The following is a 57,238-nucleotide window of genomic DNA, read 5'->3' as shown; positions in this document are numbered from 1 at the left end:
CGACTGGACCGTGTTCTACTGGGCGTGGTGGATCGCCTGGTCGCCGTTCGTGGGGATGTTCATCGCCCGGATCTCGAAGGGGCGCACCGTCCGTGAGTTCATCAGCGGGGTGCTCATCCTGCCGGTGCTGTTCTCGGTGCTCTGGTTCGCGGCCCTCGGCGGGAGCGCACTCAGCATCGAACTGTCCAGCGGTGCCGTGAGCGCCGCGATGTTCGCGGAAGGAGTGCAGGTGCCGAGAGCAGTCGCCCTGTTCTCGATGCTCCAGCAACTGCCCGGGACGATAATCCTGTCCTCGCTCTCGGTGCTCCTCGTGGCGACGTTCTTCATCACGTCGTCGGACTCGGGGTCGCTGGTCATCGATCACTTGACCTCGGGCGGCAAACACGACGCGCCCGTCGCGATGCGCGTCTTCTGGGCCGTCACCGAGGGCGTCGTCGCCTCGACGCTGCTCATCGCCGGCGGCTCGCAGGGGCTAGCCGCGCTCCAAGCCGCGGCCATCTCGACCGGCTTACCGTTCGCGTTCATCCTCGTGTTCATGATGTACGCGATCAAGAAGGGACTGGACACCGAGTACCAGATCCTCGAGTCGAAGGAGTTCCAGGAGCGCGTCCAGGAGATGGCCGAGGAGGGCGAAGTCGTCATCGAGAGAGAGGGCGGCGAGGTCGTTACCGACATCACGAGCGGGGAGGGTGAACCGGGCGACTGATCGTCCGCGGTTCACCTCGTAGCGCGTCGGAAGCAGCCTCGTTTCGCTTCTTTTTGACCGTCACGGCGCCGCAGCGGCGCGTCACGCACTCGAGCGTTCCGTTAGGACCTATCGGACTCGTCGGACTCGTCTTCGACCATCACCCGCGTGAGGTTGGTCTCGTCGGTATCGTAGCCCAACCATAAACCAAGAAACACCGCGACCGAGAGGACGTACACCGGAAAGAGCACGAGGGTCACCGTCGTGTGAAGCGGGTCCGTCACGGAGAGCACGTTGGCCCAGTAGAGGAGCGCGACGCAGGCGACTCCCCCGGCGGCGCCGACCCAGAGACCGACGTCGAAGGTCCGGTCCGCGATTGGGCCCGGTGGTTTGTTCGAGTAAGTCACGAATTCGTTAGGCTGAGCAGGGCAAAAAGCGACTCGGATACGTCCCGCTACAGCTCGTAGTCGTGTTGGTACTCCCAGTGGTACTGACACTCGGTGCAGGACGCGAACTCGGGCACGTCCATCATCTCGGGATGGCGGATGCCGTGGTCCAACCGCCGCTGGCAGTGTGGACAGACGAGCGCGATCAGTTCGAACTCGTCGAACTCCTCGGGGGAGCGCTCCATGGTACAGTTCGGACAGTCGAGGAAGTCGTTGGCAAACTCGTGAGTGAACGAGTGTCGACAGGAGGAACATCGAACGACCGCGGGCGGGCGCTTCGCCCAGCCGACGCTGCCCCGCTTGAACGTCGTGTGCGCCTCGGGAACCGCCATAGTGAACGTCTCGGGACCGTCACGAGTCCACGGCGGGTCGAGGATGAACATCGCTGCCGCCTTCAGCCGATCCAACATCATGCATTTTATGACATCAAGTCGGATAAGCACCGCGGCCGTTCTGACACCGCTCACCGGCGGGAGACGAGCGATCGGCTGAAACCGACCTGAGACCGAAGGACTCCCACGGCGCGCCGTGACGACACAGGTCGTCAACTGACAGTCACGTTCTGCCGAAGACAGATTCATTCGTGCTCAGCGCCCCCTATGTGATACATGACGTACGATACGGTCGCGGCAGTCGATCCGGCGGCGGCGGACGCGCTCGACGGCGAGCGAGAGCGACAGGAGGGCACCTTGGCGATGATCGCCTCGGAGAACCACGCGTCTGAGGCCGTCATGCAGGCCCAGAGCTCCGAGCTGACAAACAAGTACGCCGAGGGGTACCCCGGTGAGCGCTACTACGCCGGCTGCGAGCGCGCCGACGAGATCGAGGAGCTCGCGATCGAACGCGCCAAGCAGCTCTGGGGCGCCGAGCACGTCAACGTGCAGCCGCACGCCGGGACGCAGGCGAACATGGGCGTCTACCTCGCGATGCTAGACCCCGGAGACAGGATCCTCTCACTTGAGCTCGAACACGGCGGCCACCTCTCGCACGGGCATCCCGCCAACTTCGCCGGGAAGCTCTACGAGGTCGAACAGTACGAGGTCGACCCCGAGACCGGGTACATCGACTACGAGGGGCTCCGGGAGACCGCGGCGGAGTTCGATCCGGACATCGTGGTCTCCGGCTACTCCGCGTACCCCCGCGAGGTCGATTTCGAGCGCATCCAAACGGCGGCCGACGCGGTCGACGCCTACCACCTCGCGGACATCGCGCACATCACCGGGCTCGTCGCCGCCGGCGTCCACCCCTCGCCGGTCGGCGTCGCGGACTTCGTCACCGGCTCGACCCACAAGACGATCCGGGCCGGCCGCGGCGGGATCGTGATGTGCGACGCGGAGCACGCCGACGACATCGACGCGTCGGTGTTTCCCGGCGCGCAGGGCGGCCCGCTGATGCACAACGTCGCCGGCAAGGCGGTGGGGTTCAAGGAGGCGCTCGAACCCGAGTTCGAGGCGTACGCACGCCAGGTCGTCGACAACGCCGCCGCGCTCGGCGAGCAGCTCCAGGAACGCGGTCTCGAACTCGTGTCGGGCGGCACCGACACCCACCTCGTGTTGGCCGACCTCCGCCCATCCCATCCGGATACCGCCGGCAAGGCGGTCGAGGGCGCCCTCGAATCCGCAGGGATCGTTCTCAACGCCAACACGGTTCCGGGGGAGACGCGCTCGGCGTTCAACCCCTCGGGGATCCGGGCCGGCACGGCCGCGCTGACGACCCGTGGCTTCGACGAGGCCGCCTGCCGGGAGGTCGCCGACCTGATCGCCGACATCGTCGACGACCCGGAGGACGGGGCGACGGTGGAGCGGGTGTCGGACCGCGTCGACGCCCTCACCGACGAGTTCCCGCTCTACCGGTAGCTCACGAACCCACCGGCCCGCGCTGTCCGAGGGACCCACCGGCCCGCGCTGTCCGAGGGACCCGCGAGTCCCCGCCCTTCGAAGGACCCGCGAGTCCCCGCGAGTCCCCGCGTACGGGTATCCGACGGTACTTTCCGTCCAGGGTCGCCGCGGAGGGTGCCCTCGCGGCGTCGCCGGCGCGTCCCGTCGAGCGCGACTCGTCACGCCGCGACTGCGCTCGGAAGCCGATAAAAAAGAAAACGTAAGACTGAGGTCTCTTGAACGTCGACGCGATCGGCGAGGAAGGGACCCCCGCCTCGGGACCCTCCCCGAACGCGGGTCAGGGGCCAAGGCGAGCCGCGACTACTCGGGTCTGAACCGAACGGTGTCGCTCAGTCGTTCGAGCTGGCCTCCTGCTTCGCGCTGAGCTTGGCCTGTTCGCGGGCGCTCGGGTTGACGGACTCCTTGAACGGAATCTTCGCCGCGGTGGCGAACACCGGCTCGCCGGGCTCCTCGGCGTACTCGTCGGGCAGATGTACCTCGAACTCGAGGTCGAGGTCCTCGTCGTACACCGAGTCGTTCAGCGGGACGTCGGTCTCGGCCTCGATCATCTCGGCTGGCACGAAGCCCATCCCGATGTTGGTCTCGAGATCGGGGTTGTACCACGGGGACGTCAGGTAGCCGACCTCGTCGCCGCTGTCGGGATCGGAGACGAGCCAGAAGTCCGGCGCGTAGTCGTGGATCGGCTCGCCGGCCATCTTCATCCCGATCATCTTGTGGTTGAACGGGTAGTTGCCGTTCTCGATCTGTTCTTTCTGCTCCTCGAGCGCCTCCTTACCGATGTAGTCGACGTCCTTGTCGTCGGGGACGTGGTAGCCGAGGTTGACCTGGAACGGCGACGTCTCGTGGTCGAGGTCCTGGCCCCACGACATGATGCCCGCGGCGATCCGTCGGTGGTGGCCGGGAGCGATCTGCATCCCGCCGTGGTCGAGGACGCTCTCGTGGACCTGATCCCAGACCCGCTCGCCGTACTTCGAGGCCTCCTTGACGTAGATCTCGAAGCCCTTCTCGCCGGAGAACCCGGTCTGACTGATAAGCACGTCGACGCCGTCGACCTGCGACTCCATCAGCCCGTAGTAGGGGATCTCGCTGACCTCGTCGCCGACGACGTCAACCATCACGTCCTCAGAGAGCGGCCCCTGGATCTGCATCGGGGCGACGTCGATCTCGTCGATCTCGACGTCGAAGTCCATGCCGACGTTTACGCCTTGCAGCCACTGCATCAGCGTGTTGTCCGAGATGGAGAACCAGAACTCGTCCTCGGCCGGCCGGAGCAGCACCGGGTCGTTCAGGACGCCGCCGTCCTCGTTACAGAGGATGACGTACTTGCCGTCCATCGCGTCCATGGAGCTCACGTCGCGGGTGACAACGTGGTTGGTGAGCGCCTCGGCGTCCGGACCCTTCACGCGGATCTGACGCTCGACGGCGACGTCCCAGATGGTTACGCTGTTGGTCAGCGCTTCGTACTCGGCCATAGCGCCCCCGTCTTCGGGCTCGACCAGCCCGCGCGGGTGGTAGAGACGGTTGTAGACGGTACACCGCCAAGCGCCGTTCTCGTTGAACGATTTATCGAAGAACGGTGACTTTCGAACGCGCGTCGAGACGAGCATCTCGATCCCCGGATCTCCGGTCTGCCGGAGGTTGCGAGGTAGCGTTCGGTCTGACTGGTCAACACTCGGATAGTTTGGATGGTCCTGCTCGTGGGACATTCTTATAGATAGAAAATGTAATGAACAATAAAGCCGAGCATGAAAAACTCCCCCCTTTTATTACAGCACCCGTCTCGGCGGCCCTCGGAGGCCTCGAGTACGTGGTAGTATCGCGTCGACCGGTCCGCTCGAGGATCTCGGGGGCTCAGCACCCGAGGGCCGAGTTGCCGGTCACTGTTCGGGGCCCTCGGTGGCGATCGTCGCCGCGACGAGGTTCCGCATACCGCGCCGCAGCCGACCGCTCACGGCTGTCGACGACAGCCCTAGTTCGTCGGCGAGTTCGTCGAGCGACATCTCGCGCGGTTCGACGAAGTACCCGTTCTCGTAGGCGATCAACAGCGTCTGCCGCTGTTCGTCGGTCAGCCCGTAGGAGGGCCCGGAATCCGTTGTTTCGTTGTCGTGAATCTCGACGATGTCCAGTTGCATGCCGTTCTCCGTGGCGTGGTCCCAGACGTCGCTCAGCGCGGCTCTGTCGGGGAGGAGCAATCGCACCAGCCACCCGTTCCGCTCGGACTCGGTGTGGATGAGGAACCCGTTGGCGTCCGAGACGGCCGTGCTGATCAGCTCCGTCTCCGACGTGTGTTCGATGTAGTACACCCCGGTCCCGTCGGACCATTCGATGAGCTCGTACTCCCCGACCGTCGGGTCCGACTCCAGTGCTCGTTCGAGCCCGTCGCGGTCCCCGTACTCGACGAGAAACGGGAACTCAGAGGACCCGGGGTCCGTGGTACCCTGCGTTACGACCTCGATGTCGGCCCCGTCGAGCCGCCGTAACGTGGGCACCAGCGCGAGACGTTCGTGCTCCACGTGGAGCGTGACTATGATCGACATGCTGGTACGTCAGTGTCCGTGCGCCCGGGAAACGTCGCGTTCCGGAGTCGAAGCGTTTCGGGGCGTCGGTCGTGTTCGCAATTACGCCCGTTTGATATAAATCGTGTTGCTTCCGGGGCGGACGGTGTTCAGAGACGGATTGAAAGGTGAGACGGGGCGTTTTCAAAGTGATCTATGCCCGAAAACGACCGTCTCAGCGGCTGTTTAGACGAGATCAACTTAGGGATTGTGGAGCGAGAGGCAACACCGAAGTTGTTGATGAAGCTTAGTATTCAGCTCCACCTTGCTTGATTATCGCTTTCGAATACTGTTTCGTTTCTTGAGGTATTCGGTGTTGATCGGGTTCGATCCACCGTTCATAACTGGGTTCACAAGGCCGATCTACAGCCGGAGTCTGGTCGAAGCCCGAATCACGTTGCGGTCGATGAAACCGTGATTCAGCTTGACGATAAACAGTATTGGCTGTACGCCGCCGTCGATCCCGACTCAAACGATTTACTCCACACAAGGCTTGAGCCGACAAGAACAAACGTGATCGCAGATCAGTTTTTCGCGGAGCTTCGCGAAAAACACGACGTGGATGACGCGATATTTCTCGTTGATGGTGCGGTTCCACTTCACCGAGCATGTGAAAAACATGGCCTCGATTTCAGAGACGAACGACATGGAAATCGGAACAGCGTCGAACGTGTCTTCCGTGAGATAAAACGCAGAACTACCAGTCTCTCAAACTGTTTCAGCAACACCAAAGCAGAAACTGCTAACAAGTGGCTCAGATCGTTCAGCTTCGCATGGAATCAGCTTATCTGAACACGAGGCCGGGGCGGTCCGGTCGTGAGCGCTCCGCCGTCGACTCGTGAGCCCCCCGGCCATACCGAACGCAGACCGCTTTGGAGACGAGGCCGTCGAAACCGCAGAGAGGAGGCCGTCGAAACCGCGGAGAGGGGGCCGTCGAAACCGCGGAGACGTTTCCGGTGGCGCGTCCGCAGTGCATGACAAGTAAAAGATTAAATATGTTACGTAGCTATTAACCGGTAGGCGGTGAGGTGATCAGCATCCTTCGTATCGAGTTCCAGACGTCGCTGTCGGGGGTCGTCGGCGAGATAACCGACCGGGTTCCAGCGGCGCGTTCGATCACGTTCGAGAACGCGTTCTACGCGGACGACGGCGACTGGATCGAGTCGCTACTCGTCACGTCCGAATCGCCGTTCGACCCCGAATCGGTGTTGACGGACCTCTCTCGCGTCGAACTGTTCCACCACGAGCAGGTGGTGGGCGACTCGAACGAGCCGACATATCGGTTGACGGTCGTCGCTCACGAACCGTATCCGTTCCTGCTCGGCGTCATCCTACGCGCGAACGCCATCCCGAACCGGCTGGAGCTCCGAAACGGCTACTTCCGAGGGGTGGTCACCGTCAACGAGTGGGAGTCGTTCCGAGCGCTCGCGGACAGGATTCAGGACCGGTTCGGTCGGTTCGAGCTCTTGAGCGTGAACCAGGTCGAGACGACGGGTGAACCGCTCGGAAGCGGACAGCTCGGACGGGCGCTGCGTAACGAACTCTCGCCCGAGCAGGTGACCGTGCTGCGGACCGCTCATCGGATGGGGTACTTCGACGTTCCGCGACGTGTGTCGGCGGACGACATCGCCTCCGAACTCGACATCGCTCAGTCGACGCTCAGCGAACGACTGCGACTCGCCGAGAAGCGGCTCTTCGACCTCGTCTTCTCGGCCGCCGGCGACTCCTCTTCCGACGGCGCCCCCGGCGAATGAACGCGCGGTCCCTTTCCCTTCTCGCTCTCCACCCCGAAGCAGAGCGGATCGCCGCCCGCGACCCGCCGAGGGCCCACGCGCCGGTCTCGGTGGAGCACTCGCGAGGGGTCCCGCGTCGAGAGCTGAGCGCTCCCGGTCGGAACGGCCGACTGGAGCGCCCCGCTCGGTCTCGCCGCCGATATCCCTCATAAAGAATGATGATTATTGGCCGGTATCGGGAGTAGGTACAACCAATCGACGGCGATACGTGTGACCGGGATGTCACAAGATACCACATTCGAGATCGAGACGGGCACGAAATCACGGCGACGGTTCATCCAGATCGCGGGCGCGACGGGGATGGCGGGGGTGGCCGGCTGCGGCGGTCTCGGCGGAGACGACGGCGGCGACGGCGGCGACGGCGGGAACGGAACCGACGGCGACGGCATGGACGGCGACGGCGGCGACGGCACGGACGGCGGCGAGGCCCAGTCGATCGAGACGCGGTTCTGGGAGGAGTGGCCGGTCGACACGAAGGGGTCCGACGTCAACGACGAGGCGATCCAGTTCGAGTACACCGCCGTCGAGGGGCAGGCCGTCCCGGCGGTGGACACGCACTTCGCGCAGGCCGAGACCCCGTGGATGCGGGAGTTCGCGCTCCTCGTCCAGCAGTCGCTGAACGACATCGGCGTCGGCGTCAACCTGATTAACGTCCAGCCGAGCACCCGCTACGGCGAGTTCTGGCGGGCCGACGTGGGCCATCCGGTGCCGATAACGATGAACCTCCACGGACCGGACCCGCAGCGCGGGCTCGACCCGAACCCGTTCCTGATGCGGGCGCACCCTGAGACGGGCGGGAACTACTACAACTACAAGAACGACGAGGTCACTGAGCTGCTCGACGAGCAGGCGTCGACGATCGGCGACCAGGAGGCGCGCGCCGAGATCTGCCACGAGGTCCAGCGCAAACTCAGCGAGGACGCCTACCTCATCGCGGCGAACTTCCCGGACGTCATCACCGTGGCCAACACCGCCGACTGGGAGGGGTACGTGCCGACCCCCGGCAACGGGACGACGCGCGACTCGTTCATCTGGACGCAGGTCAACCTCCAGCCGCAGGGCGACTCGACGACCTGGGTGAAGGGGGTCACCTCGGGAATGCAGGGGACGAACCTCCCGTTCTCCAGCGGCGGTCAGGAGGAGAAGCGCCTCCTGAACGTCTACGACGGGCTCTTCGACGCCTCGCCGCAGCTCGAGATCGTCCCGGCGCTGGCGACGAACGCCGACGTCGTCGATGACACCACCGTCGAGATGGACCTCAGGGAGGGCGTCGAGTGGCACGACGGCGAGTCGTTCGGTCCGAGCGACGTGAAGTTCAGCGTCGAGTTCTACCAGGAGAACAACGCGCCCCAGCAGGCCGCGTTCATCCGGACGATCGACTCCGTGGAGGTGCTCTCGGAGACCGGCGGCGGCCGCGTCCGGTTCAACCTCACGGAGCCGGACGCCGCGTTCCTCACCCAGCGGGTCGTCCGCAGCGCCATCATCCCGGAGCACCGCTGGTCTGACGTCGACAGCCCCAGCGAGTACAACCCCGAGAACCCGGTCGGCACCGGCCCGTTCTCGTTCGTCAACTGGGAGCAGGGGTCGGAGCTCCGCCTCGAAAAGCACGAGAACAACTGGATGTGGGACGACGACGTCCGCGAGGAGCTGCTCGGGGAGTACTTCGTCCCCGGCGACGGGATCGACGAGATGGTTCACGCCAACGTCGGGAACGTCTCCACGCTCATCGGCGCGATGCAGTCCGGCGACATCGACGCCATCGGGACGACGGTCTCGAACGCGCAGGCCGACCGCGCGGCGAACCCGAGCGGCGTCGAGAAGCAGACCTCGCGGAACTACGTCCCCACGGACGTCCACCTCAGTCACCTCGTCCCGCTGTTCCGGGACAAGACGTTCCGCGTGGCGCTGTCGCACGCCTTCGACAAGGAGGGGTTCGTCGAGAACACGCTCGGCGGTCGCGGCGAGGCGATCGAGGGGCAGAACCTGATCACGCCGCTTTTGACCCCCTACCACGGCGAGACCGAGCCGTACGAGTACGACGTCGACGCCGCTCGAACGATGCTCCGGGAGGCCGGCTACACGTTCGACGGCGACGACAACCTCGTCTGGCCTGAGGGCGACGCGTGGGACGCCTTCGCCGAGCGCGTCGACAACGGGCACGCGTCCCGCGCCGACCTCGATCAGCCGGACTTCTCGTAGAGGACCTCCAACTATCCATGAGTTTTCGACGATTTTTAATAAAGCGCACCATCATCGCGGCGTTGCTGACCCTGATCGCCGTCAGTATCATCTTCGCCACGCTGCGCCTGCTGCCCGCCGACCCGTTCAGCGCGCTCGTGGCGTCGGGGTCGTTGACGCCGGAGGAGGTCGAACAGATACGGGCGATGTACGGGCTCGACGACCCGATATACGTCCAGTACCTCAGGTACATCCAGAACCTGTTCACGTTCCAGTTCGGGATCTCGCTCACCCAGCAGCGGCCGGTCGGCGAGATCATCATCCCCGCGCTGGTCAACACGCTCGTGCTCCTGCTGCCGGCGCTCGTCACGACCGCGATAGTCAGTTCCCTCGCCGGGATGTACGCCGGCTGGAACCGCGGATCGTGGTTCGAACAGTCGAGCATCGTCGTCACCACGGTGTTCCGCGCCACGCCCATCTTCGTGACCGGCATCTTCCTGCTCATCATCTTCTCGTACGGGTTGGGGTGGCTACCCGCGTTCGGGATGCGGAGTCCGCTGGCCAATCCACAGGGGTACGTCGCGACGTTCGCCTCGGTTGACTTCCTGCGACACTACATCCTCCCGTTCACCGCGACGGTGCTGTTCTACAGCGGCGACTTCCTGATGCTCGCGCGCAACTCGGTCGTCGAGCGGAAGGGGTCGGAGTTCCTCATGCTCCACCGCGCGAAGGGGCTCTCCGAGATGGAGCAGCTGGGCCGCGCGGGCCGGAACTCGCTGCTCCCGCTCGTCACCTACTTCGCGCTTCGGACGGGGATGCTGTTCCAGGGCGTGATCACGCTGGAGGTGGTGTTCGCGTGGCCGGGGATCGGCCGCGCGCTCGTGCAGGCGATCCTCAATCAGGACTATCCGACAGTCCAGGCGGCCGTGTTCATCATGGCGCTCGCGGTCATCGTGATGAACCTCACCGCCGACCTCGCGTACGCGAAACTGGACCCGACCGTCGAAACGGGTGACGTCTGATGTCAGGATACAGCTTCGACACCGACACGGCGAGAGAACGGATCCGCTCCGAGCTCGAGCGAGCGGGACGCACGCTGCGGTTCGTGCTGCAGGACAACGCGGCGAAGGCCGGCTTCGCGGTCATCGTCGCCTTCGGATTCCTCGGCGTCTTCGGCCCGTACCTGGCGCCGTACCACCCGATCGAGGACACGCTGCAACAGGGCGGGTCGATGATGCGGCTCCAGCCGCCCGGCGGGAAGGCCCTGTTCGGGACGACGTCGTTCGGGAAGGACGTGTTGAGCCAGTTCCTCGCCGGCGCGCGGCCGACGCTGATCGTCGGCCTGTTCGGCGGCGTGGGGACGGGCGTCCTGGGCTTCCTCGTCGGCCTCACGAGCGGCTACTTCGGCGGCCGCGTCGACGAGTTCCTGATGCGGCTCACCGACCTCACGTTCGCGCTCCCGTTCCTGCCGATGGCGCTGGTGATCCTCTCGTTCGTGACGCCGAGCGTCTGGCTCATCACCGCCGTGCTCGTCGTCTTCTTATGGAAGATGCCGGCGCGGGTCATCCGCTCGGAGGTGATGACGGTCAAGGAGCGGACGTTCGTCAAGTCGGCCCGCGCCAGGGGCGCCGGCCACGCGCGGACGATGTTCCTCCACGTGGCGCCGAACGTCCTCGGGATCGGGTTCCTCTACACCGCCTACGCCGTCGGCTGGTCGATCGTCGCCGGGGCGTCGCTCGCGTTCCTCGGCTTCGGCGACCCGACGACGACCTCCTGGGGCCGGATGCTCCAGCAGGTGTTCCGGTCGGGCGCGATCCGCACCGCGTGGTGGTGGGTGTTGCCGCCGGCGATCGGCATCGGCGCGGTCACGACGGGCGTCTTCCTGGTCGGGCGGGCGTTCGAGGAGATAGTCAACCCCGACCTACAGACGGAGCAAGAATGAGTCTACTCGAAGTCGACGACGTGAAGATCGCGTATCGGATGCCCGGCGACGACGTCCACGCGGTCAACGGCGTCTCCTTCTCGATCGACGAGGGGGACAACTACGGGCTCGTCGGCGAGTCCGGCTGCGGGAAGTCGACGCTCGCGAAGTCCGTCCTCGGGCTGCTCGACGACAACGGCGAGGTCCGCCGAGGGAGCGTCCGGTTCGACGGGCGGGACCTGCTCGACCTCTCAGAGCGGGAGTGGCAGTCGGTCCGCTGGGAGGACATCGCCTACATCCCGCAGAGCGCGATGGACTCGCTGGACCCGGTGATGACCGTCGGCGCGCAGATCCGACAGGCGATCCGCAAACACCGGGACGTCTCGAAGGCGACGGCGAACGAGCGCGTCGCCGAGGTGTTCGAGATGGTCGGGCTCGACCCCGACCGGACCGGGAACTACCCGCACCAGTTCTCCGGCGGGATGCGCCAGCGCGTCACCATCGCGATGGCGCTCGCGCTGGACCCCGACCTCCTCATCGCCGACGAGCCGACCACCGGGCTGGACGTCATCGTCCAGGACAAGATCGTCGATAAGCTCATCGAGATCCAAGAGGAGATCGGCAGCTCCCTGCTCCTGATCACCCACGACGTCGGCGTCGTCGCCGAGACCTGCGACGAGACGTCGGTGCTGTACGGCGGGAAGGTGATGGAGCAGGGCGACACGGACCGGATCTTCGGGGCGCCGACCAACCCGTACACGATCGGGCTGAAGAACGCCTTCCCGGAGGTCGACCAGTTCGACGAGCAGGCCATCTCCATCCCCGGCTCGCTCCCGGACCTCACCCGCGAGCCGACCGGGTGCGTGTTCCGCAACCGGTGTCCGTTCGCCACCGAGGAGTGCGAGGGGAGTCACCCGGCGCTGGTCGAGGTCGACGGACGGCTCTCCGCCTGCCACTACACCGACCGGGCGGACGAGATGCGGGCGGAGGCCGCCGACCCCGCGACGTGGGGGATCGACGTCCGCGACGAGGGCGACCGGACGGCGGGCGTCGGCAACGCCATCCTCGAGACGCGGGACCTCGAGAAGTGGTTCCGACAGCCACAGGGCATCCTCGACGACCTGCGCGGGGTCGACCCCGACTACGTCAAGGCCGTCAACGGCGTCGACCTCTCCGTCCGCGAGGGCGAGATCGTCGGTGTCGCCGGCGAGTCCGGCTGCGGGAAGTCGACGCTGGCGGAGGTGATCGCCGCGCTTCAGGACCGCACCGGCGGCGAGATCCTGATCGAGGGGACGCCCGTCGACGAGCTCCTCGGCGAGGACACCAAGGAGTTCCGCTCGCGGGTGCAGTTCATCTTCCAAGACCCGTTCGACTCGCTGAATCCCCGCCAGCGGGTTCGCGCCGCGGTGTCTGAGCCCCTGAAGATCCAGGGCCACGACGCCGAGACGATCGACCGCCGCGTCAGGCGGACCGTCGAGGACGTCGGGCTCCGCCCGGCCGAGAAGTACCTCGACCAGCTCCCGACCCAGCTGTCCGGCGGGGAGCGGCAGCGCGTCGCGATCGCGCAGGCGCTCGTCCTCGACCCGACGCTGCTCATCTGCGACGAGCCGGCGTCGATGCTCGACGTCTCGCTGAAGGCCAACATCCTCAACATCCTCAGGGAGAAGGCCGACGAGCGCGACATCGGCATCGTCTACATCTCGCACGACCTCGCGAGCCTCACGCAGATCGCCGACCGGCTGGCCGTGATGTACCTCGGTCGGATCGCCGAGGTCGGGGCCACGGAGGACGTCGTCACGGCGCCGAAACACCCCTACACGGCGTCGCTGCTGGCGGCCTCGCCGAAGACCGATCCCGCCGTCGACAGGCGGCGGGTGCTGTTGCCGGGGGAACCGCCGAACCCGGTCGACCTCCCCGGCGGGTGTAACTTCGCCCCGCGGTGTCCGAAGGCCGAAGAGACGTGTCGCGGCGAGGAGCCGGAGCGGTCGGCGTTCGCGGACGACGGCCACGAGGCCGCCTGCTACTTCCCGGTGGAGGACGTCGAGACCGAGCTGTTGGAGCGCTACGCCGCGGCCCGCGAGGAGGAGGTCGGCGAGGTCGTCGAGGACGGGCCGACGCTCTAGCCCGTCGGTCCCGTCCGGACCAGCGCGTCGACGGCCACGGGGCCGTCGGCCGTGACGACGACCGGGTTGAGGTCGAGCTCGGCGACCGCGTCGACCGCGGCCGCGAGGTCCCCGACGTTCGCGACCAGGTCGACGAACGCGTCGACGTCGAGCGGCTCGCTCCCGCGGCGATCGGTCAGCAGGTCCGCGAGCGCCGTGGCCTCGACGGCGCGGCGCGCGTCGCCCCGGGAGAACGGCGGGACGAGGGTCGCGGTCTCGTCGAGCGCCTCCACGAGGACCCCGCCCGGACCGACGGTGACCACCGATCCGAACACGTCGCCGGACCCGACGCCGAGGATGGCCTCGACGCCGTCCCCCACCATCGGCTGGACGAGCACGCCGGCGACGTCGTCCGCGTCGACGCGCGCCAGCGCGGCGTCCGTCACGTCCGCGTACGCCTCCCGGACCGCCGCGGGCGAGTCGAGCCCGAGCGCGACGGCCCCGGCGTCGGTCCGGTGGGGGAGCGCCGGCGAGTCGACCTTACAGACGACCGGGAAGCCGACGTCGCGGGCGGCCGCGACGGCTTCCTCGACGTCGGTCGCCACCCGCGTCTCGACGACCGGGACGTCGTACGCGTCGAGCAGGGGCTCGGCCTCCCCCCACGTCAACACGCGTCCCCGCGGGAGCTCCGAGTCGGGGGCGCCGGCGCCGCCGTGCGCGTCGACACCGCCGGGCACGTCGAGCGCGCTCGCGAGGGCTTCCCGAGACGGCCGCTCGCTCACCCGAGCGCGGTCGGCGGCGTACTCGACCGTCGAGGCGACCGCGTCCAGACAGCGTCCCGGGTCCTCGTACACCGGCACGGACGCCCGCAGGCGAGCGTACGGCGGCGTCTCCGTCGGATCGTCCGGCGTCTTCCGTCCGGTCCAGAGGACGTACACCGGGTCGTCGGCGTCGTCGACGATCGCCTCGAGGTCCGCGGCGATCGTCTCCGCGCGCCCGTCGACGCCCGACAGCCCGATCGCGAACACGTAGGCGTCGAAGGCGTCGTCGGCCAGCACCGCGTCGGCGATCTCGGGGAGCACCGCCGCGCCGTACCCCCTGATGTCGGCCGGGTTGTTGAAGCCGCCGTACGTCAGGAGCTCCTCGATCCCGAGCAGCGTCGCCTCGGTCTCGCCGTCGACGTCGGGCAGCGACAGGTCGCGTTCGGCCGCCATGTCCGCGAGCAGGCTCGCGAGACCCCCGCTGGTCGAGGCGACGCAGACGCGGTCGCCGTCCGGCGTCCCGTACGCGGCGTGCGCGCTCGCTCGCGAGAGCAGGTCCGGGACGTCCGGGACCCGCTGTACGCCCGTCTGGTCGAAGGCGGCGTCCCAGGCGTCGTCGCTCCCGGTGAGCGATCCCGTGTGCGACAGCGTCGCCGCCTCCGCGAGCTCCGACCGCCCGACCTTCACCGTCAGCACCGGCGTCCCGTTCCGGACGGCGCGTTCGGTGACCCGCATGAACCGCTCCGGCTCGTCGACCCCCTCGACGTAGGCGCACACCACGTCGACGGTCTCCCGCGTCGAGAGGTACGCCACGTAGTCCGTCAGCGTCAGGTCGGCCTCGTTGCCCGTCGAGACGACGTGGCTGAAGTGGCGGTCCCGGTCGGCCGCCCGCTCGAAGAACGTAGTGAACGCCAGCGCGCCGGACTGGCTGACGAGGGCGATGCGCCCCGGCTCGGGGGCGCGCGAACACGTCGACGTGAGCGTCGCCCCGCGGGCGGCCATCACGCCGATGCAGTTCGGTCCGACGACGCGGATCCCGAGGTCGGCGGCGACCTCGGCCAGCCGCGCTTCGAGTTCCGCCCCCTCCTCGTCGGCCTCCGAGAACCCGGCGGAGAGCACGAGCGCGACCGGAACCCCTCGTTCGCCGGCCGCGGCGACGACGTCCACGACGTGCTCTCGCGGGACGCTCACCACCGCCAGATCGACGGTCTCGGGCACCCCGGAGACGCGGTCGTAACACCGGCGGCCCCAGACTTCCTCCCGGTTCGGGTTGACCGGGTAGAGCGCGCCCTCGTACCCGTATTCGAGGAGGTTGTTCACGAGGTTCCCCGAGTAAAACGAGTCGGGGCTGGCGCCCACGACCGCCACCGACTCGGGATCGAAGAGCGGGTCCAGCTCCGGGGCTGTGGGCGTCGCCTCGGCTGTCGACGGCGCGGTCGGAGCGTCGTCTCGTGGCATACGCGCCGGTTCCGCGGGGAGCCGCCTGTACCTGTGCCCGAACGGGCGCAATACACATCGCGTTTTATCACGGAGGCGGCCCGGATCGGCGACGGTCCGCTCGGCCGCGTCCCCTACTCGACCAGCCAGAGGGCGACCGAGATCGCCGTCGAGACGCCGTACACGCCGCCGATCCGCTCGAAGAGCGGCGGGAACGCGAACCGGACGAACTTCCCGAGGAACCACAGCGTCGACGTGAGAACGACCGCGTCGAACCGGCCCAGCCGGCCGAGCGCCGATCGGTCCACGCCTCGTCACCACCTTCGACCGCCGGATCCGACCTTCATCCCGACCGCCCCACGGCCGACCGCCGCACGGCCGGCCGAGAGCCGTCGGTCTCTCTCCCTCGCTCGGACGCGCGAACGTCGCTCGCTCGACGGCCATCGTGGCGGCCGGTTCGACGGTGTTCAGATACGGATTGAAAAGTGAAGCGGTGCGTTTGAAAAGTGATCCATGCCCGAAAACGACCGCCTCAGCGGCTGTTTAGACGAGATCAACTTAGAGTTTGTGGAGCGAGAAGCAACACCGCGGCTGTTGATGAAGCTCAGTATTCAGCTCCACCTTGCTGGACTATCGCTTTCGAATACTGTTTCGTTTCTTGAGATATTCGGTGTTGAAATGGTTCGATCCACCGTTCATAACTGGGTTCACAAGGCCGACTCACAGCCGGAATCTGGTCGAAACCCGAATCACGTTGCAGTTGACGAAACTGTGATTCAGCTTGACGATGAACAATACTGGCTGTACGCTGCTGTCGATCCCGATTCAAACGATTTGCTCCACCCAAAGCTTGAACGGACACGAACAAACGTGATCGCAGATCAGTTCTTCGCGGAGCTTCGCAAAAATTCGATGTAGATAACGCGATCTTTCTCGTTGATGGAGCGGTTCCACTTCACCGAGCACGTGAAGAACATGGCCTCGATTTCAGAGACGAACGACATGGAAATCGGAATAGCGTCGAACGTGTCTTTCGTGAGGTAAAACGCAGAACTGACAGATTTTCAAACTGTTTCAGCAACGCTGAAGCAGAAACTGCTGACGAGTGGCTCAGATCGTTCGCTTTCGCATGGAATCAGCTTATCTGAACACGAAGGCCGGTTCGACCCAAGCGTTCATAACGGTACTGAATCCTACTATCATTCGTGATGGTTCTGGGTACGCAGCGGGGGCCGGATCCGGCGCGCGGCGGCGGTCGTCCGAGCGCGCCCGCGGTCGCACTGAACGGGGTGGTGTCCGCGTGACGCTCCTCTCCGTCGACGACCTGACGGTGCGATACGACGCGCGGGACGGACCGCTCCACAGCGTGAACGGCGTGTCGTTCGCCATCGACGACGGGGTCAACTACGCGCTGTCCGGCGAGTCGGCGTCCGGGAAGTCGACCACCGCGAAGGCCATCCTCGGTCTGCTCCCCGACCACGCGGAGATCGAGTCCGGCGAGATCGAATTCGAGGGACGGGATCTGCGGTCGCTGGCGCCGTCGGAGCGGCAGGACCTCCTCTGGGAGGAGATCGCGTTCATCCCCCAGACGGCGATCGACGCCCTCGACCCGGTGATGTCGGTCGGCGCGCAGATCCGGCAGGCGATCCAGACGCATCGGGAGGTCTCCGAGCGGCGGGCTCGGCGTCGCGCGCACGGGCTGTTCGAGACGGTCGGACTCGACCCCGACCGCGTCGGCGACTACCCGCACCAGTTCTCTGACGGGATGCGCCAGCGTGTCGTCATCGCGATGGCGCTCGCGCTGGAGCCGAAGCTCGTCGTCGCGGACGAGCCCACGACCGGCTTGGACGTGATCGTCCAAGACCGGATCATCGACAACATCCTCCAGATCCAAGAGGAGACCGACAGCTCTCTGCTGTTGATCACCCACGACCTGAGCGTCATCGCGGAGACCTGCGACGAGATGTCGGTGCTGTACGGCGGGACGGTGATGGAGCAGGGCCGCGTCGAGAACCTCCTCCTCAACCCGGCGAACCCCTACACGATGGGGCTGAAGAACGCCTTCCCCGCGCTGGACGGCGACGCCGACGGGCTGGTTTCGGTCCCGGGGACACCGCCGCAACTGGACGAGAAGCCGACGGGCTGCGTCTTCGAGCCCCGGTGCCCGTTCGCGACCGAGGAGTGCGCGACGACGACGCCCGACCTCCGGGACCTCCCGTACCGCGACCAGCGCGTCGCGTGTCACAACGCGGAGCGAGCGGCTCAGATGCGCCGAGAGGCCGACTCAGCGACGACGTGGGGCGGTGCCGCGGAGGGGTCGCGTCCCGACGCCGACGACGTCGTCCTCGAAGTCGACGGCTTACGCAAGTGGTACGAGAGCTCGGAGTCCCTCCTCGGCCGGCTCCCCGTCGACGGCGTCTCGCCGACGGTGACCGGGTTCACGAACAGCCTCAGTCGCTGGTACGCGCGCCGCGGCGAACTCCTCCGGGAGGCGTTCGGCGGCGGCTCGCACATCCGCGCCGTCGACGGGGTCTCCCTGTCGGTCTCGCGCGGCGAGATACGGGGCGTCGTCGGCGAGTCCGGCTGCGGGAAGTCCACGCTCGGACAGACGCTCGCGCTGCTCGAGGAGCCGACCGACGGCGGGTTCACCTTCGACGGCCAGTCGCACGAGCACTACCGGGACGGGAACCTCCGGTCGTTCAGACAGAAGCTCCAGATCGTCTTCCAGAACCCCTACGAGTCGCTGAACCCGCGGCTGACGGTCGAGACGCTGGTGAAAGAGCCGCTCACGATCCACGGCTACCGGCTCGACGAGCGCGACGCGGCAGTCCGGGAGACGCTCGAACGGGTCGGGATGGCCCCCGCCGAGCGCTACCTGGACAAGTACCCGAACGAGCTCTCGGGCGGCCAGCGCCAGCGGGTCGCCATCGCCCGGGCGCTCGTCATCGACCCCGAGTTCCTCATCTGCGACGAGCCGGCGTCGATGCTCGACGTCTCGCTCCAGGCGGAGGTGCTCAACCTCCTCCGCTCGCTGGCCAACACCGAGGGGATCGGCGTGCTGTACATCTCGCACGACCTCGCGAGCCTCACGCGGATCGCCGACCGGCTCTCGATCATGTACCTCGGTCGATTCGTGGAGACCGGGCCGACGGAGCGGGTCGTGAGCGACCCGCGACACCCGTACACGGAGGCGTTGCTCGCGGCCGTCCCGGAGACGGACCCGCGCGGGGGCCGCGACCGGGTAACCCTCCGAGGCGAGCCCGCCGATCCGGAGGGGTCGCCGGGGGGGTGTCGGTTCGCACCCCGCTGTCCGAAGGCGACCGAGCGCTGCCGGGAGTCGGAGCCCGAACTCGACGCCTGGACCGACGCCGACCACTCCGCGGCGTGTTTCCACCCGGCCGAGGGGTCGACGGCCGAGGACTCCGCTCGGATCGACGAACCGGCCGAGGTCGACTGAGGACGCTCGGGTCTCGCCGCGCGAGTCACCGGGTCGCTTTGACGAGCAATTTGAGATTGGCGAACGACTCGATCCGCCCGCCCTCGCGGGCGAACTCGAACCGCTCCGCGGCGCCGGGCGGCGCCGCCTCGAACGCGGCGGCGATCCGCTCGCGGCGCTCGGCCGACGCGTCGACGTTCGCGGCCCACTCGCCGAACGCGATGCGCTTGCTCGCGACGCTCGCTGTCTCGACGGTGAACCCGGCGCCCTCGAGCCACTCGATCCAGTCGGCGACGGCGTGTGACCGGACGTGCGTCGGGTCGCGGAGCCGCTCCACGTCGTTGAGGAAGGCGTCGAGGTCGTCGTCCGCGGGGGAGACGTTGTCCTCGAAGGCGAGGGTCACGCCCGGTTCGAGGACGCGCGCGACCTCGTCGACGAACGCGGTCGGCGCCGGGGAGTGGTGGGCCGCGATGCGACAGCTCACCGCGTCGAAGCTCGCGGCGGCTCGGCGCCGTCCACGCGCTCGATCCACGTGTCCGCGGCCGACGCTGGCACCACGTGGTCCCCGAGCAGGGCGTCGCACTCCCGGCAGGCCGACTGAACGGCGACGTGGGGGCGACGGCAGCAGTGGTCGAGTCGCTCGACCGTCGTCTCCGCCCGGGAGTCGCACGCGGGACAGCGCTCGACGCGCAGTCGGAGGCCCGTCAACACGTCGCGCCGGTCGCCGCGGTTGAGGTCCGCCCAGCCGTCGAGCCGGTCGTCGAGCTCGGCGGCGAGCGCCACGTCCACGGCGACCGCCTCCGTCGAGACCCAGCGCTCGATCCCCTCGCCGTCGACCTCGAACGACGTCGGTCCGAGCGCGTCGACCTCGTCCGCACGCAGCGCCGCGCGAACGCCCTCCGCGTCCGGGTTCCCCGAGTCGACCCCGTCGCCGACGGCCGCCCGAAACTCGTCGGTGAGACCGAGGGCGTCGCCGTCCTCGATCAGCACGCCCGCCCGCGACAGCGTCGCCACGACCGCCTCGTCGTCGACCGACTCGAGGACCGGACGGTCGGCCTCCCCCTTACCGAACGCGTCGAGGACCCGGTCGGGGAAGTACCGGCGCGTGATCGCCGGCGTCCCGGGGATCAGGTAGCCGCGCAGCGCGATCGCGGCCAGCGCGACGGCGAACACGACGCCGCCGGCGCCGACCGCGGCGACGCGAGACGCCCCCGCTACGAGACCGCCGGCGCCGACCGCGACGGCGGCGACGACGGCGAGCGCGACGTTCAACGCCGTGCACGGCAGACACCGGTTCCCGCCCGTGTACTCCGGCCGGCGGAGTCGGTCGGCGACGCTCTGATCGCTCATACCCCGAGATACCCGTCAACCGTGATAAACGTAGGGCGTGTGACCGATCGCGACGCGCGCGGCGCGTGCGGTCGGGCACGGCGGTCGGGCACGCCGGCCGAGCACGCCGGGCGGGCGCTCCGGTCGGCCCTCTGTCGTCCTCCCGTCTCCCTTCAGGCGCCCGTCAGACGCGCCGAACCCCTCCCTTATGGGGGGTAGCGATGACAATAATTAACACACAGAAGCGCAAACACTCATGTTGGACACTCCCATGACTGAAATGGGCGGCTACAGAGACCGAGTGGCACAGGTCGACCTCGGCGACGGCGACGTCAGCTACGAGGGCATCGACGAGGAGGACGCGGAGAAGTACATCGGCGCGCGCGGGCTCGGAGTGAAGTATCTCTTCGAGGCCGGGCCGGACGTCGACCCGCTGGGGCCGGAGAACCGACTGGCGTTCATGACTGGGCCGCTCACCGGGACCCAGACCGTGATGAGCGGTCGGATCGCGCTCGTGACGAAGTCCCCGCTGACGGGGACGGTCACCGACTCGCACCACGGCGGCTGGTCCGGCGCGCGGCTCAAGTGGGCGGGGCTCGACGGGATCCTCCTCGACGGCGAGAGCGACGACCCCGTCTACCTGTTCGTCGAGGACGGCGAGGTCGAGGTACGCGACGCCTCCCACCTCTGGGGGAAGGAGACGGACGACGCGATCGACGCGATCGGCGAGGAGGTCGACGGCGCCGTCGGCAAGAACCTCTCCGTGATGGCGATCGGACCGGGCGGCGAGAACGGCGTCCGCTACGCCTGCGTGATGAACGAGGACGACCGGGCGTCCGGCCGCGGCGGCACCGGCGCCGTCATGGGGGCGAAGAACGTGAAGGCCGTCGTCGTGAAGAGCGGCACCGACATGCCGAAACCCGCCGACCCCGAGACGTTCCAAGAGGGGTATCAGCAGGCGATGGGCGTCATTCAGGAGTCGGAGGTCACCGCGCCCAACGAGGGCGGACTCTCCGTGTACGGGACGAACGTCCTGATGAACGCGACCGAGGAGATGGACGGCCTCCCCACGAAGAACGCGAAGTACACCTCGACCGAGGCGTACAGCGACGCGGAGGGGACCGATCTCGACGCCGAGCGCGTCTCCGGCGAGAACGTCGAGGAGAACATCCTCGTCAACGACCCGACCTGTCACTCCTGCCCGGTCGCCTGCAAGAAGGAGGTCGAGGTCCAGCTCAACCACAAGGGCGAGGACATGAACGTCCACATGGAGTCGTTCGAGTACGAGTCCGCGTTCGCGCTCGGCCCGAACTCGGGACACACCCACCGCGACGAGGTCGCGCTGATGATCCAGCGCTGCAACCAGGTGGGCGTCGACACGATCGAGGTCGGCAACATGATGGCGATGGCGATGGAGATGAGCGAAGAGGGCAAGCTCGACGACGTCGAGACCATCGACTGGGGCGACGCCGAGCGCATGATCGACCTCATCGGTGAGATCGGCCACCGCTCCTCGGACCTCGGCGACCTCCTCGCGGAGGGGGCTGACCGCGTCGCCGACGAGAAGGACGCCCACGACAACTCGCTGGCCGTCAAGGGGCAGTCGATCCCGGCGTACGACCCGCGCTGCATGAAGGGGATGGGGATCGCGTACGCGACCTCCAACCGCGGCGCCTGTCACCTCCGGGCCTACACGCCGGCAGCCGAGATCCTCGGCATTCCGGAGAAGGTCGACCCGTACGAGTGGGAGGGGAAAGGCGAGCTCACCGCCACCTTCCAGGACCTGCACGCGATCTCCGACTCGTTCGACATCTGCAAGTTCAACGCCTTCGCCGAGGGGATCGAGGAGTACGTCCTCCAGTACAGCGGCATGACCGGCCGCGAGGTCACCGAGGACGAGCTGTTCGAGGCGGGCGAGCGGGTGTACAACCTCGAACGCTACTTCAACAACCTCGCCGGCTTCGACGCCGAGGACGACGACCTCCCCGGGCGGTTCGTCGAGGGCCACCCGGACGCCGTCCCCGGACAGGGAGGGAGCGAGGGCGAGCTCTGCGAGCTCGACGAGATGAAGGCGGAGTACTACGAGACCCGCGGCTGGGTCGACGGCGTCGTCCCCGACGAGAAGCTCGAGGAACTCGGCATCGACGTCGGCCCCGGAACCGGCGTCTCCGCCGGCGACTCCGCGGCTCCGGCCGACGACTGAACGCGACCGCGTCGCGGTCGTGCGTCGGCTTTTTTCGGCTACCGCGTCCCTCTCAGCCGAGACCGACAGCGTCGAGGAGCGCGTCCGCGTCGAACCGGAGGGGGTCGGTCGCCGGCGCGCCGAGGCGCTCGGCGAAGTCGGCGACCGCCTCGCGCGCCGCCGGGGGCGTCGCGACGTTCATCGTGTTGAGCGCCCCCGCGAGGACCGCCGTCTCCGCCACCGGCGCGGCGACGCGCTCGTACAGGTCGACGTGTGTCGCGACCGACGGGATGTCGACGTCGTACCCGTGCATGAGTTCGCGGCCGGCCGAGTGGCAGAGGACGAGCCCGTCCGGTCTCGCGCCGTGGAGGAGCCCGCAGATCTGCCCGGACGACCCGGGGTGACAGATGGCCCCTTGCCCCTCGACCACGAGCAGGTCGCGGCGCTCGCCCCGCTCGCGGACCAGCCCGTCGACCACGTCGTGGACCCGCCCGATTGGGAGACGGTCGATCGACGCCCCCCGCCCGTCGAGCAGGGCACCGACGTGGCTCGTCGGCACGAGGGCCGCGTCGACACCGCGCTCCCGGGCCGCGTCCACGAGCTCGAACGCGGTCGAGGAGGTCCCGACGTACCGGTCGGTCCCGACGGTGAGCAGGACCTCCGCGTCGACCCCGGCGTCGCGGCCCGCGTCTCCCGACCGGTCCGGCGGCGGGGCGCCGACGTCGACGACCCGACCGCCGCCGGCGGCCGTCGCCCGCTCGAACGCGGGGTCGCCGACGGGGAATCCCGGCCGCGAGACGACCACGTCGCATCCGGCTGCGAGCGCGGCGCGCACGTCCCGTCGCACCGGCTCCGACAGGTCGGCGATCCGGCCGTCTCGGGCGAGATCGATGCCGACGTACAGCGCGTCGACCGGCTCGCCGACGTCGTCGAACCGCCGCACGATCGGAATCCGCGGGAGCGACCGGACGAGCTGGGAGGTGACCGGGGACCGCCTGGCCGTGTCGATCACGGCGACGACCTCCGGGCGCCCGTACCGAACGAGTTCGATCGCCCCGCGCGCGTCGTCGGGGAACCGATCGTGGGCGAGCACGGCGATCCGCTCGTGGTCGGTCATCCGCTCGTGGCCGGTCATCCGCTCGTGGTCAGTCGTCCGCTCGTGGTCAGCCGTCCGAACTGTGGGCCGCCTCCGGCGCGGCCGCCGCGCGGTCGGCCGTCGGGCGTGCGGTCCTCGCGCGTCCGTCCGCGGCGGGAGCCTCGCCCGGGTTCACTCACCGGAGAGGGGGTCGCCACGTCGGGTCACCTTCGTCGCCGGGAGGCCGGCGCGGTCCGCGTGCTCCCGCACGGCGTCCTCGCTCTCGGCCTGATAGTGACAGAACGTGCCGACGATTCCGCCGTCGTCGTCGGTCATTACTTCGGAGTCGACCCACTGGATGTCGACGCCCTCCTCGCGGAGCTCGGAGAGCGTCTCGCCGGACGCCTCGGCGGCCGCGTCCAGCTCCTCTTGGGTTATCGGCTCGGGCAGTTCACGCAGTATCAGGTAGTCGTCGGTGTCGCTCATGCGCATTGCTGACGTGCGTCCCCCGGGATTGTAATTGTTTCTGCGCGGACCGTCGTCGCGACGGGAGCGGTCCGACCGCCGGCGACGCCCGCGGTGTCGGGGGGTTCTCCCCGTGACGTTTAGGTACGTGGGGTGGGATCACGGAGGTATGTCCGAGGACGCCAGCCTCCCGAACGTCAAGATCGGAAGCGACGCGGCCAAGGATCCCGACTTCGAGGGGGGTGAGACGGAGGTTTCGACCGTCGAGTACCTCGACTACGAAGTCGTCGACGCCAACGACTGGGGGATCGACGACGACGACCTCTTCGAGAAGGCGGCCGCCGCCGACCTGACCGAGGAGGAGTACGGCACGATGGAGGTGAGCAGGAACCGGAAGCTCCTGGACGCCGCCGAGGACAACGGGCTCGAGTGGCCCTTCTCCTGTCGCGCCGCCTCCTGTGCGAACTGCGCCGGGATCCTCGTCGACGGCGAACTGGAGATGGAGATGAATCTCATCATCACCGACGAGGAGGTCGAGGAGCGCGGGATCCGACTGACCTGTCAGAGCAAGCCAGCGACGGACCACGTTCGGGTGATCCACAGCGCCAAACACCTCGACTACCTGCAGGACCGCGTCATCGGGGAGCGCGAGGTCTGACGAGGCGTGGGAACGGCTCCGGCGGCGCCGGTGCGGTGTCGCCGGAGTTCACTCGTCGCGGCTCGCGGCCGCCAGTCGCTCGGCCGGGGCCTCCTCGACGACCCCCTCCTGCATGCGTCGGACCTCGGAGAAGTCGACGTCGACGTCCGCGTCGTCGAGCGCCTCGATCACCGCCGTCAACACGAGCGACATCTCGTCGACCCGGCCCTCGACGCTGTTCAGCTTCTGGAAGTTCCGCTCCGCGAACCCCGTGAGCGAGTCGGAGAGCTCCGAGACGTTCTGTTCGATCCGCTGCGAATACCGCTCGCCGAGGCTGATCCGGGCGAAGTCGTCCAACTCCTCCAGCTCGGCCTCGAGCGCCTCCATGTCCCGCTCTATCTCGGCGACGCGCTCGTCGATCAGCGCCTCTATCTGGCGCTCTATCGTCCCGTCGGGCCCCGTTTCGGCCCCCGTGTCGCCCGCCGCCTCCCCGTCTTGCCCCGGTTCGACGTCGGCCGATGGGTCGTCGTCCGCCTCGACTTCGGCGGCGACGGTCGGTTCCTCGGTCTCTTCCGGATCCAGGTCCGGCGTGTTAGGCAACGTAGCCATACGATGACAATTAACATAGTACCGCTTAAATTTTGGTGGCGACTCGCCGAGTCGCTCGGCACCGACCGGAGTCGTCACCTGTCACCGACCGCCCACGTCACTCGTCAGCGACCGACCAGGCCCGTCGCCCGGTCCTGACCGCCCACGTCACTCGTCAGCGACCGACCAGGCCCGTCGCCCGGTCCTGACCGCCCACGTCACTCGTCACCGACCGGTCCCGTCGCTCGCTCCGCGCCACGCTGCAGGATGAACCGGCGCTCCGGCGGGGGAGAGATGTCGAGTTCGACTGCCCGGACCAGTCGGTAATACTTCCGGTTGCCGTCCCAGTAGTGATCGACGAGGTCCTCGTCCTCCAGCACGGCGAGGTGGTGGACGGCCGACTTCCCGTTCATGCCGACGGCGTCGGCCAGCTCCGTGACGTACATCGGTCCGTCCGACAGGTGCTGGATGATCCGGAGCCGCTGCGGGTTTCCCAGCGCGTCGATCAACGACATCGTCTACGCCTCAATACAGAGACATAAAAGCGTTTCTTCGGGAGACCGTCCGACGCGTGATTCGCGCGGCCGGCGGGACCGACGGCGTCAGTCGGGAGTCGCCGACGGCTCGGGGACGACGGCGTGACACTCGGTGCACTGCCAGCTGTCCTCGTCGATCTTTCGGTGGTGCTTCCGGGACGTGGCGGTTCCGCCGCGGTACCACTCGACGCCGCACTCTGGGCAGGCCGTCGGAATCCGTGCCATACCGATCCGATCCGGACGAGCGATAATCAACGTTACCCAAGGGGCGAATCCCGGGCCGGGTGTGACACACGGTCACAAGAGATAAGATACGGGACGTGTATCGTGTACGTATGACAGACGATGTGGAGTTTCCGGAGTCCGAGGAGAGCGGTAAGCGAACGGTCTCGGACGGGTTCTTCGAGCGAGAAGTCTTCCTCTCGGCGGAGGAGACGGCGGCGTTCCTCCGGTCGGTGGCGGACTCGCTCGACGAGGGCCACGAACTGACGATCAGCGGGGACGACTGGGAGATCCCCTTCGCGTTCGCCGAGCCGATCGAGGTCGAGGTCGAGTTCTCCTCTCGGCGGGAGCGCGAGCTCGAACTCGAGGTGGAGTTCACCGAACGCACGGAGGGCGGCGGTATCGACGTCGCCTGAGCGCCGTCGTATCGCGACGTATCGCGCGGCGACTCCACCGGTGGGAGGCGGGACGCACCGGTCGGCTGTACTGATCAAATGTACTGGTTCGGGCTCTACCACTGGCGACGTCGGTTCCGCGCGGTCGGCGAGGGGCTGGTCGTCGCGCTCGCCGGCGTCGCGCTGGCGCGGCGACGGTCAGATCGGGCGAGTCGGGCCCTCGCCGCCGTCGCCGTCGCGCTCGGCGGGGCCCGCGCGGTCCGGACGCTCTCGACGCTGACGTCGCCCCCGCCGTGGCGTCTCGAGCGGTACAAGTACGACGCGCTCGCCCGAGAGCTCCCCCTCGCCGACGCGGGCCGCGTCCTCGACGTCGGCTGCGGGACCGGGCGGTCGCTCGTCGGGCTGGCGCCCCGGCTCTCCGGATCAACGACGGTCGTCGGGGTCGACGTCTTCGACGACAGGGTGATACTCGGGAACGGCCCCCTACTCGCCAGACGGAACGCCCGGACGGCGGGGATCGCGGTCGAGCCGGTCCGCGGCGACGCCGGCTCCCTCCCGTTCGCGTCCGGGTCGTTCGACGTCGTCACGGCGTGCCGCGTGCTCCACGACCTCCCGGCCGACCGGCACGGCGACGCGCTCGGAGAGCTCCGCCGGGTCTGCCGGGCAGACGGCGCGGTCGGGATACTCGAACTCCCGATCGTTCCGGAGCGGGTCGACGCGTCCCCGGAGCGGTACTGGCGGACCCGCGTCGGCGACGCCGGCCTCTCGGTCCGGACCGCCGCGCGCGTCCCGCGGCGCGACGGCGACGAGCCGTACGTCGTCCTCGTCGCGGCGCCGACGTGAGTCGGCCGTCGCTCTTCCGGGAGTCGCTGCGACGGCGCTCCGGGGGTCGTCGGTGCGCGCGATAAAAAGTCGGCGGCGGGCGGATTACGCCTCGAGCGAGAACACGCAGAGCCGGTCGTCGCGGCCCGCGGTCCCGCGGCGGAGCCAGCCGCTCCCGCCGACCTGGATGGCCACGTACTGCTTCTCGGTCTCGGGGTCGTACCAGCTCATCGGGCTGCCGGAGATCGCCGTCTCGCCGGTGGAGTACTCCCAGAGGCGGTCGCCGGTCTCGCCGTCCCAGGCGATGACGTCGCCGTTCTGCGTGCCGCCGAACACGACGCCGCTCTCGGTGGTCACCAGCCCGCCCCAGATGTAGGCGTCGCTGTCGATCCAGTCGCGCCAGACCAGCTGTCCGGTCTCCGGATCGACGGCGCCGACGGCGCTGATGTGGTCGTTGTACCCCTCCGGGGGTTGGTCGATCTCGTCTTCGAGGATGCCGCCCCAGTACTTCTTGCCCTCTTCGTACTCCTCGAAGCGCCACCAGGCCTCTTGGGGCGAGTTGTTCATCTTGAAGTACGCGAGGCCGAGCTCAGGGTTGTACGCGGGCGGCTGCCAGTCGTTCCCGCCCATCGCGCCGGGCATGAACGGCATCCGCCGGCCCTCGTCGATGTGCGGGATCATCCGGAACATGTTCAGCTGTTGGACGCCGGGCTCGCTCCGGTTGAGGAGCTTTCCGTTGTCCGCGTCGAGCGTGTAGCCCCACGCGGTCTTTCCGAAGGAGACGACGGCGTCGCCCTCGAAGTCGCGGTGCTCCATCTCGAAGTCCGGGATGAGCAGCCGCGGCGCCGCGGAGTCGTAGTCCCACACGTCGTGGGGGGACTCCTGGTGGAACCACTCGCGCTCGCCGGTCACTAAGTCGAGACAGAGCGTTCCCGCGCTGTTCCGGTTCGGCCCCGGTCGGACGGAGCCGTCGAAGTCGGGGCCGGGGTTCCCGACCGGCATGTACAGCTTCTCGTTTTCCGTGTCGATCGTCGCCGTCATCCAGTTGGTCGCGCACGACTGCTCGATGCTGTCGCCGACCCACTCCTCGTCGGGCGACGTCATCGTGCGCCACACCTCGTCGCCGGTCTCGGCGTCGAGCGCGACGTGGAAGCCGCGGACGCCGTACTCGCCGCCGGCGCTGCCGGTGAACACCTTGCCGTCGTACACGACCGGCGCCCACGTCGCGGAGTAGCCGGACTCGTGGTCGGCCGTGCTCGTGTACCACTCCTCCTCGCCGGTGTACCGGTTGAGCGCGACGACGCCCGAGTCGAGCGTCGTCATGAACACCTTGTCGCCGAGGACCGCCACGCCGCGGTTGTTGTCGTCACAGCAGAGGACGACGTCCGACGGCACCGCGTACGTGTAGCTCCACAGCACGTCGCCGGCCCGCGTGTCGATGGCCTTGACGTGGTTCGGTCCGTTCGACTGGTACATCACCGGCGGGTCGCCGGGGACCACCAGCGGCGTGCCCTCCATGCTGGACTCCGCGCCGACGTGGAGCTCGTACTCGAGCTCGAGGTCGCCGACGGTCTCTGGAGTGATCACGTCCGCGGTGGTGCAACGGTGCTGTTCGTAGTTCCCGCCGTACGTGAGCCACGACTCCGGATCGTCAGCCGAGTCGATGATGTCCTCCTCGGTGATGTCCCTCCGTGGGATCCGATCCGTGTCGTGCTGGTGGGTGACGGACTCCTCGGGCGACCCGAGCACCCGATACCCCTGATCCGTTTCACGTACGACTGTGTCCTGTGCGGCCTTGACCGCCCTGTCTTCTTCTATTGCCATTGGTATACCCTCCTAGCGTGCGGGACTCGGATTGCGCTTCTCTTCGGTGATCCAGTACACGTCCTTACAGATCTCTTCCTGGTTGACGATCGCGATCGCGGCACCGCCGGTCAGCGCGGCCACCAGCTGAGAGTCGCTCATCGCCCCGTTTTCGGCGATGTCGAGCGCGGCCCGCGCGATCAGATCCACGCCGGCGAGCATCGCCTTCACGTCCCAGTAGCCGTCGTCGAGGATCTCCTCGGTGACGAGCACCTCCTTCTGCCAGAGGTGGACGTCCATCGAGTTGACCCACAGCAGCGCCCCGCCCATCGCGCGCTTGTGGAGCGGCGGGACGTGTTCGACGTCGAACTCCACGTCGCTGGGGATCTCTTTCGTGGGAACCCACCGAGCGAGGCGAGTGTTGTTGTTCACCACGTTCATCACGAGCACGGTCTTCTCCCGCTCGTCGAACCCGAGACCGTCGAGTTCCTCGCTCAGCGCGTCGAGCCGGACGAGCTCGTGTGCCGTCTGCTCGATGTGCTCCGGCGTGAACCGGGGGAGCCGCTCCTCGAGGCTCTCGAAGAATCCGGCCTCCACGAGGTGATCGTAGAGGCGCCACGAGGGCTGCACGATTTTACGGTACAGCGCCTCCGGCTCCTCCGTTCCCTCCGGAATTCCCGCGTCGCGAACCTCCGAGAGCCGAGCGATCTGCTCTTCGAAGGCCGCGAGTTCCGACGCGAGCAGGTCGGCGTCGAGCGCTCCCGCCATGTCGTCGCGGATCGCCTCGCCCATCGAGGCGAACTCCGGGTCCGTTTCCGTCTCGACCGTTTGTCTGAGCTCAGACAACGTGGGTCTCTCGCCGACGTCCGACCGACTGATGCCGAGCGCGTCTGTGAGTTCGTCTCGGCCGTCGATCGTGATCTGTTGTCTCGTCATAGTGGTATCGTGGTGCGGAAACTCCCCATGCACCCGCAGTATCGACTGGCACTTTGTACCATATAATAATTATTATAACAGATTGATATGTATGCGCGCCAGACGGCGCGTCGCGGGCCTCTGTCCGACGATCGTCGGCCGAATGCACGTGACGCGTCGAGGGGCGGCGCCGAGCGCGGGGAGAGCCGGCCCGAGCGCGGGTTGCGCCGGACCGATCCCCGGCCGCCCCGGGCGGCGCGAGAGCGACGCGTCGCACTCCGAACCGCGACGGCTCCCGCGGACGACGCGACGAGAGCCGTCGCGTTATCGGCCCCGATCACGGTCGATATCGGGGAGAGCTATACTCTTCGTTATATTTCTCCGTGGCGTGAATCAGAAATTTAATTATTGTCATATAAGGGAATTGATTATAAGGGATATTAATTATGAATACAACCCCAATGATCCCACGCCGGGAAGGCCGTTACAGTCTTACGTCTGTAATTGATATTCGGCTGTCGTTATCATATCAATAATGTATAACTTCTCGGCGCGCTCCGCTCGTCTGCGCGCGAACCACGGAAAAATAACACTCGTCTGATAGCAACGCGACCGGGTCGGCCCGTCGGTCGCCGCGGCGGCAGCGCGAGGCTCGGTTCGGGTCGTGGCATTCGCCGGTCGAGACCGCGATCGCGGTCCGTTACCGTCGCCGACATCGGGCCTCGAGTTCGCTGCGTGAGCCCTTCTCGCTCTCGCGCGTCACTCCTCGATCAGGACGACGTCGCCGGTCGACCCGCAGGCCGGGCACTCGAGGACGCCCTTCGTGTCCGTGATGCTCTCCCGTCGGGGGAATTCGGCCCCGCACGACTCGCATCGCGCGTTGTTCCGGTCGATCCGCACTCCGTCGGTCGGGTTCCCCTGAACGAGACCGGAGCCGCAGATCGGGCACTCCAGCGCGGCCGTGCCGCCCGTGTCGGCGCGCGACCGAGGGAACCACGAACCGCAGTCCGCACAGCGCGCGTTCTGACGCGTCATACCGTGTCACACGTCCGCGACCCCCTTCAACGTACGGTCGGGAGCGTCGGTCCCGATCGGTCGGTCGAGCCCGTCGGACCGGTCGGACCCGGCTCGTCGGGGTCGGTCGACCCGTTCCTCCCGCGGTCGGCGCGGCGCCCCACGGTTTCATTACGCTCCCCGCCGTCGTCCCGACGAGAACCACCATGTCTACTGACCACGATCGACGGCCCGAAGCGACCCTCCGCGTCGCGTCGGCGCCGGGCGACGCGGACGACGACGACGGCGTGGTGCGGATCGGACCGGACGCGATGGGGTCGCTCGGAGCGAGCCGGGGCGACGTCGTCGTCCTCGAGGGGCCGCGGGGATCGGTCGCCGCGCGCGCCTGGCCAGCCGATCCCGACGACGACGGGACCGTGCGGGCGTCCCACTGGATGCGGCGGTCCCTCGGTGCCGGCGTCGACGACTCCGTCGCGGTCCGTCCCGCCGTCGCGCGCGACGCGGACGAGGCGGTCGTCGCGCTGCCGGAGGCGGTCGACGTCGACGACGCGCTCGGGCTCTCCTTCCGCGACGCGCTCGTCGACCGGGTCCTGACGGCCGGACAGGTCGTCCCCGTCGCGCTCGGTCTCGACTCCGTCCCCGGTGCGCCGGAGCGAACGGTGCCCGTGAAGATCGCGGAGACGAGCCCGTCGGGCCCGGTCGTCGTGCGGGAGGGGACGCGGTTGGGGATCTCCGAGGAACCCGCGACGGACGTCGAGCTCCCGGCGGCGGAACCCGAGGGCCGCGCGACGTACGACGACGTCGGCGGCCTCGACGCGGCCGTTCGACGGCTGCGTGAGACGGTCGAACTCCCCATGCGGAACCCGTCGCTGTTCCGGGAGCTCGGCGCGAACCCGCCGACCGGCGTGCTGTTACACGGGCCCTCCGGCGCGGGGAAGACGCTCCTCTCGAACGCCGTGGCGAACGAGCTGGACGCCCACGTCGTGCGGCTCCGCGCCCCCGACGTGACCTCGAAGTACCGGGGGGAAAGCGAGGAGCGGCTCCGCGACGCCTTCGAGGAGGCGACGGCTGAGGCCCCGTCGGTTCTGCTCCTCGACGAGCTCGACGCCGTCGCCGGCGACCGGGCCCGCGGCGGGGAGGCGAACGGTCGGCTCATCGGTCAGCTGCTCTCGCTGCTGGACGACCTGGGCGAGGGCGACCCCGTCGTGGTGATCGGCACGACGAACCGGGTCGACGCGATCGACCCGGCGCTCAGGCGCCCGGGCCGATTCGACCGCGAGATCGAGATCGGCGTTCCCGACCGGGACGGCCGCGAGGAGATCCTCGACGTGCACACGCGAGACCTCCGCGTGAGCGACGGGGTGGACCTCGGCGCCTACGCGGAGAACACCCACGGGTTCGTCGGCGCGGACTTGGAGAACCTGGTGACGGAGGCCTCGATGAACGCGATCCGTCGCGTGTGGCCCGATCTCGCCGACGACCCGGCGTCGGCGCCTCCGGAGGCCACCGCGTCGATCGCGGTCACCGACGACGACTTCAAGACCGCGCTGCGGGAGGTCGAGCCGTCGGCGCTCCGGGCGATCAGCGTCGAGGTCCCGGACGTCACCTGGGACGACGTGGGCGGGCTCGAGGCGGTGAAAGAGCGGCTCCGCGAGACCGTGCAGTGGCCGCTCGAACACCCGGAGGCGTACGAGCGCGTCTCGCTCGCTCCCGACCGCGGGATCCTCCTGTACGGTCCGCCCGGGACGGGGAAGACCCTCCTCGCGAAGGCGGTCGCCAACGAGAGCCGGTCGAACTTCGTCTCGGTGAAGGGGCCCGAGCTGCTGGACAAGTACGTCGGCGAGTCGGAGAAGGGCGTCCGCGAGGTGTTCTCGAAGGCCAGACAGAACGCGCCGACGGTCGTCTTCTTCGACGAGATCGACGCGATCGCGGCCGAGCGCGGCGGGTCGACCGACGCGAACGTCGGCGAGCGCGTCGTCTCGCAGCTCCTCACCGAGCTCGACGGGTTAGAGGAGATGGAGGACGTCGTCGTCGTCGCCACGACCAACCGGAAGGACCTGATCGACGACGCGCTGCTGCGCGCCGGCCGGATCGAGCGGCACCTCCGCGTCCCCCGACCGGACGCGGCGGCGCGGCGGGAGATCCTCTCGGTCCACTGCCGCGGTCGACCCCTCGCGGACGACGTCGACGTCGACGCCCTCGCCGACCGGACCGACGGGTACGTCGGCGCGGACATCGAGGCGGTCTGTCGCGAGGCCGCGGCCGAGGCCGTGCGGGAGTACGTCCGCGGCGACGACGTCGACGCCGACGGGATCCGGATCACCGGCGACCACTTCGAACGGGCGCTCGACGCGGTCGCCCCGAGCGACGCGGACACGGAACCGCCCGCTGACGGCGAGGCGGGCTCGGCGGCCGAACCGCCCGCTGACGACGAGACGGGCTCGCTCGCGGATCGCCTCGACGCCGACGAGAGCGGCTGACCGCGGTCTCGCGCGGGCGGGTCACCGGTCAGTCCGCGCCGCTCACGGAGCCGCCGAACCCGGTCTGGTATAAATGTTTACGGAAAACCATTATGTATATTCATTCACATGCCCTCAAACGGGATGATCCGAACCAGACGAGCGGTTCTCGCTACAGTCGGGACGGCAGCGGTATCGGGGTGTACCGGCCGCTTCGGCGGCGACGGCGGCGTCGACGGCGGAAACGGGAGCGGGAACGGGGACGGTGACGGCGACGGCAACGCCACTGACGGCGGCGACGGGGGGAGCGGCAGCGACGGCGACGACGACGGCGGGACCGATAGCGCCCCCGCCGTCGAGAGCCCGTCGCTGCTGCTCAACTGGCGGATAAGCGGTCTCCACGCGCCGTACTTCGCCGCGCAGTCGCAGGGGTTCTACGAGGAGGAGGGGTTCGAGTCGGTCACGATAGAGAGCGGCGAGGGGTCCGACTTCTCGGCCCAGCAGGTCGCGCTCGGTAACACCGAGTTCGGCGTCTCCAGCAGCGACCAGGTCCTCGGCGTCAACGCCGGGGACCTCTCCCCGCTGGCCGTGGGGGTCGTGATGCAGCGGAGCCCGGTCGTCGTCTTCTCGTCCCGGGAGCGGTTCGGCGAGGAGCTGACGGACCCGTCGCAGCTGTCGGGCGCGACGGTGGGGAGCGGTCCCGGGATGGTCCGCCAGATGGTGCGCGGGTACTTCGACGCCGCCGGCGTCACCGACGTGGAGTACGTCGACACCGGGTACGACACGGTACAGCGGCTCCTCGCCGGGGAGATCGACGCGGCGGGCGGCGTCTTCGGCGACGTCGTCGACGCGCGCCACCAGGGCGCCGAGGTCGACGTGCTCTCGGTGCACGACGCCGTCCCGTCCTACGGCCACGTGCTCACCGTCGGGGAGTCGTTCGCCGAGGAGAACCCGGAGACCGTGGCCGCGTTCCTCCGGGCGACCGCCCGCGGCGCGGTGTGGGCCGACCGGAATCCGGAGGGGGCGATCGACGCGCTCGTCGACGCGCAGGGCGAACTCGCGGAGGTCCGCGAGAACCAGCGCGACAAATGGGACCTGATGCGCTCCGAGTACATGCTCTCGGAGGCCGTCCGCGAGGAGGGATGGGGGTGGAGCGAGCCGGAGCCGTGGCAGCGGACCTACGAGACGCTGGACGCCGCGGACTTCTTCGACGGCTCGGTCGACCCCGACGCGGTCTGGACGAACGAGCACATCGACACCGACGACGAACACGTCGCCGACTACGCCGACCTCGTCGACCAGTGACTCCCGTCCCCTCCCCCCGGGCAGGCGGACCGGCGCCGAGCGGCGACCGAGGGGCGGCGAGCGACGGCTCCGTCGGGGAGGTGCGGTGAGCGATGGCCGAGCGCGAGCGCACGCGAGAGTCGCGGAGGCCCTCCGTCCGTCGGAGCCCCGGGCGTCGAGCGCGTCGGGTCCGGACCCGGCTCCTCGCGGCGGCGAAGCGCGTCGCCCCGCCGGTGCTGCTGTTCGTCGCGCTCGTCCTCGCGTGGCACGGGACGGTCGTCGCGCTCGGGATCCCGGCGATCATCCTGCCGCCGCCCGCGGCCGTCGCAGACGCGCTCGTCGCCCGCGGCGCCACGCTGTTCGCCGACGCCGCCGTGACGGGCGCGACCGCGGCGACGGGCCTGCTCGCCGGCTGCGCCGTCGGCGCCCTCCTCGCGTTCGCGATGACCTACTCGCGGACGGCCGCCCGGATCGCCTTACCGTACGTCATCGCGCTCCGCATCGCGCCGCTGATCGCGATCGCCCCGCTCGTCTTCCTCTGGTTCGGCCGAGGGATTCCCGCCCGCGCGGCGCTGGTCGCGACGCTGACGCTGTTCCCGATGACCGTCGCGACGCTGGACGGGCTCCGGTCGACGCCGGAGCGGTACCTCGCGCTCGCGCGCTCCGTCGACGCGTCGAAGCCGTCCGTGTTCCTCCGGGTGCGCGTCCCCGCGGCCGCGCCGAGCGTGTTCGCCGGGCTCAAGCTCGCGGCGACGCTGTCGATCGTCGGGGCCGTCGTCGCCGAGTTCGTCACGCTCAGGGCCGGGATCGGCTACCGCGTGTTCGTGACCGCGGAGCGCCTCCGGACCGCGGAGACGTACGCCGCGCTGGTCGCGCTGTCGGCGCTCGGCGTCGCCTTCTACCTCGTTCCGGTCCTCCTCGAACGCGCGGTCTGGACCGAGTGAGTCCGCGCTCCCTGCCTCCGGCCGAGCCGTCCCCCGGCCGCTCAGTCGGCGGTCGGCGTCCAGACGAGCCGGCGCTGCGCGACGGCGATCAGCCCGTACAGCGCGAGTCCGAGCGCGACGAGCACCACCAGGGCGGCGAGCATGAGATCCACTTGGACGTTCTCCGAGGCGAGGAGGACGAGGAACCCGAGCCCGCTGTCGGCGACGATCCACTCGGCGACGACGGCCCCGATGACGGCGAGCGTCACCGACTGCTTGAGCCCGGCGAACAGGTCCGGGACGGCGTACGGCAGTTCGAGCCGCAGGAACGCGTCCAGCGAGCCGGCGTCGACCGAGCGGAGCAGGTCCCGCTGTTCGGCCGGGACGCGTTCGAACCCCGCCGCCGCGCTCAACACCATCGGGAAGAACGCGATGAGTCCGATGAAAACGACCGCGGTCGTCATGCCGGTGCCGACGTATATCAGCAGCAGCGGGGCGATCGCGATCTTCGGGAGCACCCGCACGGTGACGAGGTACGGGTAGACCGCTCGCCGGAGCCACCGCAGGCGCGAGATCGACACCGCGAGGGCGAGCCCGGCCGCGATCCCGACGCCGCCGCCGATGGCGACCTTCCGCGCGGTCGCGGCGGCGTTCCGAACGAACAGCCCGGGATTGCCGAGGAGCACCGCGGCGACGGCGTCCGGCGGCGGGAGGAGATACGGGGGGACGTCCGACGCGGCGACGAGGGCCCACCAGGCGGCGGTCGCTACCGCGAGCCCGCCGAGCGGGAGGGCCACGTCGGCCACCGAAACCGGCGACCCGGGCTCGCCGACGCGTCCGTTCATAGTTCCGTGAGCGTCGTCCCGGCCGTCGAGGGGTTCGAGCGGTCCTCGTGTAACACGGCCCGGACCGCCGCGACCTGTTCCTGGAACGCGTCGCTGCTGTACGCCTCGTCCGTCCGGGGCCGCGGCAGATCGACGTCGAACGTCTCGACGATCCGCCCCGGGTCGCTCTCCATGACGACGCAGCGGTCGGCCAAGAAGACGGCCTCCGGGACGCTGTGGGTGACGAACACGACCGTCTTCCGCTCGGCCCGCCAGAGCCCGCGGATCTCGACGCCGAGCCGCTCCCGCGTTATCTCGTCGAGCTCGCCGAACGGCTCGTCCATGAGCAGGATCTCCGCCCCGAGGTGGATCGCCCGGGCGATGGCGACACGCTGTTTCATCCCCCCGGACAGCGCCGCCGGGCGAGCGCTCTCGAACCCCTCCAGCCCGACCTCACGGAGGAGCCGTCTCGCCCCCTCTCTGTCGGCGGGCTTCCCGGCCATCTCACGGAGGAACGCGACGTTCTCGACGGCCGACTTCCACGGGAGCAGCGTGTGCTGTTGGAACACGTACCCGATCTCCGCGTTCGCTCGCGCCGCGTCCGTCGTCCGCCCGTTCACGCGGACGCGACCCGCGGTCGGCTCTTGGAGCCCCCCGACGGTCCGCAGCAGCGTGGTCTTCCCGCAGCCGGACGGGCCGACCACCGTGAGGAACTCCCCGTCATCGACCGTCAGATCGACGTCTTCGACCGCCCGCACGTCGTCGAACGCGACGGTCACGCCGTCGATCTCGATCACGGGCCCTCACCGAGCAGGTCGCCCTGTTCCAGCGCGACTTCCAGCCGGTCCCACGTCGACCGCCCGTGCCACCCCCACCCCTCGTCCCTCACCGCGTCGCCCGTCCCGAACGACTCGACCCCGCGCGCGAAGCGCTCGCTCACGGCGCTCGCGGAGTCGTCCGTCTCCGCGGCCACGGCCGCGGCCGCCGGGCCGGGGTCGGTCCGCGCGGCCGCCCAGCCCGCCGCGGTCCCCGCGAGGAACTGTCGCCAGGGGTCGTCGGTCCGCCGGAGCGGGGCCGCCGGACCGACGAGCGTGAGCCCGTATATCGGGAAGTGGTCGCCGATCGAGAGGACGTCGACCGTCCGGTCGTCCGCTTCCAGTTCGAGCGGGTCGGCGAACGACCCCGTCGCCACGTCGGCGTCGCCCGCGATCAGCCCGCCGCGCTCCTCGCCGTCGGCGTCGACGAGTTCGACGTCGCGGAGCAGGTCGGCCTGCGAGAGGAACAGCCTCGCGAGCAGACACGTCTCCGAGCCCGCGGTCGTGAGGATCCGCCGTCCGCGCAGTTGGTCAACGCTCTCGAACGGCTCGCCGAAGCGGTCGCGGACCGTGTACAGCACCGTCGCGGTCCGCTGGTGGACCACGGCCAGGGGCACGACCGGGCGGTCCGCGGCCAGCGCCCGGACGACCGATCCGGCCCCGACGAGCGCGACGTCGGCGTCCCCGTCGAGCACCGCTTCGAGCGCCCGGTGCGAGCCGCGATGGGCGGTGACCCTCGCGTCGAGCCCCCGTCGCTCGTACGCCCCCTCTTCGAGGGCGGCGTACAGCGGGAGGTGGAGCGCGTTCGGGCGCCAGTTGAGCGCGACGACGACCCCGCGGTCGCGTTCGATCGCCGAGCCGTCGTCCGGTCCGACCAAGGGGTCGGAACCCTCCGTCGGTCCCGGTTCGACGTCCGCGACCGCGGCCCCCCGCTCGAGGAGGGCTGCAGAGTGGGTGCGGTACACGCGGTCGAGGCTCTTCCGTCGGCCGCTGACGGGTCGCCACGCGTTCGGCGGCCGTCCCCCGCCGGACGACTCGACGGTCGCTCGCTCGACTAAGTCCCGCGCTTCGAGCTTCGAGACGGCGTCGCCGACGGCCTTCTCCCCCAGCCCCGTCCCGATGCGGATCGCCATCGTCGTCGCTCGCGCCCGCTCGATCCGGTCGTGGTCGCGGCGCAGGAGGAGGTACGCCAGCACGCGCGCCGCGTCGCGGCCGAGCCCCGCCGCGAGTCGCTCGACGAGCGCGCGGTCGTCGCCGTCGAGCACCCAGTGTTCAACCGTGTCCATCGTTCACGTATGCGTCGAAGCGAGATAAAAATGCTCGCCTCGGCGACCGGCGGGCGCCCGCGTCTTCGGGGGCGGGCCAAAGCGATCGAATTCCCACCGATCAGCCGCCGATCGGAACGCCGCCGGTCACCCGCCGATCGGAACGCCGCCGAAGACGAGGATCGCGACCACCCAGTACACGGCGTAGAGCCCGCCGAGGACGACCCCGTGCCAGCGCTTCAGCTCTCCCGAGTAGAGGAAGTACGCCGCCAGCGTCGTGACGAGGATCACCGACGGGAGGTGGAACGTCAGGACCGACCGAGAGATCTCGAGGTCGCTGAGCAGCATGATGACGCCGACGTTGCCGGTCACCGAGAAGAGGACGCTCCCGATGACGTTCCCCACGCCGATCTCCGGGACGCCCCGCCGCACCGGCTCGATCGTGAGCATGACGTCCTCGAACGTCAGGATCGCCGTCAGCACGGTGGCGCCGAAGACGGTCTGTTCGAGGCCGAACCCCTCCACGACGACCTCCGAACCGGCCTCGAGCAGCATCGACGCGAACACGATCCCGGCCAGCGCGAGGACGGCGAGCGCCATCCACGGCCACCCGGACGCGGACCGACCGCCGACGAGCCGATCTTCCGGGATCTCCGAGAGGGACCCCGGCGCGGTGACCCCACCGTCGGCCCGGAGCGACTCGCCGAGGTCGGTGTTGCGAAACACCGGCGTGTCGCGCTGGCGCTCGCGGAGGACGATGTACCCGAACGCCAGGACGAAGAAGCCGAGAAGCGCCAGCCCGTGGACGGTCGTCAGGGTCCCCGCGAGCACGAACGGGATCAGTAGTATCGGGCCCAGCGCGAAGAGGACGACGTAGTCCGTCGGGAGGTCGACCGGGAACGGCCTGACGATCGCGGCGAGCGCCAGCGTGACGCCGACGATCGCCAGTCCCGTGCCGAGCGCCGTTCCGAGCGCAGCCCCCTCGAGATCGCCCGCGGACAACACGAGCGCGAGGACCGTGTCGTCGAACTCGATCCCGGTGAAGACGATCGCGAGGGTGAACAGCGACACTCGCAATCCCAGGGCGGCCCGAGTGAGATAGCTTATCAGCTTCTCGACACAGAAGGTCAGTACAACGGCACCCACGAGGAGCGCGGCCACGGCGCCCGCCGGTCCGAGCTCCTCGACGAAGCCCTCGATCTGTCCCTCGATACCGCCTTCACCCGACTCCTCCGCCGCTTCGCCCCCCTCCTGTGCGGCCGCGGGAGCGACCGGGACCGCCAAGAGCACCGCGACGACGAGCGAGGCGACGATCAGCCGAGAGACGTTCATGGCCGTCGACACGTCGGGATCCGATATGAAAATACGGAGTCATGTATCGAATTCCGTTGAACGACTGTACATGCGATTCCGCTCAGCGGCCGTCGGAGGTGAGTGCTGGCCGCCAATCCGGCAGTCCTTCGCTCGAAAACGGACGCCTCCGAGATCGGGTCCAACCCGACTCGTCGGGCGCGCGTCCCACTGCAGGGGGGGTCGACGGTCGCCGCTTGCCGAAGCGTCCGAACCGATGCGACGGATCGGATAGATTCGCGAATCGGTCCCGGAGTGTCGTTCAGACGAACGACGCCCATCTGAAAGCGACCGGATCGAACCGCTCATCGGCGGTTTCTGTTCAGGATCCTTATTATTATAGAAATATGTTATTTCCGTCGTAATATATTTTAACATACACTTCTATCTGTCTGCCGATTTCCGCGTCGTTCGTCCCCAAAACAGACGACCGGTTTCGCAGAGGACCGCCGATGTGGAACCGCTTCGCCGACGTACAGTATCACGCCGTCGACGAGGGAACGTCGTGTATTCGACGGGAAGATGTCGCGCCACCGACGAGGGTACGCCGCGCCGTCGACGCCCGAGGTCGCGCCGTCTGCGTCGTGTTCGTCGTGAATCGTCGCGAACGAGCTCCAGGCGGTCTCGATCCCGTCAAGTCAAGCTCTACGTGTGACAAATCGGTCAGTCCGGGGTCCACGGCGGCGTACGGCCGATATCTCCGCCTGTCGAGGCGAATCGCGAACTCATCGAGGGAGACGCTATCGGACGTTGTCAGTTTCTGACGAACTTTGTTGGCGACGCTCCGCGGACCGACCTCTTGTCTCCAGTCGTGAACGGAGCGCTACTTTGATTGGAGTCGAATACATAAAATCTTATAGTAGTATATTAAACCGGTAGCTCGGCCGAGAGAGATCGAATCCCGGGCTTCGGTAGCACTGACGGTGTCGTCCCCGGGGTGACGAAATATCGGCTGAATGTCGGGCCGTTACGTCGGAGACGACTCATTCGTCTGAATGTATCGCTCGGTGGCACGGATCGATCGCGCCGCCCCGGGAGTCGCAGGCCCGTGCCGGCCGTCGGGCGCGGAGCCGTTCTAGTCCGAGCAGTAGTTAGACGGGGTCATGAGCCCTGATCCACCAAGTCAACGAGTTATTCCTCTTGCATGTGTATTGATGACATGGATCGTATCCTAAACGAGGTAACGAACACAGTCCACAAACGGACGCCCGGCGCATCGGCCGTCGAAACTCCGTGTGGCGTCACGTACAACGTCGCAGACGAGCACCTTCGTCGAGTGTCCACCGACAGCCTCGTGGCGACCGCCACGAAATGCGGTCGCTGTTTCGATGACGGAGGCGGATACTGAGTTCACCGTCCGTCGGGACGGACGCCTCGCACCGCATCCGGCTCGCATGACCGTGTCGATCTCGTAATACGTATGCCCTCGGTCGCCCGTCACTCCCCCCGGGTTTTGCGGGTTTCAACGGTGCTCGTTTCGAACTCGCACGGCCGAGAGTGACGCAAGTAAAAGCGGTCGGGTCCCGGCGGCTCAGGGATCGTGCTCGCGAACCGTGAACTGACACGCCGGCTCACCCGAGACGCGCGACTCCGGGAGTCACGGGTCCTCGCAGAGAGGAAGAGAAGGGCGAGCCGGACGAATTGCGTTCAATTCTCCCGTGGCTCTCACGCGCCCAGCAAGCGCGCGACGACACCCGCGAGCACGAGTATCCCGCCGAGGATGAACGTTCCCGGAAGCGGGAGAGCGAACACGACCACGCCCACTACGATGACGATCGTCGAGGTTCGCATGCGGGATTTGATTCATCTCCGCCACTCATAACGGTTGTGCCGGTGCCAAACGGAGGCTAAATCGGCCGAAAAACGCCTTGCTACCCGAGTGTTCGCGGTGCAGAGATACATGGGCGCTGCAGGCTTGAGTTCGACTGTCGAACGAATCGTCCTTTCAGGCGTGAGGCGGCTGAATTTGAGGGTCTCGATAACGAGTCTTTCCACAGGTAAAAGAGGTGTTTGTCTTCCCGTGCAAGATCCAAGGCACGTCTGCAGCAGATGAACGTTCAGCCGGTCGGCTCGATATTCTGATTCATTCGGAACACGTTTTCGGGGTCCCACTTGTTTTTGACCTCAATCAAACGGTCGTAGTTCTCGCCGTAAGCGGCCCTGACTCGCTCACTCTCATCACGACTGAGGTAGTTCGCATACACGCTGTCGGTCGCGTGCGGAGCCATCGCCTCGTGAAACGACTGGGCCCACCCGATAAGTTCGTCGTCACGCTCGGAATCGGTCCACTTCGGTGCTACGGTAAAGGACAGCGCGGCATCCCGGTGCGGGAAGGCGGTAGCGTCAGCATCGACACGGCTGATTGCTCCTTCCATCCACTCCAGAAAAACTGTCGTAAACGGTGATGGGATCGGCGTAGCGTGTTCAACCATCGTCTCGATAGCCTCGTCGGAGAGCCCTTCCAAGTTATGTGACTTCCAGTAGTTCCGATGGCCCTCCTGATAGATATCGTCGGAACTCCGTTGAGAAACGGTATACGGCTGGGGCTGTACGGTGTCCGCGATCGGATCCCCAACCTCTCGAAGTGGCTGGAGCGCCGCTCTCCCACTCTCAATGTCGCCCACGTAGAATGGTACCAGCACGAGAACAGTTTGTCCGTGGAGCGGTTCCGGGAACTCGGGGAGCGGTGGTACTTGCGTGAAGGCCGCGTAACACTGCACGGCGTCAGGGGCGTCGGTCATGAAATCGCGGTAAAAGCGCAGGACGTCCGGGGCGGCCTCAACGGGATGGATGACACGCCCGGTCAGTACGTCTGGCCCGACTTCGTGTAGTCGGAACTCGAACGACGTGACGACACCGAAGTTTCCGCCGCCACCGCGGAGCCCCCAGAACAGGTCCGGATTCTCGCTCTCGCTGGCATGGACGAGATCGCCCTCGGCGGTGACGACGTCTGCCGATAAGAGGTTGTCAATAGCGAGGCCGAATTTCCGATCGAGTCGCCCGAGCCCACCGCCGAGCGTGAGACCGGCCACTCCCGTCGTAGAGACGATCCCGCCCGTGGTAGCCAGACCGAACGCCTGCGTCTCGTGATCGAGGTCGGCCATCGTCGCTCCTGCTTGGACCCGCGCGATCTGTGCTTCAGGATCGACCCGAACGGCGTTCATCGGTGAGAGATCGATCACTAGGCCGTTATCGCAAACAGCGTCGCCCGCGACGTTGTGTCCGCCGCCTTTGACCGCCAAAGGCAGGTCTAGGTCCCGAGCGAAGTTCGCCGCGGCGATCACGTCGGCACTTCCCGTACACCGGGCGATGAGTGCCGGTTCCTTGTCGATCATCGCGTTCCACACCGTCCGGGCGTCGTCGTATCCCACATCGCCGGGTCGAAGCACGTCCCCGTGCAATTGGTCGCTGAACGATTCCACGGTCGTTTCTTCGAGGTTTGCTGTCACCATGGATTCCCTCCTGTCCGCTGTCCAGCCCTACATAGAACGAAGCGGAACTTTCCATTACTCTCTGGGCGAATGCCCACGGCATGGGTATCTTTAACATCTTTGTGTATTAATGTCAATTCACACGGAATTAGCGAATATGACCGACCCAGACACGTTTCCCGAGGGGGCACTAGAGGACATCGCCTATCTCTCGCGGTCGAAGAGTAGAGTCACAATCCTCGCCGCACTCGCAGCGAGGCCCTGCACGCGCCGCGAGTTAGAAGACGCGACGGGCATCCCCCGGACGACGCTCGATCGGACCGTCAACGAATTCGAGGAGCGAGGCTGGGTCGTCCGTACTCCCGACGGAAACTACGGGGCGACACCGATCGGTGACCGCGTCGCGGCTGAGAGTAAGAACTTCGTCGGAGCGATACGGGCTATCCGAACGCTCGGTGACGCAGTAGCTTGGCTTCCGGACGGGCTAGCGATCGGGCTCCGCCATTTCGCGGAGGCGACCGTCAGGCGTCCCGAGCCGAACGCGATGAACGCTCCGACCACGTTTGCGACCAAGCTGATGCGGGAAGCGACTGAATTCGCGTGTCTCGTGAATACGCTCCCGTCGGTAGGGTTCGAAGACGCCATGGTTAACGGAGTCCTTGACGGACGCCTGACGACGACCCACGTCATCACCGACGGGGAGCTCGCCGTTCTCCGGGAGGACGCAGACCGCGTATCCCGCTGGCAGACGTACGTTGAGGCGGGAGCCAATTTGTACTGTTATACGGGTCGAATCCCGTGCAATCTCCTCGTTATCGACAATACCGTGCTTATTCTCGATCGGCAGCCAGAAGCCGTGGAGGGGATCGAGAGCACGAACTCGGTAGTCCGGTCGTGGGCCCAAGAGCTGATCTCCGAGCACCGGGAAGATGCCGAACGACTCGATGCTACGGCGTTCGCCTGAGCGCCGACGAGCCCACCAGACGATTCCCTGTGATGAATGCACAACCTCTTCGACACGGTGTTTTGACGGTAATCGGATCGGTCGGTTCTGGTCGTGCCACACGGATAGCGCCCGTTCCACCGATATATCTCTGACTCGGAGTAGAACGCGCCAACGCAGGGTCATGTCTCGGGTAACGTCGCCGGATCGACCAGCTCCGCTCCCGCTCGGTATTCCTCGTACAACGACTCTGCCCACGAGAGAACGGTACGGCTCTCGGTGACCAACGCCCCTTGGACCACCAGTTCATCTCCGCGTCGTTCATCCAACCAGATTATCACGGTTCCATCGATAATGTGCAGACTGATCGGGACGTCCCCCTCGTATCTCCACACTTCATCCCGCTCCGCTGGCGCACGCCAGTGTGGCACCACTTCCGGCCTCCCAACGAGGGTATCGAAAAAACTGGCCTTCATGACGGCTTCACACTCCAGCTGTCCCGCGATGGCTTGCTCGTTAATCAGTTCTGTCAACCGAGGCACGCCGGTCCACGCGAGCGTTCGTATCCGGTCCGCCGTACGGATTCGATCAGAGACGAAATCGAATGGCTCGGTCGGATTGGCTCGGCGTCCGGTGATAATCTCGGCTTCACGGAATAATCGATAATCGAGGTCGCGTGTCGGTGCTGGTAACCACGTTATCGCCTCCCCGAGATGCTCGATACCCTCGATTGTCTGCAGAGAGTCACGAACCGCTTCAAGCGTGATCGTTCCCTTAGTCGTCAGTTCGTAGCGGCTTCCCTCGGAGTCAATCCAGCCCCGTGATTCGCCCTCGTCAAGAATCCGGGCCACGGTCGCCCGGGAGGCACCCGTTCGGTCGGCGAGGGCACTACCCGTTGTAACGCCGTCGTCAAGCGCCTCGAAGACCGGCACACTGTGTGCCGAATTCGTGAAGAACTGAAGCACGTTCCGCGCGGAATCCATGGTATCTGTTAGCGTGTGGTGGAGTACGCCCGTACCGTATCTAAAGGTATTCCCGAGAACGAACGCCTGTGAGGTGATTGGCTCCCACGTGAACAGTCGATGATCGTTCAACAGACTGCAAACATTTGCAGGGAACCCAAGTATTCTCACAAAATAATGTTATGACATCACATGACAAATGAGACATTGGGGTGCTAACGAATGTCCCAACCCGACACCATCGATCACGAATCGCTCATGCACGAGTATACCGAGCTGTGGAACGGGGACTTCTCAAACCTAGACGTCGTCGCCGAATCGGTCGATGTCCATCTTCCGTCGCTATCTGGTGGTGAGATTCACGGACGCGACGCCTTCGAAGCGTACCTCCGAGAGCTTCGAGCGGGATTCCCCGATTGGCACGTCACGATGGACAATGTGCTCGCTAACGACGGGGTGGTGGTGAAGGAATGGACGGTGACGGCCACACACGAAGGGGAATATAATGGGATTTCCCCGACCGAGCGCACCATCGAGATCAGTGGGATGGCAAAGATCCTGATCACGAACGGCAAAGTGCAAGAAGATCGCCTCTACTACGATTTCCACGAGGTGATCGAGCAGCTTGGTCTTACAGATAGGTGAGATCGATTCTTACTCGTTTTCGAGTTGGAGAGGACTGAGTGTAAATAGACCTGTTTAGCTAGCTGAGGTCGGAAGTCCGATCATTTCAAAATCGGACATCGAGGTAGATATCATAAAACCCCTACTCGTGGTTTTTAGGCAATTTCTTCCGTGATCTTCGGCTCTAGGCCCTGTTGTTCGATCTCCCATTCGAGGTATCGCTGCAGTGATTCTTCGAAAGGCCGATGGTCGATTCCGAGTTCGCGTTTGGCCTTCGAGTTATCGACGAGCACTCCACCAGTAGCGAAAAAGCCGAGTAGCTCGCTTTCAAACCCTTCCGGTGGACGAGTGAAGGACTCCAGTCCTGCCACCCCGTAACTCATCAACTGAAAGACCGTCCCGGGCACCGCCCGCGGAGCCGGAATCCCTGTAAGTCGTTCCGCGAGATCAAAGACATCGACGAAGTTACGCGGTTCGCTCGCAATGATGTATTCTTCCCCTAGCTCGCCCTCGTCCATTGCCCGTTTGATGTTTGCGGCTGTGTCCTCAACGTAGTCGAACGGGAGGACGAAATCATTCGGGATCATCGGGAGTTCTTGTTTGAGGTAGCCAGTAAAGCCAGTCCGTGGAGTGCCACCGTAATCCTTGTCGCCTGGTCCAAAAATCGCTCCGAGTGAGACTATTACCAGTGGAAGTCCATCGTCAATCATCGGCTCCGCGACCTCGTAGTGTGCCTGCCATTTCGTTCGCTGATACACCGATCTAAAGGTATTTGGAGATCGGTATGATTCAGTGACGTATTCGCCGCCCGTATTACCGTAGACTCCGACGGTGCTCACGTAGACGCCCTTTGGCACGTCCAGCTCGTCCATCAATTCGAGAACATTACGGGTCCCATCGACGTTGATGCGTTCGGCCTTCTCAGCATTCCATGGCCCAGGCCCGACTTGGAACCAAGCAGCCAGATGGAACACTCCATCGACGCCATCCATGGCGTCGCGCATACTCTCTTTATCTGTAATGTCACCCTCAATTATTTCAACGGGTTCTGGTAGATGTTCAGCCTTAGTGAGGTCACGGGTAAGCACAACTACTTCATGCCCATCGTTCACGAGGATCTCCACGAGATGAGTACCAATGAACCCGGTACCACCAGTGACAAAGTATCTCATAAAGTAAATTTATATAATGAATCTTCATATATGTTTGGGTGGATCACTCTTTTCCGCCATGTAGGTTCAGCTATTTCATACCTCACTTCTAATTAACCCCTTGCTGTACAAATCCTCTATATTCAGCATGAGATATTTGACAGACTATAGATGGCCTCTGTCCCGGGATTCCTACCGGAGCAGCGACCGTGACATCAGTCGGCGATTGATTTTCTCATCTACCACCAGTTTGGCTGTACGCGAACTCCCGTGACGTTCACTCGATCGTTCACACATCGAACGAAAGCACCGGCGCTGTGTTCGATAGGAACATAACCCGCCGCGGTCAGGCGATTACATCCTCAAAAATATGGGCGCTGCAGGATTTGAACCCGCGACAGCTTGGTCCGAAGCCAAGCACTCTATCCAGACTGAGCTAAGCGCCCGTACCGTTTGCTATCTCGTTAGACGTTTTAAGTCCCGCGGTTCGGAAGCGTCGGATAGTCGTCATCGACGGCTCTCGGGTTCGTGACCGCGAGCGATCAAAAAGAATATTATCGGGACTGGGTATGTATCTCTTAGTAGATGTGTCTTGGTCGTCCGGCCTGCCAGCCGAATGAGTGGCCCGGTTCGCTCCCGTCGTCGAGGTGCGCCCATGTATGATCTGAGGCCGCACTTCGACGAGGAGGTCGACCCCGGGACGAACCTCCTCCTCACCGGCCCGCCGCTGACCGGCAAGCGGTCCATGATGATGGACGTGTTGGCCGCCGGGACCGACCGCGGCGACGGCGCGATCGTCGTGACCACGAAGGACGGCGCCGACCGCGTCCTGAAAGAATACGAGAAGCGGACGCCCTACGGGGGAAAGCCGGTCGCCGTCGTCGACTGCGTCACGCGCCAACAAGGCGTCAGCGACGCCCGCGAGTCGGATCGGATCAAGTACGCCTCCTCGCCGGTGGATATGACGGGAATCGGGATCAAGCTCTCGGAGTTCCTGCAGGCGTTCGGCGACCGCGGCATCGAAGAGAACCGCGTGATGGTCCACTCGCTGTCGACGCTGCTGATGTACTCGGACCTCCAGACGGTGTTTCGGTTCCTTCACGTGTTCACCGGGCGCATCCAGAGCGTGAACGGACTCGGGCTGTTCAGCATCGACTCGACCTCCCACGACGACCAGGCGATGAACACCCTCAAACAGCTCTTCGACGGCGTCATCACGCTCTCCGAGGACGGCGAGCCCGAGATTCGGCTGGCCTGAATCAGCCGGTTCGATACCTCTTCTTCTCGTTTCGACCTCCCCGACTCCGGCCGGGCCGGGCTCGATCGCTGCGGCCTCGATCGCTGTGGCCTCGATCGCTCCGCCGGCCATCGAGTTCGAGTGATGGATTTAATCGCCGCCGCTGCGAACGCTAAGCTATGCCCGTCACCGACGACGAGGGACTCGACCGACTGCTCGACGCCGACACGATCGCCGTCGTCGGCTGTTCCACGACCACCGGCAAGGCGGCTCACGACGTGCCGGCGTACCTCCAGCGGCACGGCTATCGAATCGTTCCGGTGAACCCGTTCGCCGACGAGGTCCTCGGTGAGCCGGCGCACGACGAGCTCGCGGACGTCGACGCCGAGATAGACATCGTGAACGTGTTCCGCCCGAGCGAGGAAGTGCCCGAGATCCTCGACGCGGTGCGCGAGCGACACGCGGCGCGCGGCGACGCGGGCGCGGCTTGGCTCCAGCTCGGGATCACCCACGACGAGGCGGCCGCGGCCGCGGAGGCCGACGGGATAACCGTGGTACAGGACCGCTGTATGAAGATCGAACACGGCCGCCTCCGCGGATAGGGCCCGGCCCGAGTCGCGACTAGCCCTCCCACTCCTCGAACGAGCGGTACACGCCCTTCGAGAGGTAGCGCTCGGAGGAGTCGCAGAAGACGGTGGCCACCGTGTCGTGGGGCGCGTCGATCGCGCCGTCGCGGATGTCGCGGGCGACCCGCTTGGCCGCGATGGCGTTCGCCGCGGCGGAGGAGGCGACGAGCTGTCCCTCTTCGGCCGCGAGTCGGCCCATCTCCTCGTGGACCTCGCGGTCGGGGACGGTGACGATGTCGTCGACGACGTCCGGGTCGAAAAGCTCGTTGCGGTCGATGTCGTGGGTGCCGATCCCCTCGGTCTTGTACTCCTCGTGCTCGACCTCCTCGCCGAGGAACTCGCGGTACGCGGAGCCGGCGGGCTCGACCGCGACGACGTGCGTGCCGGGGTCGCGCTCGCGGAAGTAGCGGGCCATTCCCATCAGCGTCCCGCCCGTGCCGCAGCCGGCGACGACGGCGCCCACCTCGCCGTCCAGCGCCTCGTCGATCTCGGGGGCGGTCGTCTCGTAGTGGGCCTCGGCGTTGAGCGGGTTCGAGAACTGCTGGGGGACGACCGCGTCGTCGAGCTCCTCCGCGATGGCGTGTGCGCGATCTATCGCGAACCCCATCCCGTCCTCGCTCGGGGTGTTGACGACCTCCGCGCCGAGCGCGCGCATGAGCTGCTGTTTCTCGACGGAGAACCGCTCGGGGACGACGAACACCGCGTTCAGCCCGAGCTGTTTCGCCGCGACCGCCAGCCCGATCCCGGTGTTGCCGGCGGTCGGCTCGACGACGGTGCCGCCCTCCCCGACGTCGCCGCGCTCGAGCATGCGTTCGAGCATGTGCTTCCCGATCCGGTCTTTGACGCTCGCGCCGGGGTTGAACGACTCCAGCTTCGCGTACACCGGCACCGCGTCCGGCGAGTCGTGCACCCGGACGAGCGGCGTCTCCCCGATCGTCTCCAACACCGACGACAGGGGCTTCCGATGGGTCGTCATGTTCCCGAGATCGTTGCCGCCCCTTTTGCGTGTTTCCATGAGCGCGTCGATCAGGGTGCGACGCCGGTCCGGTGAGTGACGCCGTGCCGGTGAGTGGCGGCGTGCCGGGGATCGAACAAACTTATGCCCCTCGTCCGGTTCCGAAGAGGTATGAGCGAGACCGATGCGCAGGCCGACGTGACGGTCGTCCTTCCGGACGGATCAGAGCTGGACGTTCCGGCGGGGGCGACAGTCGAGGACGTCGCCTTCGAGATCGGCCCCGGGCTCGGTCGCGACACCGTGGCGGGGAAGATCGACGGCGAACTCGTCGAGAAGCACGCCGAGGTCCACGACGGCGCGCGGATCGAGATCGTCACCGACCAGTCCGACGAGTACCTCACCGTGCTTCGCCACTCCGCCGCCCACGTCTTCGCGCAGGCCCTTCAGCGGCTCCACCCCGAGGCGACGCTCACCATCGGCCCCCCGACCGACGACGGGTTCTACTACGACGTGACCGACGTCGACCTCGACGAGGACGACCTCGACGCCATCGAGGACGAGATGGAGGCGATCATCGAGGCCGACTACGACATCGAACGCGAGGTCCGGTCCCGCGAGGAGGCTACGGAGATCTACGCCGACAACGAGTACAAGCGACAGATCTTGGAGGAGGAAGCCGACGACGAGGAGGTCACCTTCTACGTGCAGGACGACTGGCAGGACCTCTGTCAGGGCCCGCACGTGGAGTCGACCGGCGAGATCGGCGCGGCGGCCTTACTGGAGGTCTCCGCCGCCTACTGGCGCGGCGACGAGGAGAACGACACGCTCACCCGCGTGTACGGGACCGCGTTCGCGTCCGAGTCCGACCTCGAGGAGCACCTGGAACTGCGCGAGGAGGCGTTAGAGCGCGACCACCGGAAGATCGGTCAGGAGATGAACCTCTTCTCGATCCCGACGGTGACCGGGCCGGGGCTCCCGCTGTATCACCCGCCGGGGAAGACCGTGCTCCGCGAGCTCTCGAACTTCGCCAACGAGCTCAACCGCGAGAACGGCTACGAGGAGGTCGAGACCCCCCACGTGTTCCGGACGGAGCTGTGGAAGAAGTCCGGACACTACGAGAACTACAAGGACGACATGTTCCTCCTCGACGTCAACGACGAGGAGTACGGGCTCAAGCCGATGAACTGCCCGGGCCACGCGACCATCTTCGACCAGCAGTCGTGGTCGTACCGCGACCTCCCGCAGCGCTACTTCGAGAACGGGAAGGTGTACCGGAAGGAGCAGCGCGGCGAGCTCTCCGGGCTCTCGCGCGTCTGGTCGTTCACCATCGACGACGGGCACCTGTTCGTTCGCCCGGACCAGATCCGCCGAGAGATCGAGTCCGTCATCGAGATGATCTTCGAGGTCGTCGAGACGCTGGACCTGGACGTCGAGGTCGCGCTGGCGACCCGCCCGGAGAAGTCCGTCGGCGGCGACGAGATCTGGGAGTCCGCGGAGGAGCAGCTCCGCGACGTGCTGGAGTCCGGCGGCTACGACTACGACGTCGAGCCGGGCGACGGCGCCTTCTACGGCCCGAAGATCGACTTCGGCTTCGAGGACGCTCTCGGCCGCGTCTGGGACGGCCCGACCGTTCAGCTCGACTTCAACATGCCCGACCGGTTCGACCTGACCTACACGGGCGAGGACAACGAGGACCACCAGCCGGTGATGATCCATCGCGCGCTGTACGGGAGCTACGAGCGCTTCTTCATGGTGCTCATCGAGCACTTCGACGGCGACTTCCCGCTGTGGCTCGCGCCCGAACAGGTCCGCATCCTCCCCGTCTCCGACGGGACGCTCGGCTACGCGCACCGCGTGAAAAACGAGCTCGAAGACGCCGGCTTCCGCGTCGAGGTCGAGGACCGCGACTGGACCGTCGGCCGCAAGATCCGGGCGGGCCACGACGACCGGCTCCCGTACATGGTCATCGTCGGCGACGACGAGGAGGAGTCCGGGACCGTCTCCGTGCGCGACCGCTTCGAGAACCAGCGCGGCGACGTCGAACTCGACGCCTTCGTCGACCACCTCGTCGCGGAGCGCGACGAGAAGCGGACCGAGCCGGACTTCGTCGGCGACGACTGACGCGGGCCGCGCGCGACCCCCGAGCCGGTGCGGTTCGGTTGGGGATCCCGTTGCGCGTTCCGTCGCGTTTTTATCATCTCCGCTTCGTTTGTCGCGTATGTCGAATCAGGTTCCGACGGTCGACGAACGGCCGCCCGACGTCGGGGAGCTGACGCCGCCCGATCGCACGCTGATGGGGCCGGGTCCGAGCGACGTTCACCCGCGGGTGCTGAAGGCGATGAGCACGCCGCTCGTCGGTCACCTCGACCCCTCGTTCGTCGAGATCATGGACGAGGTCCAGGAACTGCTCCGGTACACCTTCCGGACCGACAACAAGTGGACGATCCCGGTCTCGGGGACGGGGTCGGCGTCGATGGAGGCCGCGATCGGGAACCTCGTCGAGCCGGGCGACACGATGCTGGTGCCCACGAACGGCTACTTCGGCGGGCGGATGCGGTCGATGGCCGAGCGCGCGGGCGGCGACGTCGTCGAGGTCGACGCGCCGTGGGGCGAGCCCCTTGATCCGGTCGACGTGGAGCGCGCGTTCGACGAGCACCAGCCGGACGTCTTCGGCTTCGTCCACGCCGAGACGTCGACCGGCGTCCGCCAGCCGGACGTGCCCGCGCTGACCGATATCGCGCACGCCCACGACGCGTACGTGATCGCGGACTGCGTCACCTCGCTCGGTGGCGTCGAGATGCGCGTCGACGAGTGGGACGTCGACGCCGCCTACTCCGGCCCGCAGAAGTGCCTCTCCTGTCCGCCCGGCGCGAGCCCGCTCACCCTGAACGACCGGGCGATGGAGAAGGTGCTCTCGCGCGACGAGCCGGCCCGCTCGTGGTACCTCGACCTCTCGCTGCTGGAGGGGTACTGGGGGGAGGACCGCGCGTACCACCACACCGCGCCGATCACGAACGTGTACGCGCTCCGCGAGGCGCTCCGACTCGTCGCCGAGGAGGGGATCGAGGAACGGTGGGCCCGCCACCGCGACGTCGCCGGCGAGCTGAAGGCCGGCCTGCGGGACCTCGGACTTGAGATGAACGCCGCCGAGGAGTACTGGCTGCCGAGCCTGAACGCCGTGCGCGTCCCGGACGGCGTCGACGACGGCGTCGTCATCGACCGCCTCCTCGCGGAGTACGACCTCGAGATCGCCTCCGGGCTCGGCGACCTCGAAGGCGACATCTGGCGGATCGGCTGTATGGGTCACTCCGCTCGCCGGAAGAACGTCGAGTACGTGCTGGCGGCGCTGGAGGACGCGCTGGCCGAGCAGGGGTTCTGAGCGGTCGGGAGCGCGCCGCACCCGCTCGCTCCGGCCCACACCCGACTCGCCAGCGCGGGGTTTATTAATACGGGTCCCTCTCCTTGGTAGGGCATGAACGATCTACGAACCGGACTGAGCTACGGGGACGTGCTGCTCGTCCCGCAGCGGTCGCCGGTCGACAGCCGGAGCGACGTGGACCTCTCGACGCCGTTCACGCCGAGCCTCGAACTGGAGACGCCGCTCGTCTCGGCGGCGATGGACACCGTCACCGAGGCGGAGCTGGCGATCGAGCTGTCTCGCGCCGGCGGACTCGGCGTGCTTCACCGGTTTCTCACCGTCGACGAACAGGCGGCACAGGTCGAACGCGTCGCCGCCGCGGGCGAGCGGGTCGCCGCGGCCGTGGGGATCAACGAGGACTACGTGGCCCGGAGCGCCGCGCTGGTCGCGGCCGACGTGGACGCCGTCGTCGTGGACGTCGCGCACGGGCACCTCGAGCGGACGATCGACGCGGTCGAGGCGATCGCCGAGGAGTTCCCGGAGACGGACCTCGTCGCCGGCAACGTCGCGACGCCCGCGGGCGTCGCGGACCTCGCGGCCGCCGGCGCGGACTGCGTGAAGGTCGGGATCGGCCCCGGCTCGCACTGCACCACGCGGAAGGTCGCGGGCGCCGGGGTCCCGCAGCTCACCGCCGTCGACGACTGCGCGACGGCGGCGGAGGACCTGGACGCGACGATCTGCGCCGACGGCGGGATCCGCACCTCCGGCGACGCGGTGAAGGCGCTGATGGCGGGCGCCGACACCGTGATGCTCGGGAGCCTCTTCGCCGGGACGACGGAGGCGCCCGGCGCGGTCGTCGAGGTCGACGGCACGCGGTACAAGCGCTCGCGGGGGATGGCGACGACCGCCGCCGCCGAGGACCGCGACGACAAGGGGACCGACGTGGTCGCCGACGAGGGGGTCGAAGCGCTGACGCCGTACAAGGGGCCGGTCGCGGCCGTCGCCGAGGAGTTCTGTCAGGGGATCCGCTCGGGGCTGTCGTACTGCGGCGGGCACACGATCGGGCGCGCCCGCACCGAGGCCGAGTTCATCCGCGTCGCGCCCGGCGCCAAGGAGCGCGAGGGGTTCCACACCGACGACGACTGGGAGGGGATCAGCGTCGACAGCGAGACGCAGCGGGTCGGCGACGCGACCGACGAGAGGCCGGCCGAAAGCGACGACTGAATCGCGGGAGACGCCCGACCGACGACTGAGTGACCGGAGACGCCCGACCGACGACTGAGTCGCCGATCGAGGGACGCGTGGGGGCCATGCGTCTGTCTGACTCACTCGCGAGCGACTTTTCACGGTGACCCCGCACTCTCGACGCATGACGGACGCCTTCGGCCGCGCGATCCGAGACCACTTCCGCGGCGAACGGGACGAGCCCCTCCTGCACCGGGACGGCGAGGAGACGGTCGAACACCCGATCGAGGCGTTCTACTTCGCCGACTTCGACCCGAGCGAGGACCCGGCCCACGAGTGGCTGGCGTCCCGCCTGCGGGGTCCGCTCGTCGACCTCGGCGCCGGGACCGGGCGACACGCGCTGTACTTCCAAGAGCGGTTCGAGACGGTGGCGATCGAGCCGAGCCCCGCGCTGGTCGAGACGATGCGGGAGCGCGGCGTCGAGGACGCCCGCGAGGGCGACATGTTCGCGCTGCGCGAGGCGTTCCCGCGCGACCGGTTCGGCTCGGCGCTCGCGAACGGGACCCAGATCGGGCTCGCGGGATCGATGCGGGGACTCACCGAGTTCCTCGGCGACCTCGCGTACGTGACGACGCCGGACGCGACCGCCGTCGTCGACTGTTACGACCCGACGCATCCGGCGACCGCCGACCTCGTCGGCTACCGGGACGACCCGATGCCGGGGCTCGCGCACCGCGTCATGTTCTTCGAGTACGAGGGCGAGACGAACCCGATCCTCCAGCTCCGGCTGTTCAGCCCCGCGCGCCTCCGCGAGGCCGCGGTCGGGACGGGCTGGGCGGTCGAGGAGGTCGCCCGCGGCGACGACGAGAACGGGTACCACTACCGCGCCGCGCTGCGGAAGCGCGGCGACGAGTAGGGCGCTCGTCTCCCCTCCTGTCCATCGGTTTCAGTCGCGGGACTCGCCCTACCACGTCGTCAGCGCCGCTCGCCCGTGGTCGTGCGCGAGCACGCCGACGAAGGCGAGCACGCCAGTGATCGCGAACGCGCCGCCGACGTAGGAGACGGACGCCATGTTCGCTTCGACCATCAGCCAGCCGGCGATCAGCGGGCCGGCCACGGAGCCCGGACGCCAGACGAGCTCGCGGATCCCGAAGCCGGAGGCGACGCCGCCATCGTCGGTCCCCTCGTCGGCGAACAGCGCCATGCTCGCCGGCTCGCAGAAGGAGTCCGCCACGCCGAGCAGGCCGGAGAGGGCGACGAGGGGAGGTACGCGGGCGGCAGCTCACCGAGGACCGGAAGCGTCACCCCGGCGCCGAGCGCGGCCCCGACCGCCGTCGGGCTTATGTGGAGCGAGCGACCTCTCCCCGGCATGGGCGACCCCGCCTGCGACCGTCGGTTCTGTCCCGAGTGCGACCTCGCGGTGACGCGGGCCGACGACGTCTGTCCGGAGTGCGGCGCGCCGGTCGACACCGACGACGACTGAGACTGGACCGTCGACTGAGACCGGGCCGTCGCCGTCGACTGAGACCGGTTGGTCGACGACGACGCTCGCGGCCGCTCTACGACAGCGCGTCGCCGAACTTGTCCCGCCGGAAGAGGTCGATCTCCTGTGCCGACGACCCCTCGCGCGTGGCCGCGAAGGCGATCGCCTCGGCCACCTCCTCGGGCTCAGTCACCGTGCCGGGTTCGAACCGCTCCTCGAACGGCTCGCCGTCCTCACTGCCGAACTCCGTGCGCACTTCGGAGGGGTTCACGACGGAGACGGCGACCCCCTCGTCGCCGACCTGCGCCGCGACGCTGTGCGCGAAGCCGCGCACCCACCACTTCGTCGCGGCGTACACCGGATTGAACGACCGCGGGTACTGGCCCGCGAAGCTCCCGACGACGACGAGCGTCCCCTGACTCTCCGTCAGGTGCGGGAGCGCTTCCCGCGTGAGGAAGAACGTCCCGTCGACGTTCGTCTCCTGCATGGCGAAGTACTCCTCGTCGGTCATCTCCGCCACGCCGCTGCCGCGGCCGACCCCCGCGTTGGAGATGACGACGTCGAGCCCGCCGAACCGGTCGATCACCGCCTCGACCGCCGCCTCGCTCGTCGCCCGGTCGCGGATGTCGCCGTCGACGACTAACGTGTTCGCGTCGTGTTCCGCCTCCAAATCCGCCGCCAGCGACTCCAGCGCCTCGCGCCGGCGAGCCAGCAGCGCGACGTTCGCGCCCCGCGCCGCCAGCGCGTGGGCCGTCGCCTCGCCGATTCCGGAGCTCGCGCCGGTCACCAGGGCCGTCGCGTCGTCGAGCGTGGTCATGACCGACGGATCGCGGGGGGCGAGTATAAAACGTCGCGTCGGGGAACCGCCGGCCCACTCGACGGCTTCGGACGGGCGGGTCCGGACCGATCCTCCGATGAGCCCGACCGGGCCCTCACTCGTTCTGGACGAACTCGCCCGAGCAGTCGTACTCGATCAGTTTCACCTTTCCCTCGGCCTCGACCGTTCCGTTGTAGGGATCGGCTCGCTCGTACCGCTGGTAGACGGTCACGTTCTCGACGCGCGTCTCGTGGGAACGGTTCCAGTCCGCACAGAGGTAGTTCGCGAGGTACGAGCGGTGGTTCTCGTTGTCGGTGGAGCGGACGTTCCCGAGGTACTTCCGCCAGCGCG

At 67.3% G+C, this 57,238-nt stretch carries 48 protein-coding genes, 1 tRNA gene and 5 pseudogenes (1 of these 54 only partly in view); 25 read left to right on the top strand and 29 right to left on the bottom strand.

Going from position 1 to position 57,238, the window contains the following annotated elements; translation table 11 throughout:
- Nucleotides 1–706 carry the final stretch of a BCCT family transporter gene (locus DJ73_RS02975; protein ID WP_094523151.1) on the top strand. Its footprint begins 1,115 nt before the window's first position, so only the last 706 of its 1,821 coding nucleotides appear in the window; the start codon falls outside the window, past its left edge; the stop codon is at nt 704–706.
- A 101-nt stretch (nt 707–807) separates the two neighbouring features.
- On the opposite strand, the gene DJ73_RS02970 is transcribed toward DJ73_RS02975, so the two are convergent.
- Complete coding sequence (locus tag DJ73_RS02970) at nt 808–1,092, bottom strand: hypothetical protein (RefSeq protein ID WP_094523153.1); 285 nt, start codon at nt 1,090–1,092, stop codon at nt 808–810.
- 47 nt (nt 1,093–1,139) lie between these two features.
- Nucleotides 1,140–1,544 (bottom strand): hypothetical protein, encoded by a 405-nt coding sequence (locus DJ73_RS02965; protein WP_094589381.1) that lies wholly within the window; start codon nt 1,542–1,544, stop codon nt 1,140–1,142.
- Between the two features lie 195 nt (nt 1,545–1,739).
- On the opposite strand from DJ73_RS02965, the gene glyA reads away from it, so the two are divergent.
- Nucleotides 1,740–2,987 carry a serine hydroxymethyltransferase gene (gene glyA / locus DJ73_RS02960; protein ID WP_094523157.1) on the top strand — a complete coding sequence of 416 codons (1,248 nt, stop codon included), beginning with the start codon at nt 1,740–1,742 and terminating at the stop codon, nt 2,985–2,987.
- 371 nt (nt 2,988–3,358) lie between these two features.
- Here the strand turns inward: glyA and DJ73_RS02955 are convergent, their stop codons facing one another.
- Together DJ73_RS02955 and DJ73_RS02950 are read right to left on the bottom strand one after the other, a co-directional pair.
- A complete protein-coding gene (locus DJ73_RS02955) occupies nt 3,359–4,735 on the bottom strand; it encodes a glycine cleavage system protein T (protein WP_094523159.1) in 1,377 nt (458 codons plus the stop codon).
- Nucleotides 4,736–4,906: 171 nt separating this feature from the next.
- The gene (locus DJ73_RS02950; RefSeq protein WP_094523161.1) at nt 4,907–5,566 is read right to left on the bottom strand and encodes a helix-turn-helix domain-containing protein; all 660 of its coding nucleotides are present in this window, start codon (nt 5,564–5,566) and stop codon (nt 4,907–4,909) included.
- A gap of 174 nt (nt 5,567–5,740) precedes the next feature.
- On the opposite strand from DJ73_RS02950, the pseudogene DJ73_RS02945 reads away from it, so the two are divergent.
- From DJ73_RS02945 to DJ73_RS02920, 6 genes and pseudogenes are all read left to right on the top strand, one after another.
- Nucleotides 5,741–6,376 (top strand): annotated as a pseudogene (locus DJ73_RS02945) (IS6 family transposase).
- A 236-nt stretch (nt 6,377–6,612) separates the two neighbouring features.
- Complete coding sequence (locus DJ73_RS02940) at nt 6,613–7,338, top strand: helix-turn-helix domain-containing protein (RefSeq protein WP_254921575.1); 726 nt, start codon at nt 6,613–6,615, stop codon at nt 7,336–7,338.
- Between the two features lie 258 nt (nt 7,339–7,596).
- Nucleotides 7,597–9,576, top strand: a complete 1,980-nt coding sequence (locus tag DJ73_RS02935; RefSeq protein WP_094557258.1) for an ABC transporter substrate-binding protein — start codon at nt 7,597–7,599, stop codon at nt 9,574–9,576.
- 17 nt (nt 9,577–9,593) lie between these two features.
- The gene (locus DJ73_RS02930) at nt 9,594–10,577 is read left to right on the top strand and encodes an ABC transporter permease (protein ID WP_094523165.1); all 984 of its coding nucleotides are present in this window, start codon (nt 9,594–9,596) and stop codon (nt 10,575–10,577) included.
- Nucleotides 10,577–11,497, top strand: a complete 921-nt coding sequence (locus tag DJ73_RS02925) for an ABC transporter permease (RefSeq protein WP_094523167.1) — start codon at nt 10,577–10,579, stop codon at nt 11,495–11,497. Before DJ73_RS02930 ends, DJ73_RS02925 begins: the two co-directional genes overlap by 1 nt.
- On the top strand, nt 11,494–13,599 hold the full coding sequence (locus DJ73_RS02920; RefSeq protein ID WP_094523168.1) for an ABC transporter ATP-binding protein: 2,106 nt from the start codon (nt 11,494–11,496) through the stop codon (nt 13,597–13,599). Before DJ73_RS02925 ends, DJ73_RS02920 begins: the two co-directional genes overlap by 4 nt.
- Here the strand turns inward: DJ73_RS02920 and DJ73_RS02915 are convergent.
- Together DJ73_RS02915 and DJ73_RS20095 are read right to left on the bottom strand one after the other, a co-directional pair.
- Nucleotides 13,596–15,797, bottom strand: coding sequence for an acetate--CoA ligase family protein (locus tag DJ73_RS02915; protein WP_094557257.1), 2,202 nt, complete (start codon nt 15,795–15,797; stop codon nt 13,596–13,598). The genes DJ73_RS02920 and DJ73_RS02915 overlap by 4 nt on opposite strands.
- A 143-nt stretch (nt 15,798–15,940) precedes the next feature.
- Nucleotides 15,941–16,084: pseudogene (locus DJ73_RS20095) on the bottom strand (MFS transporter); the annotation flags it as partial.
- Between the two features lie 205 nt (nt 16,085–16,289).
- On the opposite strand from DJ73_RS20095, the pseudogene DJ73_RS02910 reads away from it, so the two are divergent.
- Nucleotides 16,290–16,924, top strand: a pseudogene (locus DJ73_RS02910) (IS6 family transposase).
- A 152-nt stretch (nt 16,925–17,076) separates the two neighbouring features.
- Nucleotides 17,077–19,233, top strand: a complete 2,157-nt coding sequence (locus DJ73_RS02905; RefSeq protein ID WP_094557256.1) for an ABC transporter ATP-binding protein — start codon at nt 17,077–17,079, stop codon at nt 19,231–19,233.
- Between the two features lie 25 nt (nt 19,234–19,258).
- Here DJ73_RS02905 and DJ73_RS20815 read toward each other — a convergent pair whose 3' ends face one another.
- Together DJ73_RS20815 and DJ73_RS20810 are read right to left on the bottom strand one after the other, a co-directional pair.
- Nucleotides 19,259–19,696 (bottom strand): hypothetical protein, encoded by a 438-nt coding sequence (locus tag DJ73_RS20815; RefSeq protein ID WP_176451065.1) that lies wholly within the window; start codon nt 19,694–19,696, stop codon nt 19,259–19,261.
- Nucleotides 19,693–20,562 (bottom strand): hypothetical protein, encoded by an 870-nt coding sequence (locus tag DJ73_RS20810; RefSeq protein ID WP_094557255.1) that lies wholly within the window; start codon nt 20,560–20,562, stop codon nt 19,693–19,695. The genes DJ73_RS20815 and DJ73_RS20810 overlap by 4 nt, the downstream gene beginning before the upstream one ends.
- Nucleotides 20,563–20,812: 250 nt before the next feature.
- Here DJ73_RS20810 and DJ73_RS02890 point away from each other — a divergent pair, with 250 nt between their 5' ends.
- The gene (locus DJ73_RS02890; protein WP_094523212.1) at nt 20,813–22,744 is read left to right on the top strand and encodes an aldehyde ferredoxin oxidoreductase family protein; all 1,932 of its coding nucleotides are present in this window, start codon (nt 20,813–20,815) and stop codon (nt 22,742–22,744) included.
- A gap of 52 nt (nt 22,745–22,796) precedes the next feature.
- Here the strand turns inward: DJ73_RS02890 and DJ73_RS02885 are convergent, their stop codons facing one another.
- Nucleotides 22,797–23,858 carry a DUF1611 domain-containing protein gene (locus tag DJ73_RS02885; RefSeq protein ID WP_094528017.1) on the bottom strand — a complete coding sequence of 354 codons (1,062 nt, stop codon included), beginning with the start codon at nt 23,856–23,858 and terminating at the stop codon, nt 22,797–22,799.
- A 132-nt stretch (nt 23,859–23,990) separates the two neighbouring features.
- Nucleotides 23,991–24,284, bottom strand: a complete 294-nt coding sequence (locus DJ73_RS02880) for a DUF4242 domain-containing protein (RefSeq protein ID WP_212589856.1) — start codon at nt 24,282–24,284, stop codon at nt 23,991–23,993.
- Nucleotides 24,285–24,432: 148 nt separating this feature from the next.
- Between DJ73_RS02880 and fer the strand changes: the two genes are divergently transcribed.
- Complete coding sequence (fer, locus tag DJ73_RS02875) at nt 24,433–24,921, top strand: ferredoxin Fer (protein WP_249269160.1); 489 nt, start codon at nt 24,433–24,435, stop codon at nt 24,919–24,921.
- 48 nt (nt 24,922–24,969) lie between these two features.
- On the opposite strand, the gene DJ73_RS02870 is transcribed toward fer, so the two are convergent.
- The 3 genes from DJ73_RS02870 to DJ73_RS20090 all read right to left on the bottom strand — a co-directional run bounded on the left by DJ73_RS02870 (nt 24,970) and on the right by DJ73_RS20090 (nt 26,249).
- Nucleotides 24,970–25,509 (bottom strand): hypothetical protein, encoded by a 540-nt coding sequence (locus tag DJ73_RS02870; RefSeq protein ID WP_094523180.1) that lies wholly within the window; start codon nt 25,507–25,509, stop codon nt 24,970–24,972.
- A gap of 197 nt (nt 25,510–25,706) precedes the next feature.
- Nucleotides 25,707–26,003 carry a winged helix-turn-helix domain-containing protein gene (locus DJ73_RS02865; protein ID WP_094523182.1) on the bottom strand — a complete coding sequence of 99 codons (297 nt, stop codon included), beginning with the start codon at nt 26,001–26,003 and terminating at the stop codon, nt 25,707–25,709.
- A gap of 87 nt (nt 26,004–26,090) precedes the next feature.
- Entirely contained in the window at nt 26,091–26,249 is a 159-nt protein-coding gene (locus DJ73_RS20090) for a hypothetical protein (protein ID WP_170938365.1), read from the bottom strand.
- A gap of 110 nt (nt 26,250–26,359) precedes the next feature.
- Here DJ73_RS20090 and DJ73_RS02860 point away from each other — a divergent pair, with 110 nt between their 5' ends.
- Complete coding sequence (locus DJ73_RS02860; RefSeq protein WP_094523184.1) at nt 26,360–26,662, top strand: amphi-Trp domain-containing protein; 303 nt, start codon at nt 26,360–26,362, stop codon at nt 26,660–26,662.
- 78 nt (nt 26,663–26,740) lie between these two features.
- Nucleotides 26,741–27,484 carry a class I SAM-dependent methyltransferase gene (locus DJ73_RS02855; RefSeq protein WP_094523186.1) on the top strand — a complete coding sequence of 248 codons (744 nt, stop codon included), beginning with the start codon at nt 26,741–26,743 and terminating at the stop codon, nt 27,482–27,484.
- An 84-nt stretch (nt 27,485–27,568) separates the two neighbouring features.
- Here DJ73_RS02855 and DJ73_RS02850 read toward each other — a convergent pair whose 3' ends face one another.
- The 3 genes from DJ73_RS02850 to DJ73_RS02840 all read right to left on the bottom strand — a co-directional run bounded on the left by DJ73_RS02850 (nt 27,569) and on the right by DJ73_RS02840 (nt 31,216).
- The gene (locus DJ73_RS02850) at nt 27,569–29,287 is read right to left on the bottom strand and encodes a PQQ-binding-like beta-propeller repeat protein (protein ID WP_094557254.1); all 1,719 of its coding nucleotides are present in this window, start codon (nt 29,285–29,287) and stop codon (nt 27,569–27,571) included.
- 12 nt (nt 29,288–29,299) lie between these two features.
- Entirely contained in the window at nt 29,300–30,202 is a 903-nt protein-coding gene (locus DJ73_RS02845) for a hypothetical protein (RefSeq protein WP_094523190.1), read from the bottom strand.
- Nucleotides 30,203–30,940: 738 nt separating this feature from the next.
- Nucleotides 30,941–31,216, bottom strand: coding sequence for a hypothetical protein (locus DJ73_RS02840; protein WP_094523192.1), 276 nt, complete (start codon nt 31,214–31,216; stop codon nt 30,941–30,943).
- 185 nt (nt 31,217–31,401) lie between these two features.
- On the opposite strand from DJ73_RS02840, the gene DJ73_RS02835 reads away from it, so the two are divergent.
- The 3 genes from DJ73_RS02835 (at nt 31,402) to DJ73_RS02825 (ending at nt 35,882) form a co-directional block, all read left to right on the top strand.
- On the top strand, nt 31,402–33,675 hold the full coding sequence (locus tag DJ73_RS02835) for an AAA family ATPase (RefSeq protein ID WP_094557253.1): 2,274 nt from the start codon (nt 31,402–31,404) through the stop codon (nt 33,673–33,675).
- Nucleotides 33,676–33,783: 108 nt separating this feature from the next.
- A complete protein-coding gene (locus DJ73_RS02830) occupies nt 33,784–34,959 on the top strand; it encodes an ABC transporter substrate-binding protein (RefSeq protein ID WP_254921574.1) in 1,176 nt (391 codons plus the stop codon).
- 92 nt (nt 34,960–35,051) lie between these two features.
- Nucleotides 35,052–35,882 (top strand): ABC transporter permease, encoded by an 831-nt coding sequence (locus DJ73_RS02825; RefSeq protein ID WP_094557252.1) that lies wholly within the window; start codon nt 35,052–35,054, stop codon nt 35,880–35,882.
- Nucleotides 35,883–35,923: 41 nt separating this feature from the next.
- On the opposite strand, the gene DJ73_RS02820 is transcribed toward DJ73_RS02825, so the two are convergent.
- The 6 genes from DJ73_RS02820 to DJ73_RS02795 all read right to left on the bottom strand — a co-directional run bounded on the left by DJ73_RS02820 (nt 35,924) and on the right by DJ73_RS02795 (nt 43,567).
- Nucleotides 35,924–36,706 carry an ABC transporter permease gene (locus tag DJ73_RS02820; RefSeq protein WP_094523200.1) on the bottom strand — a complete coding sequence of 261 codons (783 nt, stop codon included), beginning with the start codon at nt 36,704–36,706 and terminating at the stop codon, nt 35,924–35,926.
- Complete coding sequence (locus DJ73_RS02815) at nt 36,703–37,482, bottom strand: ABC transporter ATP-binding protein (protein WP_094528024.1); 780 nt, start codon at nt 37,480–37,482, stop codon at nt 36,703–36,705. Before DJ73_RS02815 ends, DJ73_RS02820 begins: the two co-directional genes overlap by 4 nt.
- The gene (locus tag DJ73_RS02810; protein ID WP_094557251.1) at nt 37,479–38,786 is read right to left on the bottom strand and encodes an ABC transporter substrate-binding protein; all 1,308 of its coding nucleotides are present in this window, start codon (nt 38,784–38,786) and stop codon (nt 37,479–37,481) included. The genes DJ73_RS02815 and DJ73_RS02810 overlap by 4 nt, the downstream gene beginning before the upstream one ends.
- 126 nt (nt 38,787–38,912) lie before the next feature.
- A complete protein-coding gene (locus DJ73_RS02805) occupies nt 38,913–40,097 on the bottom strand; it encodes a sodium:calcium antiporter (RefSeq protein WP_094525835.1) in 1,185 nt (394 codons plus the stop codon).
- A gap of 1,683 nt (nt 40,098–41,780) precedes the next feature.
- Nucleotides 41,781–41,906, bottom strand: a complete 126-nt coding sequence (locus DJ73_RS20805) for a hypothetical protein (protein ID WP_254921573.1) — start codon at nt 41,904–41,906, stop codon at nt 41,781–41,783.
- 266 nt (nt 41,907–42,172) lie between these two features.
- Nucleotides 42,173–43,567 carry an FAD-binding oxidoreductase gene (locus DJ73_RS02795; RefSeq protein ID WP_094557250.1) on the bottom strand — a complete coding sequence of 465 codons (1,395 nt, stop codon included), beginning with the start codon at nt 43,565–43,567 and terminating at the stop codon, nt 42,173–42,175.
- Between the two features lie 136 nt (nt 43,568–43,703).
- On the opposite strand from DJ73_RS02795, the gene DJ73_RS02790 reads away from it, so the two are divergent.
- The gene (locus tag DJ73_RS02790) at nt 43,704–44,510 is read left to right on the top strand and encodes a winged helix-turn-helix domain-containing protein (protein WP_158217281.1); all 807 of its coding nucleotides are present in this window, start codon (nt 43,704–43,706) and stop codon (nt 44,508–44,510) included.
- A 161-nt stretch (nt 44,511–44,671) separates the two neighbouring features.
- On the opposite strand, the gene DJ73_RS02785 is transcribed toward DJ73_RS02790, so the two are convergent.
- Nucleotides 44,672–45,583, bottom strand: coding sequence for a winged helix-turn-helix domain-containing protein (locus DJ73_RS02785; protein ID WP_217900417.1), 912 nt, complete (start codon nt 45,581–45,583; stop codon nt 44,672–44,674).
- Between the two features lie 90 nt (nt 45,584–45,673).
- Here DJ73_RS02785 and DJ73_RS02780 point away from each other — a divergent pair, with 90 nt between their 5' ends.
- A complete protein-coding gene (locus DJ73_RS02780) occupies nt 45,674–46,096 on the top strand; it encodes an ester cyclase (protein WP_094522726.1) in 423 nt (140 codons plus the stop codon).
- A gap of 134 nt (nt 46,097–46,230) precedes the next feature.
- Here DJ73_RS02780 and DJ73_RS02775 read toward each other — a convergent pair whose 3' ends face one another.
- Nucleotides 46,231–47,247, bottom strand: coding sequence for an NAD-dependent epimerase/dehydratase family protein (locus DJ73_RS02775; protein ID WP_094557248.1), 1,017 nt, complete (start codon nt 47,245–47,247; stop codon nt 46,231–46,233).
- A 350-nt stretch (nt 47,248–47,597) separates the two neighbouring features.
- A tRNA-Arg gene (locus tag DJ73_RS02770) sits at nt 47,598–47,672 on the bottom strand.
- 209 nt (nt 47,673–47,881) lie between these two features.
- On the opposite strand from DJ73_RS02770, the gene DJ73_RS02765 reads away from it, so the two are divergent.
- Entirely contained in the window at nt 47,882–48,484 is a 603-nt protein-coding gene (locus DJ73_RS02765; protein ID WP_094522784.1) for a recombinase RecA, read from the top strand.
- A gap of 158 nt (nt 48,485–48,642) precedes the next feature.
- Nucleotides 48,643–49,065, top strand: a complete 423-nt coding sequence (locus DJ73_RS02760; protein ID WP_094522786.1) for a CoA-binding protein — start codon at nt 48,643–48,645, stop codon at nt 49,063–49,065.
- A gap of 19 nt (nt 49,066–49,084) precedes the next feature.
- Here DJ73_RS02760 and DJ73_RS02755 read toward each other — a convergent pair whose 3' ends face one another.
- Nucleotides 49,085–50,065, bottom strand: coding sequence for a PLP-dependent cysteine synthase family protein (locus DJ73_RS02755; RefSeq protein WP_094557247.1), 981 nt, complete (start codon nt 50,063–50,065; stop codon nt 49,085–49,087).
- A 123-nt stretch (nt 50,066–50,188) separates the two neighbouring features.
- On the opposite strand from DJ73_RS02755, the gene thrS reads away from it, so the two are divergent.
- The 4 genes from thrS (at nt 50,189) to DJ73_RS02735 (ending at nt 55,503) form a co-directional block, all read left to right on the top strand.
- The gene (gene thrS / locus DJ73_RS02750) at nt 50,189–52,165 is read left to right on the top strand and encodes a threonine--tRNA ligase (protein WP_176451067.1); all 1,977 of its coding nucleotides are present in this window, start codon (nt 50,189–50,191) and stop codon (nt 52,163–52,165) included.
- Nucleotides 52,166–52,262: 97 nt separating this feature from the next.
- A complete protein-coding gene (locus DJ73_RS02745) occupies nt 52,263–53,423 on the top strand; it encodes an alanine--glyoxylate aminotransferase family protein (RefSeq protein ID WP_094557245.1) in 1,161 nt (386 codons plus the stop codon).
- Nucleotides 53,424–53,516: 93 nt separating this feature from the next.
- Nucleotides 53,517–54,626 (top strand): guanosine monophosphate reductase, encoded by a 1,110-nt coding sequence (locus DJ73_RS02740; RefSeq protein ID WP_094557244.1) that lies wholly within the window; start codon nt 53,517–53,519, stop codon nt 54,624–54,626.
- A gap of 145 nt (nt 54,627–54,771) precedes the next feature.
- Nucleotides 54,772–55,503: a methyltransferase domain-containing protein gene (locus tag DJ73_RS02735; protein ID WP_094557243.1), complete on the top strand. Its 732-nt coding sequence runs from the start codon at nt 54,772–54,774 to the stop codon at nt 55,501–55,503.
- 48 nt (nt 55,504–55,551) lie between these two features.
- Here DJ73_RS02735 and DJ73_RS02730 read toward each other — a convergent pair.
- From DJ73_RS02730 to DJ73_RS20085, 3 genes and pseudogenes are all read right to left on the bottom strand, one after another.
- A pseudogene (locus DJ73_RS02730) lies at nt 55,552–55,919 on the bottom strand (MFS transporter); the annotation flags it as partial.
- A gap of 227 nt (nt 55,920–56,146) precedes the next feature.
- Nucleotides 56,147–56,887, bottom strand: coding sequence for an SDR family oxidoreductase (locus tag DJ73_RS02725; RefSeq protein WP_094557242.1), 741 nt, complete (start codon nt 56,885–56,887; stop codon nt 56,147–56,149).
- Nucleotides 56,888–57,002: 115 nt separating this feature from the next.
- Nucleotides 57,003–57,238, bottom strand: a pseudogene (locus DJ73_RS20085) (HTTM domain-containing protein); the annotation flags it as partial.

This window comes from Halorubrum sp. Ea1, from assembly GCF_002252965.1.
GTDB lineage: Archaea > Halobacteriota > Halobacteria > Halobacteriales > Haloferacaceae > Halorubrum.
The sequence above is the reverse complement of the archived record's forward strand: the minus strand, read 5'-3'. Positions and strand labels throughout refer to the sequence as shown.

Coding starts and splice junctions, on each gene's coding strand:
- DJ73_RS02965 (WP_094589381.1), bottom strand. CDS start 1,544: ATGATGTTGGATCGGCTGAAGGCGGCAGCGATGTTCATCCTCGACCCG.
- glyA (WP_094523157.1), top strand. CDS start 1,740: ATGACGTACGATACGGTCGCGGCAGTCGATCCGGCGGCGGCGGACGCG.
- DJ73_RS02955 (WP_094523159.1), bottom strand. CDS start 4,735: ATGTCCCACGAGCAGGACCATCCAAACTATCCGAGTGTTGACCAGTCA.
- DJ73_RS02950 (WP_094523161.1), bottom strand. CDS start 5,566: ATGTCGATCATAGTCACGCTCCACGTGGAGCACGAACGTCTCGCGCTG.
- DJ73_RS02935 (WP_094557258.1), top strand. CDS start 7,597: ATGTCACAAGATACCACATTCGAGATCGAGACGGGCACGAAATCACGG.
- DJ73_RS02930 (WP_094523165.1), top strand. CDS start 9,594: ATGAGTTTTCGACGATTTTTAATAAAGCGCACCATCATCGCGGCGTTG.
- DJ73_RS02925 (WP_094523167.1), top strand. CDS start 10,577: ATGTCAGGATACAGCTTCGACACCGACACGGCGAGAGAACGGATCCGC.
- DJ73_RS02920 (WP_094523168.1), top strand. CDS start 11,494: ATGAGTCTACTCGAAGTCGACGACGTGAAGATCGCGTATCGGATGCCC.
- DJ73_RS02915 (WP_094557257.1), bottom strand. CDS start 15,797: ATGCCACGAGACGACGCTCCGACCGCGCCGTCGACAGCCGAGGCGACG.
- DJ73_RS20810 (WP_094557255.1), bottom strand. CDS start 20,562: ATGAGCGATCAGAGCGTCGCCGACCGACTCCGCCGGCCGGAGTACACG.
- DJ73_RS02890 (WP_094523212.1), top strand. CDS start 20,813: ATGACTGAAATGGGCGGCTACAGAGACCGAGTGGCACAGGTCGACCTC.
- DJ73_RS02885 (WP_094528017.1), bottom strand. CDS start 23,858: ATGACCGGCCACGAGCGGATGACCGACCACGAGCGGATCGCCGTGCTC.
- DJ73_RS02880 (WP_212589856.1), bottom strand. CDS start 24,284: ATGAGCGACACCGACGACTACCTGATACTGCGTGAACTGCCCGAGCCG.
- fer (WP_249269160.1), top strand. CDS start 24,433: ATGTCCGAGGACGCCAGCCTCCCGAACGTCAAGATCGGAAGCGACGCG.
- DJ73_RS02870 (WP_094523180.1), bottom strand. CDS start 25,509: ATGGCTACGTTGCCTAACACGCCGGACCTGGATCCGGAAGAGACCGAG.
- DJ73_RS02865 (WP_094523182.1), bottom strand. CDS start 26,003: ATGTCGTTGATCGACGCGCTGGGAAACCCGCAGCGGCTCCGGATCATC.
- DJ73_RS20090 (WP_170938365.1), bottom strand. CDS start 26,249: ATGGCACGGATTCCGACGGCCTGCCCAGAGTGCGGCGTCGAGTGGTAC.
- DJ73_RS02860 (WP_094523184.1), top strand. CDS start 26,360: ATGACAGACGATGTGGAGTTTCCGGAGTCCGAGGAGAGCGGTAAGCGA.
- DJ73_RS02855 (WP_094523186.1), top strand. CDS start 26,741: ATGTACTGGTTCGGGCTCTACCACTGGCGACGTCGGTTCCGCGCGGTC.
- DJ73_RS02850 (WP_094557254.1), bottom strand. CDS start 29,287: ATGGCAATAGAAGAAGACAGGGCGGTCAAGGCCGCACAGGACACAGTC.
- DJ73_RS02845 (WP_094523190.1), bottom strand. CDS start 30,202: ATGACGAGACAACAGATCACGATCGACGGCCGAGACGAACTCACAGAC.
- DJ73_RS02840 (WP_094523192.1), bottom strand. CDS start 31,216: ATGACGCGTCAGAACGCGCGCTGTGCGGACTGCGGTTCGTGGTTCCCT.
- DJ73_RS02835 (WP_094557253.1), top strand. CDS start 31,402: ATGTCTACTGACCACGATCGACGGCCCGAAGCGACCCTCCGCGTCGCG.
- DJ73_RS02830 (WP_254921574.1), top strand. CDS start 33,784: ATGCCCTCAAACGGGATGATCCGAACCAGACGAGCGGTTCTCGCTACA.
- DJ73_RS02825 (WP_094557252.1), top strand. CDS start 35,052: ATGGCCGAGCGCGAGCGCACGCGAGAGTCGCGGAGGCCCTCCGTCCGT.
- DJ73_RS02820 (WP_094523200.1), bottom strand. CDS start 36,706: ATGAACGGACGCGTCGGCGAGCCCGGGTCGCCGGTTTCGGTGGCCGAC.
- DJ73_RS02810 (WP_094557251.1), bottom strand. CDS start 38,786: ATGGACACGGTTGAACACTGGGTGCTCGACGGCGACGACCGCGCGCTC.
- DJ73_RS02805 (WP_094525835.1), bottom strand. CDS start 40,097: ATGAACGTCTCTCGGCTGATCGTCGCCTCGCTCGTCGTCGCGGTGCTC.
- DJ73_RS20805 (WP_254921573.1), bottom strand. CDS start 41,906: ATGCGAACCTCGACGATCGTCATCGTAGTGGGCGTGGTCGTGTTCGCT.
- DJ73_RS02795 (WP_094557250.1), bottom strand. CDS start 43,567: ATGGTGACAGCAAACCTCGAAGAAACGACCGTGGAATCGTTCAGCGAC.
- DJ73_RS02790 (WP_158217281.1), top strand. CDS start 43,704: ATGACCGACCCAGACACGTTTCCCGAGGGGGCACTAGAGGACATCGCC.
- DJ73_RS02780 (WP_094522726.1), top strand. CDS start 45,674: ATGTCCCAACCCGACACCATCGATCACGAATCGCTCATGCACGAGTAT.
- DJ73_RS02775 (WP_094557248.1), bottom strand. CDS start 47,247: ATGAGATACTTTGTCACTGGTGGTACCGGGTTCATTGGTACTCATCTC.
- DJ73_RS02765 (WP_094522784.1), top strand. CDS start 47,882: ATGTATGATCTGAGGCCGCACTTCGACGAGGAGGTCGACCCCGGGACG.
- DJ73_RS02760 (WP_094522786.1), top strand. CDS start 48,643: ATGCCCGTCACCGACGACGAGGGACTCGACCGACTGCTCGACGCCGAC.
- DJ73_RS02755 (WP_094557247.1), bottom strand. CDS start 50,065: ATGACGACCCATCGGAAGCCCCTGTCGTCGGTGTTGGAGACGATCGGG.
- thrS (WP_176451067.1), top strand. CDS start 50,189: ATGCCCCTCGTCCGGTTCCGAAGAGGTATGAGCGAGACCGATGCGCAG.
- DJ73_RS02745 (WP_094557245.1), top strand. CDS start 52,263: ATGTCGAATCAGGTTCCGACGGTCGACGAACGGCCGCCCGACGTCGGG.
- DJ73_RS02740 (WP_094557244.1), top strand. CDS start 53,517: ATGAACGATCTACGAACCGGACTGAGCTACGGGGACGTGCTGCTCGTC.
- DJ73_RS02735 (WP_094557243.1), top strand. CDS start 54,772: ATGACGGACGCCTTCGGCCGCGCGATCCGAGACCACTTCCGCGGCGAA.
- DJ73_RS02725 (WP_094557242.1), bottom strand. CDS start 56,887: ATGACCACGCTCGACGACGCGACGGCCCTGGTGACCGGCGCGAGCTCC.